56 protein-coding genes and 2 pseudogenes (1 of these 58 cut by a window edge) are annotated in these 57,544 nt (G+C 38.3%); 31 read left to right on the forward strand and 27 right to left on the reverse strand.

Going from position 1 to position 57,544, the window contains the following annotated elements; genetic code table 11:
* Positions 1-20 precede the first annotated feature (20 nt).
* A complete protein-coding gene (locus tag ACM03V_RS23955; protein WP_414623309.1) occupies positions 21-3,458 on the reverse strand; it encodes a response regulator in 3,438 nt (1,145 codons plus the stop codon).
* An 899-nt stretch (positions 3,459-4,357) separates the two neighbouring features.
* On the opposite strand from ACM03V_RS23955, the gene ACM03V_RS23960 reads away from it, so the two are divergent.
* The 3 genes from ACM03V_RS23960 (at position 4,358) to ACM03V_RS23970 (ending at position 7,008) form a co-directional block, all read left to right on the forward strand.
* Positions 4,358-4,564 carry a hypothetical protein gene (locus ACM03V_RS23960; RefSeq protein ID WP_414623310.1) on the forward strand — a complete coding sequence of 69 codons (207 nt, stop codon included), beginning with the start codon at positions 4,358-4,360 and terminating at the stop codon, positions 4,562-4,564.
* 405 nt (positions 4,565-4,969) lie between these two features.
* The gene (locus tag ACM03V_RS23965; protein WP_414623311.1) at positions 4,970-5,611 is read left to right on the forward strand and encodes an N-acetyltransferase family protein; all 642 of its coding nucleotides are present in this window, start codon (positions 4,970-4,972) and stop codon (positions 5,609-5,611) included.
* Between the two features lie 842 nt (positions 5,612-6,453).
* Positions 6,454-7,008, forward strand: a complete 555-nt coding sequence (locus ACM03V_RS23970; RefSeq protein WP_414623312.1) for a hypothetical protein — start codon at positions 6,454-6,456, stop codon at positions 7,006-7,008.
* A 55-nt stretch (positions 7,009-7,063) separates the two neighbouring features.
* Here the strand turns inward: ACM03V_RS23970 and ACM03V_RS23975 are convergent, their stop codons facing one another.
* From ACM03V_RS23975 to ACM03V_RS23995, 5 genes are all read right to left on the reverse strand, one after another.
* The gene (locus ACM03V_RS23975) at positions 7,064-8,230 is read right to left on the reverse strand and encodes a histidinol-phosphate transaminase (RefSeq protein ID WP_414623313.1); all 1,167 of its coding nucleotides are present in this window, start codon (positions 8,228-8,230) and stop codon (positions 7,064-7,066) included.
* Positions 8,231-8,423: 193 nt separating this feature from the next.
* Complete coding sequence (locus tag ACM03V_RS23980; protein ID WP_414623314.1) at positions 8,424-9,059, reverse strand: YqiA/YcfP family alpha/beta fold hydrolase; 636 nt, start codon at positions 9,057-9,059, stop codon at positions 8,424-8,426.
* Between the two features lie 334 nt (positions 9,060-9,393).
* Positions 9,394-10,779, reverse strand: a complete 1,386-nt coding sequence (gene gor / locus ACM03V_RS23985) for a glutathione-disulfide reductase (RefSeq protein WP_414623315.1) — start codon at positions 10,777-10,779, stop codon at positions 9,394-9,396.
* 141 nt (positions 10,780-10,920) lie between these two features.
* Complete coding sequence (gene gorA, locus ACM03V_RS23990; RefSeq protein WP_414623316.1) at positions 10,921-12,267, reverse strand: glutathione-disulfide reductase; 1,347 nt, start codon at positions 12,265-12,267, stop codon at positions 10,921-10,923.
* 983 nt (positions 12,268-13,250) lie between these two features.
* Complete coding sequence (locus ACM03V_RS23995; RefSeq protein ID WP_414623317.1) at positions 13,251-13,736, reverse strand: allophycocyanin; 486 nt, start codon at positions 13,734-13,736, stop codon at positions 13,251-13,253.
* Positions 13,737-13,931: 195 nt separating this feature from the next.
* On the opposite strand from ACM03V_RS23995, the gene rlmD reads away from it, so the two are divergent.
* Together rlmD and ACM03V_RS24005 are read left to right on the forward strand one after the other, a co-directional pair.
* Positions 13,932-15,314, forward strand: coding sequence for a 23S rRNA (uracil(1939)-C(5))-methyltransferase RlmD (gene rlmD / locus ACM03V_RS24000; protein WP_414623384.1), 1,383 nt, complete (start codon positions 13,932-13,934; stop codon positions 15,312-15,314).
* A 420-nt stretch (positions 15,315-15,734) separates the two neighbouring features.
* Positions 15,735-16,199, forward strand: a complete 465-nt coding sequence (locus ACM03V_RS24005; RefSeq protein ID WP_414623318.1) for an ATP-binding protein — start codon at positions 15,735-15,737, stop codon at positions 16,197-16,199.
* A gap of 122 nt (positions 16,200-16,321) precedes the next feature.
* On the opposite strand, the gene ACM03V_RS24010 is transcribed toward ACM03V_RS24005, so the two are convergent.
* The gene (locus ACM03V_RS24010) at positions 16,322-16,609 is read right to left on the reverse strand and encodes a DUF6439 family protein (RefSeq protein ID WP_414623319.1); all 288 of its coding nucleotides are present in this window, start codon (positions 16,607-16,609) and stop codon (positions 16,322-16,324) included.
* Positions 16,610-16,657: 48 nt separating this feature from the next.
* On the opposite strand from ACM03V_RS24010, the gene ACM03V_RS24015 reads away from it, so the two are divergent.
* Positions 16,658-17,068, forward strand: a complete 411-nt coding sequence (locus ACM03V_RS24015) for a hypothetical protein (RefSeq protein WP_414623320.1) — start codon at positions 16,658-16,660, stop codon at positions 17,066-17,068.
* Positions 17,069-17,194: 126 nt separating this feature from the next.
* Entirely contained in the window at positions 17,195-18,586 is a 1,392-nt protein-coding gene (gene asnS, locus ACM03V_RS24020; protein ID WP_414623321.1) for an asparagine--tRNA ligase, read from the forward strand.
* Between the two features lie 76 nt (positions 18,587-18,662).
* Here asnS and ACM03V_RS24025 read toward each other — a convergent pair.
* Positions 18,663-19,329 (reverse strand): annotated as a pseudogene (locus ACM03V_RS24025) (Uma2 family endonuclease).
* Positions 19,330-19,396: 67 nt separating this feature from the next.
* Here ACM03V_RS24025 and ACM03V_RS24030 point away from each other — a divergent pair.
* The gene (locus ACM03V_RS24030) at positions 19,397-19,570 is read left to right on the forward strand and encodes a hypothetical protein (protein ID WP_414623322.1); all 174 of its coding nucleotides are present in this window, start codon (positions 19,397-19,399) and stop codon (positions 19,568-19,570) included.
* Positions 19,571-19,729: 159 nt separating this feature from the next.
* Entirely contained in the window at positions 19,730-20,431 is a 702-nt protein-coding gene (locus tag ACM03V_RS24035; RefSeq protein ID WP_414623385.1) for a M28 family peptidase, read from the forward strand.
* 178 nt (positions 20,432-20,609) lie between these two features.
* Here ACM03V_RS24035 and ACM03V_RS24040 read toward each other — a convergent pair whose 3' ends face one another.
* Positions 20,610-21,194: a DUF99 family protein gene (locus ACM03V_RS24040; RefSeq protein ID WP_414623323.1), complete on the reverse strand. Its 585-nt coding sequence runs from the start codon at positions 21,192-21,194 to the stop codon at positions 20,610-20,612.
* A gap of 103 nt (positions 21,195-21,297) precedes the next feature.
* On the opposite strand from ACM03V_RS24040, the gene ACM03V_RS24045 reads away from it, so the two are divergent.
* From ACM03V_RS24045 to ACM03V_RS24065, 5 genes are read left to right on the forward strand one after another with little or no spacing between them, the layout of a single operon-like run.
* Positions 21,298-21,702 carry a helix-turn-helix domain-containing protein gene (locus tag ACM03V_RS24045; protein ID WP_414623324.1) on the forward strand — a complete coding sequence of 135 codons (405 nt, stop codon included), beginning with the start codon at positions 21,298-21,300 and terminating at the stop codon, positions 21,700-21,702.
* A gap of 43 nt (positions 21,703-21,745) precedes the next feature.
* Positions 21,746-22,021, forward strand: a complete 276-nt coding sequence (locus ACM03V_RS24050; RefSeq protein ID WP_414623325.1) for a hypothetical protein — start codon at positions 21,746-21,748, stop codon at positions 22,019-22,021.
* Positions 22,018-22,155 carry a hypothetical protein gene (locus ACM03V_RS24055; RefSeq protein WP_414623326.1) on the forward strand — a complete coding sequence of 46 codons (138 nt, stop codon included), beginning with the start codon at positions 22,018-22,020 and terminating at the stop codon, positions 22,153-22,155. The genes ACM03V_RS24050 and ACM03V_RS24055 overlap by 4 nt, the downstream gene beginning before the upstream one ends.
* 36 nt (positions 22,156-22,191) lie before the next feature.
* Positions 22,192-22,461 (forward strand): type II toxin-antitoxin system ParD family antitoxin, encoded by a 270-nt coding sequence (locus ACM03V_RS24060; RefSeq protein ID WP_414623327.1) that lies wholly within the window; start codon positions 22,192-22,194, stop codon positions 22,459-22,461.
* Entirely contained in the window at positions 22,458-22,757 is a 300-nt protein-coding gene (locus ACM03V_RS24065) for a type II toxin-antitoxin system RelE/ParE family toxin (protein ID WP_414623328.1), read from the forward strand. Before ACM03V_RS24060 ends, ACM03V_RS24065 begins: the two co-directional genes overlap by 4 nt.
* 28 nt (positions 22,758-22,785) lie before the next feature.
* Here ACM03V_RS24065 and ACM03V_RS24070 read toward each other — a convergent pair whose 3' ends face one another.
* Positions 22,786-23,412: a tetratricopeptide repeat protein gene (locus ACM03V_RS24070; protein ID WP_414623329.1), complete on the reverse strand. Its 627-nt coding sequence runs from the start codon at positions 23,410-23,412 to the stop codon at positions 22,786-22,788.
* Positions 23,413-23,421: 9 nt separating this feature from the next.
* Complete coding sequence (locus ACM03V_RS24075; protein ID WP_414623330.1) at positions 23,422-23,556, reverse strand: hypothetical protein; 135 nt, start codon at positions 23,554-23,556, stop codon at positions 23,422-23,424.
* A gap of 313 nt (positions 23,557-23,869) precedes the next feature.
* Here ACM03V_RS24075 and ACM03V_RS24080 point away from each other — a divergent pair, with 313 nt between their 5' ends.
* From ACM03V_RS24080 to cysW, 3 genes are all read left to right on the forward strand, one after another.
* Positions 23,870-24,940 (forward strand): sulfate ABC transporter substrate-binding protein, encoded by a 1,071-nt coding sequence (locus tag ACM03V_RS24080; RefSeq protein ID WP_414623331.1) that lies wholly within the window; start codon positions 23,870-23,872, stop codon positions 24,938-24,940.
* 115 nt (positions 24,941-25,055) lie between these two features.
* Entirely contained in the window at positions 25,056-25,895 is an 840-nt protein-coding gene (cysT, locus tag ACM03V_RS24085) for a sulfate ABC transporter permease subunit CysT (protein ID WP_414623332.1), read from the forward strand.
* A 145-nt stretch (positions 25,896-26,040) separates the two neighbouring features.
* Positions 26,041-26,841, forward strand: a complete 801-nt coding sequence (gene cysW / locus ACM03V_RS24090; protein WP_414623333.1) for a sulfate ABC transporter permease subunit CysW — start codon at positions 26,041-26,043, stop codon at positions 26,839-26,841.
* Between the two features lie 443 nt (positions 26,842-27,284).
* On the opposite strand, the gene ACM03V_RS24095 is transcribed toward cysW, so the two are convergent.
* Positions 27,285-27,962 (reverse strand): response regulator transcription factor, encoded by a 678-nt coding sequence (locus tag ACM03V_RS24095; protein ID WP_096660377.1) that lies wholly within the window; start codon positions 27,960-27,962, stop codon positions 27,285-27,287.
* Between the two features lie 1,071 nt (positions 27,963-29,033).
* Here ACM03V_RS24095 and groES point away from each other — a divergent pair.
* The 4 genes from groES to ACM03V_RS24115 all read left to right on the forward strand — a co-directional run bounded on the left by groES (position 29,034) and on the right by ACM03V_RS24115 (position 32,524).
* Positions 29,034-29,345: a co-chaperone GroES gene (gene groES, locus ACM03V_RS24100; RefSeq protein WP_414623334.1), complete on the forward strand. Its 312-nt coding sequence runs from the start codon at positions 29,034-29,036 to the stop codon at positions 29,343-29,345.
* Between the two features lie 131 nt (positions 29,346-29,476).
* Positions 29,477-31,111 carry a chaperonin GroEL gene (groL, locus tag ACM03V_RS24105; protein ID WP_414623335.1) on the forward strand — a complete coding sequence of 545 codons (1,635 nt, stop codon included), beginning with the start codon at positions 29,477-29,479 and terminating at the stop codon, positions 31,109-31,111.
* 785 nt (positions 31,112-31,896) lie between these two features.
* Entirely contained in the window at positions 31,897-32,187 is a 291-nt protein-coding gene (locus ACM03V_RS24110) for a nucleotidyltransferase family protein (protein WP_414623336.1), read from the forward strand.
* A 154-nt stretch (positions 32,188-32,341) separates the two neighbouring features.
* Positions 32,342-32,524, forward strand: a complete 183-nt coding sequence (locus tag ACM03V_RS24115; protein ID WP_414623386.1) for a DUF86 domain-containing protein — start codon at positions 32,342-32,344, stop codon at positions 32,522-32,524.
* Positions 32,525-32,670: 146 nt separating this feature from the next.
* On the opposite strand, the gene ACM03V_RS24120 is transcribed toward ACM03V_RS24115, so the two are convergent.
* Complete coding sequence (locus ACM03V_RS24120; protein WP_414623337.1) at positions 32,671-34,131, reverse strand: cytochrome P450; 1,461 nt, start codon at positions 34,129-34,131, stop codon at positions 32,671-32,673.
* Positions 34,132-34,307: 176 nt separating this feature from the next.
* Here ACM03V_RS24120 and ACM03V_RS24125 point away from each other — a divergent pair, with 176 nt between their 5' ends.
* The 4 genes from ACM03V_RS24125 (at position 34,308) to ACM03V_RS24140 (ending at position 36,992) form a co-directional block, all read left to right on the forward strand.
* The gene (locus ACM03V_RS24125) at positions 34,308-35,075 is read left to right on the forward strand and encodes a class I SAM-dependent methyltransferase (protein WP_414623338.1); all 768 of its coding nucleotides are present in this window, start codon (positions 34,308-34,310) and stop codon (positions 35,073-35,075) included.
* A 259-nt stretch (positions 35,076-35,334) separates the two neighbouring features.
* Positions 35,335-36,114, forward strand: coding sequence for a class I SAM-dependent methyltransferase (locus ACM03V_RS24130; RefSeq protein ID WP_414623339.1), 780 nt, complete (start codon positions 35,335-35,337; stop codon positions 36,112-36,114).
* 307 nt (positions 36,115-36,421) lie between these two features.
* On the forward strand, positions 36,422-36,694 hold the full coding sequence (locus tag ACM03V_RS24135; RefSeq protein WP_414623340.1) for a type II toxin-antitoxin system ParD family antitoxin: 273 nt from the start codon (positions 36,422-36,424) through the stop codon (positions 36,692-36,694).
* The gene (locus tag ACM03V_RS24140; RefSeq protein WP_414623341.1) at positions 36,687-36,992 is read left to right on the forward strand and encodes a type II toxin-antitoxin system RelE/ParE family toxin; all 306 of its coding nucleotides are present in this window, start codon (positions 36,687-36,689) and stop codon (positions 36,990-36,992) included. The genes ACM03V_RS24135 and ACM03V_RS24140 overlap by 8 nt, the downstream gene beginning before the upstream one ends.
* A gap of 15 nt (positions 36,993-37,007) precedes the next feature.
* Here ACM03V_RS24140 and ACM03V_RS24145 read toward each other — a convergent pair whose 3' ends face one another.
* Positions 37,008-39,059, reverse strand: coding sequence for a tetratricopeptide repeat protein (locus ACM03V_RS24145; RefSeq protein WP_414623342.1), 2,052 nt, complete (start codon positions 39,057-39,059; stop codon positions 37,008-37,010).
* 602 nt (positions 39,060-39,661) lie between these two features.
* Between ACM03V_RS24145 and ACM03V_RS24150 the strand changes: the two genes are divergently transcribed.
* Entirely contained in the window at positions 39,662-40,528 is an 867-nt protein-coding gene (locus ACM03V_RS24150; protein WP_414623343.1) for a bifunctional class I SAM-dependent methyltransferase/HIT family protein, read from the forward strand.
* 25 nt (positions 40,529-40,553) lie between these two features.
* Here ACM03V_RS24150 and ACM03V_RS24155 read toward each other — a convergent pair whose 3' ends face one another.
* From ACM03V_RS24155 to ACM03V_RS24185, 7 genes are all read right to left on the reverse strand, one after another.
* Complete coding sequence (locus ACM03V_RS24155; protein ID WP_414623344.1) at positions 40,554-41,411, reverse strand: Rpn family recombination-promoting nuclease/putative transposase; 858 nt, start codon at positions 41,409-41,411, stop codon at positions 40,554-40,556.
* 101 nt (positions 41,412-41,512) lie between these two features.
* Entirely contained in the window at positions 41,513-41,731 is a 219-nt protein-coding gene (locus ACM03V_RS24160; protein WP_414623345.1) for a type II toxin-antitoxin system HicB family antitoxin, read from the reverse strand.
* Positions 41,731-41,952 carry a type II toxin-antitoxin system HicA family toxin gene (locus tag ACM03V_RS24165; RefSeq protein ID WP_414623346.1) on the reverse strand — a complete coding sequence of 74 codons (222 nt, stop codon included), beginning with the start codon at positions 41,950-41,952 and terminating at the stop codon, positions 41,731-41,733. The genes ACM03V_RS24160 and ACM03V_RS24165 overlap by 1 nt, the downstream gene beginning before the upstream one ends.
* Positions 41,953-42,044: 92 nt before the next feature.
* Positions 42,045-42,608 (reverse strand): Uma2 family endonuclease, encoded by a 564-nt coding sequence (locus ACM03V_RS24170; RefSeq protein WP_414623347.1) that lies wholly within the window; start codon positions 42,606-42,608, stop codon positions 42,045-42,047.
* Between the two features lie 52 nt (positions 42,609-42,660).
* Positions 42,661-42,903, reverse strand: coding sequence for a DUF4926 domain-containing protein (locus ACM03V_RS24175; protein ID WP_414623348.1), 243 nt, complete (start codon positions 42,901-42,903; stop codon positions 42,661-42,663).
* A gap of 100 nt (positions 42,904-43,003) precedes the next feature.
* Entirely contained in the window at positions 43,004-43,642 is a 639-nt protein-coding gene (locus tag ACM03V_RS24180; protein ID WP_414623349.1) for an alpha-ketoglutarate-dependent dioxygenase AlkB family protein, read from the reverse strand.
* Positions 43,643-43,670: 28 nt separating this feature from the next.
* Entirely contained in the window at positions 43,671-44,450 is a 780-nt protein-coding gene (locus ACM03V_RS24185; protein ID WP_414623350.1) for a hypothetical protein, read from the reverse strand.
* A gap of 371 nt (positions 44,451-44,821) precedes the next feature.
* Here ACM03V_RS24185 and ACM03V_RS24190 point away from each other — a divergent pair, with 371 nt between their 5' ends.
* The 4 genes from ACM03V_RS24190 to ACM03V_RS24205 all read left to right on the forward strand — a co-directional run bounded on the left by ACM03V_RS24190 (position 44,822) and on the right by ACM03V_RS24205 (position 49,185).
* Positions 44,822-45,592: a Uma2 family endonuclease gene (locus ACM03V_RS24190; RefSeq protein ID WP_414623351.1), complete on the forward strand. Its 771-nt coding sequence runs from the start codon at positions 44,822-44,824 to the stop codon at positions 45,590-45,592.
* A gap of 41 nt (positions 45,593-45,633) precedes the next feature.
* Positions 45,634-45,873: a hypothetical protein gene (locus tag ACM03V_RS24195; protein ID WP_414623352.1), complete on the forward strand. Its 240-nt coding sequence runs from the start codon at positions 45,634-45,636 to the stop codon at positions 45,871-45,873.
* A 600-nt stretch (positions 45,874-46,473) separates the two neighbouring features.
* Positions 46,474-47,574 (forward strand): response regulator, encoded by a 1,101-nt coding sequence (locus ACM03V_RS24200; protein WP_414623353.1) that lies wholly within the window; start codon positions 46,474-46,476, stop codon positions 47,572-47,574.
* 237 nt (positions 47,575-47,811) lie between these two features.
* Positions 47,812-49,185, forward strand: a complete 1,374-nt coding sequence (locus ACM03V_RS24205; protein ID WP_414623354.1) for an aldehyde dehydrogenase — start codon at positions 47,812-47,814, stop codon at positions 49,183-49,185.
* 123 nt (positions 49,186-49,308) lie between these two features.
* Here the strand turns inward: ACM03V_RS24205 and ACM03V_RS24210 are convergent, their stop codons facing one another.
* The 3 genes and pseudogenes from ACM03V_RS24210 to ACM03V_RS24220 form a co-directional block, all read right to left on the reverse strand.
* Complete coding sequence (locus ACM03V_RS24210; RefSeq protein WP_414623355.1) at positions 49,309-49,905, reverse strand: sulfite oxidase-like oxidoreductase; 597 nt, start codon at positions 49,903-49,905, stop codon at positions 49,309-49,311.
* A gap of 311 nt (positions 49,906-50,216) precedes the next feature.
* Complete coding sequence (rpmF, locus tag ACM03V_RS24215) at positions 50,217-50,393, reverse strand: 50S ribosomal protein L32 (RefSeq protein WP_414623356.1); 177 nt, start codon at positions 50,391-50,393, stop codon at positions 50,217-50,219.
* A 387-nt stretch (positions 50,394-50,780) separates the two neighbouring features.
* A pseudogene (locus tag ACM03V_RS24220) lies at positions 50,781-51,174 on the reverse strand (hypothetical protein); the annotation flags it as partial.
* 314 nt (positions 51,175-51,488) lie between these two features.
* Here ACM03V_RS24220 and ACM03V_RS24225 point away from each other — a divergent pair.
* Entirely contained in the window at positions 51,489-53,285 is a 1,797-nt protein-coding gene (locus ACM03V_RS24225; RefSeq protein WP_414623357.1) for a caspase family protein, read from the forward strand.
* 28 nt (positions 53,286-53,313) lie between these two features.
* On the opposite strand, the gene ACM03V_RS24230 is transcribed toward ACM03V_RS24225, so the two are convergent.
* From ACM03V_RS24230 to dapA, 3 genes are all read right to left on the reverse strand, one after another.
* Entirely contained in the window at positions 53,314-53,694 is a 381-nt protein-coding gene (locus tag ACM03V_RS24230) for a Mo-dependent nitrogenase C-terminal domain-containing protein (protein WP_414623358.1), read from the reverse strand.
* Positions 53,695-54,796: 1,102 nt separating this feature from the next.
* Positions 54,797-56,569 carry a ribonuclease J gene (locus ACM03V_RS24235; protein WP_414623359.1) on the reverse strand — a complete coding sequence of 591 codons (1,773 nt, stop codon included), beginning with the start codon at positions 56,567-56,569 and terminating at the stop codon, positions 54,797-54,799.
* A gap of 268 nt (positions 56,570-56,837) precedes the next feature.
* A protein-coding gene (gene dapA / locus ACM03V_RS24240; protein WP_414623387.1) for a 4-hydroxy-tetrahydrodipicolinate synthase crosses the window boundary here: on the reverse strand, positions 56,838-57,544 show its 3' portion. It continues 187 nt past the right edge of the window; the window shows 707 of its 894 coding nt (coding positions 188-894); its start codon lies beyond the right edge, outside the window — the gene reads right to left on this strand; the stop codon is at positions 56,838-56,840.

The following is a 57,544-nucleotide window of genomic DNA, read 5'->3' on the forward strand; positions in this document are numbered from 1 at the left end:
TTTGGTTGCTCATGGATGCCTCAATAATCCCTACCCCGAAATTTTGAGGGGATACCAAGAATAGTACCTGGCTCGGCAGCACCTTGCAATCGAGAAGCAATATTTACAGAAGGACCAATCGCAGTATAATCGGCACGTTCGGAACTACCAAACATTCCTACAACTGCCGTACCTTGATGAATACCGCAGCGAAACTGAAGTCCACTACGTCCGTCGGTATCAAAAATACCTTGCGATCGCCAACGTTCGTTTAACTCAGAAAGACCGCGTAACATTGCTCTAGAAGTATTGACGGCTCTGCGCACCTGTTCGTTAGGTGTAAGTTCTTCTGGCGCTCCATATAAAGCCAAAATAGCATCTCCCATAAATTTATCTACGGTGCCGCCGTTATCAAATACAGCCTTTGTCATAGCTTCTAAGTATTCATTAAGCAATTCTGCAACTTTCCGCGACCTTAAAGTATTGGATAATTGAGTAAAACCAACGATATCGCTAAATAAAACTGTAATTAAACGGGGTTCCGGCCGCAAATCTAGAACTAATTCGCCTTGCTGTGCTTTTTTGACTAAAACAGGAGGTAAAAATCGCTGAAGTACTGATTCTGTTAAATAAATATTTAATTCCAGAACTTTGCGTTCGTTTTCTTTTAAAGCTAAGAGATTTCGTGCTTCTGCCAAAAGTTCCCTATCATTAAATGGTTTAGCTAAATAAGCATCGGCACCACGTTCGGTTCCTTCAATGCGAGTGTCTTCATCAACTTTTGCAGTCAGCAGAATGATTGGTATTCCTTTGAGCGTCTCCTCCGAGCGTATCATCCGAATCATCTCTAATCCGGTGACTACAGGCATCATTAAGTCGGTGACAATCAAATTGGGTAACAATTCTTTCGCTATATGAAAACCTTCCGAACCGTTTCGGGCTGTTTGTACTTGATAACCGTTTGCGCGAAGAATACTAGATACATAAGCTCGCATATCGGGATTGTCATCTACAACTAAGATTAATTGTCCTTTTCCAGTTTTGGAATTTATAACTTTTTCAGAGGGAGAATTAACACTTGCCGACAACAATTCCTGGGGAATTTTTTCAAAATTATCAATATGACTATCAGTTGATTCTATTAATTCTAAATCGGCTAACTCCACAGCAGCACGACTGAGATTAACTTTACTTTCCGTTTCTACGACTTGGGAAGCATTTAAGTGAGCGCTTCCTGAAGGAAGAGATATGGTAAAATTGGTGCCGCTTTCATAAATAGAATCGACAGTAACTGTACCTCCGTGAACTTCCACCAACTCTTTAACCAAAGCCAAGCCTAAACCCGTTCCTTCATAAGAACGATTTTCTGAACCTTCAGCTTGACGAAAACGTTCAAATAAGTAGGGAATTTGTTCTTTGGCAATACCGATTCCAGTATCTTCTACTTGTAAAATACAATCCGAACCAGTGTACTGCAATCTAACAGTAATATTACCGTTTTGAGGAGTAAACTTCATGGCATTCGATAGCAGGTTGTAAACCACCTTATCGAATTTTTCCATATCTAAATAAACCGCAGGACATTCATCTAGTTCTGTTACCAGATTTAATTCTTTTTTCTCGCAGTATGGACGGAAAGACTCAACAATTTGACTGACAAATTCAACTAAATCGCACTTGCGAAAACTAGGCTGCATTCTCCCAGCATCCAAACGCTGCAAATCCAATAATTGATTTACCAGTCGCAACAAACGCCTCGAATTACGCAAAGCAATGGTACTTTGTTCGTGAGATAATCCCTCACCCGCGCTCACAGCAGACTCCAAAGGACCTTGAATTAAAGTTATTGGGGTGCGAAATTCGTGGGAAATATTCTGAAAAAATTCAGTTTTTTGTTTATCTAATTCCAGCAAACGTTCCGCTTGTTGGCGAGTTTTTTGATAAAGCCGAGACTGTTGAACTGCAAGGGCTGCTTGAACTGCGACAGATGCAGCTAACTCTACTTCCGGTTTTAGCCAATGCCGTTCTTTTCTACTTTGTCTTAAGCTAATACTGCCAATAATTTTTCCATCGGCAAGTAATGGAACTACCATCAACGAACGAGTAGCCATTTTTAAAGGTAAATCAAAACCTTTTACTTGGGCAGAGTAATCCTTAAGATCGGTAATAATTACCGGCTCCTGAGTTTGCAAGATTTTTTGCAGTATTTGATTTCCCGTCAGAGGTGCCAAAGACTGCGGTAATTGATGAGGGCTGGGTTTTACTTTACGGTTTGAGTTAGAGTTACTGCCAACCTCTACTTGAGAACTATCGTACAAACCAACACACTCAACAAATTCATCTTCGGCAGTCCATAAAGATAAAACGCAGCCATCTACCTGTAAAGCTTGTCCCAGTTGTTCGGTAATAGCAGCAAAGATTTCTTGGGGATCTAGGCTAGAACGGATGGCGCTAGTAATTGTATTAATTAATGCTTCACGTTGAGCAAGAGCGTGTACCTGCTCGTAAGCGCGAGCTTGAGATAAAGCTAATGCGGCCTGATTTGCTACCATCACTACCAACTGCACGTCATCTTCCTCCCAATCACGGGATTCTCCTGACTGGTGTAATGCCAAAACTGCCATCAATTCTTGCTGACAAATTAACGGCACTACTAAAGTAGAGCAAATTCGAGCATCTTCATAAACTTGAGAGCGGTTACTTTGTTCGGAAGTATTTCCTTGAACCCGCTCATCTGTTGTTGCATCAGAAATTACTTGAACTTCGCGGGTTTCCCATACCGTATGGGCTAAAAGTTCGGCTGAGTCAGCTTGAAAATTTGATTCAACAACTTCATCTTTATGCTTTAGTTCGCTGCTTGATTCTCCCGAATGAAGATTTTTTTGAAAAATAAAACCTTCATCAACTAAATGTCCATTTTGAAAGGGACGTAAAAGACATACATCAACTTCCAACATCTGACCAACATTATCGACAATAGCTTGTAGAATTTGCCGATAATCTAAAGCGCCGCGAATGGTATTAGTTAAAGAGTTGAGCAGCGATTCTTGACGTAATGTACGGGTTAGTTCATAGGTACGTGCTTTGAGAACATTGTGAGTATCTAAAGCTTGACGCACTACAGCTTTAAGTTCTTCTGCTTCCCACGGCTTAGTTACATATTTGAAAACCTTACCAGCGTTTATGGCTTCCACCAAGTCTTCGACATCAGTGTAGCCAGTTAAGATAATCCGGATAATATCCGGGTACTTAGTCGCTGTCAGGCTCAAGAATTCTGTACCGCTCATCATTGGCATTCGCTGATCGGAGATAATTACTGATATATCTCCTTCTTTTGCCAACAATTCCAATGCATCTGGACCACTTGTAGCTCGTAGCACCTTATATTCGCGATAAAAGGTACGGTATAGCAAATCGAGGTTGTCGGGTTCGTCATCAACAACCAGTATTTTTGGCTTTCTCTTTAATTGGGATTTCATGCACCGCTTCCAAAGAGTAACGGCAGTCGGATAAACAATTTAATTGGGTAAGAATGTTTTAACATTCGATATAAGGGCACAACATTACAACTCAAATCGGCAATCGTGCTTGTTTTAAGCTTACTTTCTTCGTAGTAAACTCCGAAGCCGAAGCTAAAGAGGTGCCGATCGCCATTAAGAGCGAATTTTTGCACCCCAATGCGTTTCATACTCACTTTTAGTTTTAAAGATTAGTTTTTAATAATCGATATCTTGTAGCCAAATTTTTCTTCACCCCCAGCGATAATTTTTGAATTAGACGTACATTTAACAACGCTGATTGAATTCATCCGTCCAGCATCTGTTTTATTAGTTTTCCCGACTTAGCACCAACACTAACATCGAGAAAGCAATTTTTATTGATTTCAAGGGTCGTTTAAACAGTAATATTACGGGATTGGCGGCATTTTAATGTATTGATAAGTACTGCATTAATAGTGTATATCTGGATATAAAGTCTCAATATAGTACCGTAAACAGATTTATTAAGTATAAATTTAATCACAAGTATGTATGTCAAGAAAATGATAGTCAGCGTTTAAATTACCCCCTTTCAGTTATAAAAGAAATACTGCTGGCTTATATGAATTACTTGTAAATTATCCAGTAATTGCGTATGCAGGTGCCAGACTTTACTACAGCCAGTTTATTTATTGCCAGTCTAACAACCCCAGTAGCCGCTTGTATTCTATTAAGCACTCAATGTAACAATTAGACACCTAGCTTCCACCGGGTGTACAAAAAATTTTTTATAGCCCGAAGTTTTCGTCCTCCGTAAAAGTTAAAAGCTTACTCGTAACCAATCCCGGCACGATTCATATCGATTGTTAGGAAGCAAAAGGCATAAAACATGGATTAAAATGTTTATTCGCGATATTGTGCCGCAAAAAGCTCTTGATTGGAAACTTGATCCCTATGAATACCCCCTTGAGAATAATTTAGTTGCATTGCTTAACGTAAAAAGTGCGGTATTTGAGAAAGAAGTTGTTACTATCAATAGTCAGGAGGGTAAAAGAACGTCTGTCAGCAGTCCAAAATCGATCGTTGTGTCATACAAAATCAATTGAGAGGGAAATGTAGGTATTGCCGAACATAATTAAGGCTTGAGAATGCACTATAGTTATCCCTATAGTAGGAAAAAAACTAGTTTAATTATCTGTGTACCTACTTTTAATCCATATTTTCCGGATAGTTTGAGCTAATGAGCTAAAAGTTATAATCTCGAAATCTTCCGACAAAGGTAAGAATTAAACGATTTGATGGACTTATATATCAAGTGGAGCAAGGATAGTAATCTGTAAAAATTCCTGTATTTGCAATTTTTTCATCTATTTATTATGATTCTTGTCTAAATCTTTATGTAAAAAGACACTTTATGCGACGCTCCAATTTGCACATTTTTTGCACGTTTTTAAATTAGAGTTTTCATCTAAAGACGATAGTGTTTTACGATATTTAACTCACCTGCATCAATGAATAACTTAAACACCATTACAGCCTTGACTCCTTCGTTTTCTCTTCCATCTCATCAAAAGCCAATTGCGGTAGCCACTAACCCCATTACCTCTGGGTTCCAAATTCGTCTGTGTACCGCTGCTGATTTAGCTGATGTTGCCCAAATTATCGCCGAAAGTTTTCACTCCCGTCACGGTATATGGGGATGGGCTTTTCCGTTATTGCGTTTGGGCATTTACGAAGACTTAAGACATCGTTTGGCGGTAGAGGCACCTCATCACGTGTGTTTAGTAGCTGTTGATACTAGCGATGGAGCAAATTTAAGTTTAGTTGCGACTGTAGAATTGAGCGTGCGCTTGGGCGATGCTTGGACTTACACGGGCACTCGAAAAAGTTTTGCTTATTTATCTAATTTAGCCGTACATCCTCAATACCGAAGGCAAGGAGCAGCTCGTGCGTTATTAACTAGCTGTGAAAAAGTTGCCGCCGAGTGGGGATTTAAAGATTTATATCTCCATGTTTTGGAAAATAACCATCAAGCACGACAACTTTATTTTAAATTAGGATACCGTATGCACCAGATTGACTCGAATTGGAATACATTTTTCTTTAGACGCTCGCGACAAATCCTACTTTATAAACATCTTTTAGACAGTTAAATAATTAATATCCAACCTACACAGAATACTTCTAAAAACTTAAATTTATAACTTGACTAAGTATTCAATTGATGTTATGCCATTTTCTTAACTAATATAGCTAGCTGAATAGATGTTCGATCTCAGAAACATTTCATAGTTATTTTTTAGATATTGGTTACATTTATTTATATTTTTTTCAAGAAAAATATTTTTCTTGAATAGGGTTAGTTCCCTCAGTTCACATAGGTGTCGTCAGATTTATTAAAAAGCTATCTGCACAACAAATTTCTAAGCAATTCACTAAAAAAGTTCCTATTTATATAGTCTACGAACCATTTAGGAGCAATGTAAAAATATAAGGTCACAACAACTTTAGCAAATCCTTGATTTTTTTTATCTTTTCTTTAAAATATTGCGGTTCTAGTTGTAGTAAGCTAATTTTTGTAGAGATGTTTAGCAGCATATAATATTGAATTAGAGACTCCGCTGATAAAACGCCGTCATAGTTTTGTATTTATATAAAAACTTAGATAGCGCAAGCATCTCAAATTAAGTATTATGAACAATTCAGTAAAATTACACTTAAAATTGATTAATGTTTTACATGAACTTTGTATATAAAATACCTATCTTTATAGAAACTTTAAGTAAACATTCCTGTACTGGAAGACAAATCCAGCTAAATCACATAAAATATGGTTACTCAATCGGTTAATCTAATTAATTTAATTTGAATTTAGTTCAGCCGAACAATAAAACTTTAGATAATAGCAAAACTAAAGCTTTATTCATTGATTTAATCGCCAATTGTTTGTTTAAGTTCAAATAAGTTCCTTTCTTGTTTAAATTTTTTAGAAAAGATGGATAGCGAAAAGCACCAACGCTATCAAACTGCTATGGTATCAACTTATTATCCTGACACTTGTTTCCTCGACTATCTTGTGATGCCAGATGGAGTTGAGCAATCTTATGGCTCGGATCTACTGACAAAGCTGCATAGTGGAAAGGTTTTTATGGTCAATAGTCGTAGACGAAATGGGCTAATACTTTTTAAAGCCTATCATGCAGAGTTTGCCGGACCGGGAGCCGCTGTCGGTGGCGATTACGATCGCGATTGCGTTCACGTACTCCCGATTGGGAATATTTCGTCTATGTTATTGACAACTAGTTCCTCTGAAGACCGCCAAAAGTCTTATTTAATACGAAGGCAGTGGATTAGGCTAATCAAGCAAATTACTGAAAATCCAGTACCGCAGCAGCGGATCCAAAGAATTCTCGATCAGTTTGAACAATATTTTCCACCAGAAGTAGTAAGTCAGTTACCGGATAAAGCATTTGCAATGTTAGTGGGAGTTTTGCCACAGACTGTAGCAATGGTACGCCGTTTGGGTAATGAAATAGATACTCTAAGTTAACAAAAGCTGCCTCAATCGCTGGTTCTAATTTAAGATTTTAATTTAAGATTTTAATTCAAGTTTTTAATTCAAGTTTTTTATAGCCCTTTTCAAACCGCTCTAAAGTACGGACATTTTCTGAGGGGGAACCTACAGTAATTCGCAATCCCCCACCAGTGAGCCGTACCAAAGTGCCAGAATCTTTCAATTCTTTATGAAGATTTGTTAAAGAATTATTTATTTGTTTTTCATCTTGTGCTTTGAGCCGTAGAAAAATAAAGTTAGCGGCACTTTCAGATATTTGTAATTGTGAATATTGAGATAAATTTTCGAGTAATTTAGAACGTTCGCTTAAGGTTTGAGAAACAGACTCTAATAAAAGCGAGCGATTTTGTACGGCTATTAATGCAGCTGCGATTGAAAAACTTGGAAGATTATATGGTAAACGGACTTTTTCTAAAATAGCAATTAGTTCCGGATGAGCAATAGAGTAACCTACGCGCATTGCAGCCAAACGAAAACCTTTAGAGAATGTCCGTAATATCACCCAATTTGGATGTTGTGATAATTCCGAGGCAACAGTAGCTTGACTAAATTCAAAATAAGCTTCATCAATTACTACTAAAATATGTTCTGGCAAACTTCTTAACCACGTCAATTCTGCTGCCGTTAAGGAATTAGCCGTAGGAGAATTCGGGTGAACAACAAAAACTGTTCTAATAGGTTGTTCGCGATTGGTTTCTAACGCTTTCGAGGCTGCGTTCAAATCCATCTCAAAATTTTCTTCAGGATTTCTCGGTATTGTTACTACAGGAATACCTAAAGCTTGCGCCAAAATTCCATACATTGAGAAAGTCGGTTGAGCCACAAGTACCGAACCGTTCCCTCCCAAACAGGTAGCGATTAAGATTGAACGAATTAGTTCATCCGAACCATTGCCCAGAGAAATATTGTTACTTACAAGAACGTTGGAAGAAAGATTCGCTGACTCGTTAACGTATTCACTAATTGATTGTCTGAGTAAAGAATGTCCCCCATCTGGATAACGATTGGTTTCGATTAACTCTTTATAAGTCCAAACCAATTTTTCTTTTAACTCAGGGGGTAAATCATAGGGGCTTTCATTGGTATCAAGTTTATCTAACTGTGTTGGTGCATTGGTGACTGGAGAAGCGTCATAAATCCCAAGCTGCTGCTTATAAGCTGCTAATTCTACTAAATCACTGCGGAGGAAAGGAAGCATATTAATTTTAGATTTTAGATTTTAGATTTTAGATTTTTTTAATTACAAACGTATTTTTCTTGCATTAAGTCTAAATAACCTAATGTAAGAATCACTCAATTTGCATACCTAATATGTATAATTTTCATTATTTTATCATTAAAAGGTAGCTGAAATTACGGTATTTTTGCCAATTTTAATTGCAGCACTTCAGTTAAGTTTTGGATATCTGACAAAAACCTTGAATGCTCTGCCAGATTTCCATCATCATATTATCTAAAGCATGATTGCTATTAAGTTCGATTAATTCTACCCAAGAACGTTTTTGAGCAAAATCTCGGCTGGCTTCGATGGGAATCACTTCGTCATGCTCTCCGTGCAAAATAAGTGTAGGAATCGGACGTTGCAAAAATCTTTCCTGATATTGAGTTGCGTCAGTCAGAAAATCATAACTTAGAGGTAGTTCCCGTTTTTCGCCGTAGTGATGAACCATCAAATATCCTTCTTGCTGCCAGCGCTGTATAACTTCCGTACCTAAATTAGGCAGCCAATGCGATAAAAAACCAAAGGCTGGCGCGAGTAAAACCAAACGTTTTACCTGTAAGAATTTTTCTGCTATGTGGGCTGCCGTTAAGCCTCCTAAGCTAGAACCAATAATAGTTACGTTCTTATGTTCTAAAAGTAAGGCTATTTGTTTAAGCTGGCGTGTAATTGTGAGGTGATAAAAATCATCACAATTTAAATCGGGAATTTCCAGTTTTATTTGATTTTGAGCAAAACGTTCGAGTATGTACTTAGCTTTACTAGAATTAGGACTCGAAGCAAAGCCATGAAGGTAGATGTAGTGCAATTTGTCAGTGAGCAGTGAGCAGTGAACAGTTATCAGTTAACAATTTTCACCCGTTCACCGCAAGGTGCGGCTCAGGGTGTGGATCATCAATTATCAATGAAAGGAATTACGCAGTCACAATAATAAATATAGTGCTTCAGATATTAAAATCTCCTTTAAGGAGGCTTTTCGTAAACCTTAGTTAACCCGACTTATAAGGAAATACACCATATGACAGGCTTGGAAGCACTTAAAATTTTCATTTCTGAGTTTTTTCCTAATTTATTTACAATCGATTATCGAATTATATTGATAATTAATAATTAATAATTAATAACTGCTAACTGCTAACTGATTACCGCATCGTAACGAATTCTTCTGCTGCTGAGGGATGAATACCAACAGTAGCGTCAAAGTCTTTCTTAGTAGCGCCCATTTTTACAGCTATAGCTACGCCTTGAACTATCTCAGCTGCATAGTCTCCTACCATATGAGCGCCTAAAACTTTGTCGGTTTCACTATGCACAATTAATTTCATCATTGTTCTTTCTTCCTGTTGCGGCAAGGTGTAGAACATGGGACGGAAACGAGTGCGATAAATTTTTATTTTGTCCGAACCAAATTTTTCGTTCGCTTCTGCTTCCGTTAAACCTACCGTGGCGGCTTCTGGTTGGGTAAATACAGCTGTAGCAACATCTTCATGGCTGAAAACACGTCTTATATCACCATATTCGCTATCAGCAAAAGCTCTGCCTTCACCAATTGCCACAGGAGTTAAGTTAATTCTGTCAGTAACATCACCTACAGCAAAGATATGTGGAATGTTTGTTTGACTGTATTCGTCAACAATAATGGCATTCATAATGCCGTATCCATGCCCTTCAACAGTGCTAGGTACTATCTTAACTCCAGCTTTGTCTAAACCCAATCCTTTCACATTGGGAGCGCGACCCGTAGCCACTAATAACACATCGGTATTTATGGGTTCTTGCTGTTCTCCAGATAAGTTTAACTTTAAGCCTAAGCCCTCGGATAGCTTTTCTACAGATGTAATTACAGTATTTTTAATTATCCGAATACCGTGGTTGATCATTCCTTCCTGAATCCCGGTACGGATATCTTGATCAAAATCTTTCAAAATCATGTCGCCGCGCATAATTTGGGTGACTTCGCAACCCAAACCGCGCATAATACAGGCGAATTCCGTACCTATGTATCCAGCGCCGATAATAGTTATATGCTTGGGCTGTTCTTTGAGGTGGAAAATATCATTAGAGGTAATACCATACTCTATCCCCGGTATATTTGGTAGAGAAGGCGTTCCTCCAACCGCAATCAAAATTTTATCCGCAGTAACTTTGCGTCCATCAACTTCTATAGTATGCTCATCAACTAAGCTGGCGCGACTTTGAATTAACTCTACTCCGGCTCTTTCCAAGAAGTTTATATGCAGCGCGGATAGCCTTCGTACTTCATTATCTATAGATGTGATGAACTTTTCCCAGTCCAACTCAGCATCACCTACTTTCCAACCATAGCCACCCGCGCTTTCAAATAACGAAGGGAAGTGAGAAGCATACACCATGAGTTTTTTGGGAACGCAGCCGCGAATAACACAGGTTCCGCCCACCAGATCGTATTCGGCGATCGCCACTTTTGCTCCGTAGCTTGCGGCGCGTTTGGAAGCTGCTAAGCCTCCGGAACCAGCACCAATTACAAATAGGTCGTAGTCGTAAGTCATAGTTTTAAGCGTGTTCTTTGCAAAAATTAAACCGCCGTTAGTATAGGTTCAAATAAGCGCGGTTGTCCGAAAAGATGCTCCTATATTCCACACTAATTTACTTTTCAACATTCAAGCAAGCGCGTAAATTTTCTTCTTAATTTAATCCAATGTTAAAAATTCTTCTGCGGTAGTTGGATGAATGGCGATCGCCTCATCTAAATCATCTTTAGTCATACCTTTACGAAACGCAACACCAAGACATTGAACGATATCGGCTGCGTGTTCGCCTAGCATATGAATTCCGATAACTCTTTCGGATTCACCTTCAACTACTACTTTAATTATTGCCTGCTCGTCAGTTGAAGCCAGTTGATACATTAGTGGCACAAATTGATCGTTATAACATTTTACCGAATCGCCAAATTCAGAACGTGCTTGATTTTCGGTCATACCTATACTTGCCATTTCCGGACGAGCAAAAACAGCACAAGGTACCTGCCCGTAGTTTACCGTTTGGGATTTGTTCGCGAAAACTGTATTGACAACAGCAACAGCTTCTTTTTTTGCTACAGGTGTTAACTGCAAGCGATCGGTGCAATCTCCGACGGCAAAAATATTTTCCTGATTGGTACGACTATATTCGTCTACTTTGATTGTGCCTTTTTCGGTCATTTCAACTTGGGCATTATCTAGATCGAGCTTTTCAGTATTCGGAGCGCGTCCGGTAGCAACTAAAATAGTATCGGCGGCGATGGTTTTTTTGAACTTACCATTTACAGTTAACAGTAAGCCTTCTTCGTAATGTTTAATTTCCGTCGCCTTGCTGTTGCTGATAAATTTAATTCCTCGTTTAGACAAACTTTCTTGAAGACTTTTACGAATATCGTCATCAAACCCTTCTAGAATCGTTTCACTTGTATCAACAACAGTGACGCGACAACCTAAAGCATTCATCATGCTAGCAAATTCTACGCCGATGTAACCACCACCGATTATTGCCAAACGTTTGGGCAAATAGGGTAAATGAAACATTTCGCGGGAAGTGATCCCGTATTCGATACCGGGGATATCCGGGATAAAAGGACGTGCCCCTACAGCGATTAAAATCTTATCTGCTGTTACCTCGATTTCATCGACTTTAATAGTGTGAGCATCAACGAAGGTAGCGTGCCCTCGCAGTAAAGTAATGCCATTTTCCTTAAATTTTTCTTGATACGAACTATTAATGCGATCTATTTGCTTGTGTACCGAACTGATAAACTGCGTCCAATTGAAATGCGATGAGCTTTTACTCCAACCATAATCAACTGCAATTTTATTCTGTAGCGCGAAGTCAGCCGCGTAGACAATCAGCTTTTTAGGAATGCAACCGCGATTCAAACAAGTTCCACCAAGGGCTTCTTCTTCGGCTACAGCTACACGTAAGCCCAAAGAAGCGGCTTTTGAAGCAGCAGCCGCACCAGCAGAACCAGCACCCATTATAAATAAATCGTAATCGTATGTCATAACTGCGCTTAATTTGAATTGCTCTTTAAATGAATGCAATATTTTTCTCTTTTGACTCGTTTGATTTTAAATCGTACAGGAGTTAGGTAAAATCTACCTCGACCTAATGATTTTTGCTGCTGTAATCAATCTTAATTGTATAGAGACTTTATTATCTTTCGGCAATAAACATAAAACTATGATTTTTCCACAGACACAGTATATTTTATCGGTTATGAAAGCTCTATAAGCGGATTGACACCTTCGGCGGCAGATACCACAACTGTCTTTAGGATGAAATTTTTATTATTTTCAATTATACTGATATACCCTACAAATTGAATCTTTTTTGATTATCCCTTCGCGATCGCTATTTTTTGATTTTTCAATTATTTTTCAAGCCACCGTTATTTGTAATTCAGACTACCTTTTATCCTATATTTTGCTGATATGTTTTTTTTGCCAAAAAAAATAAATTAGATACAGCTTATATGCAGGTTAGTTGTGACGAGAATCACAACCATTCATGATTGAGATCCTCTTCTAACAACAGAGCTAGGAGCATAATTATATATAACTGAACTCTAGCCGAGTCATTAATAGGGAACACACTAATAGCCGACAGCCTTGAGCAAAGGACTGTCGGCTTTTTGTATTTATTATTATATATATTGGGAATTAAGCATTGGGCATTGGGCATTGGGAGAGGGGGTAGATGGGGAGATAAGGTAGAATTTTCAATTCCTAACCCCTAACTGGTAACTGAAATAAGTTTCCCCACGACTTGTTGGTAACTTGACAGAGATTCTGCCGCAGCCACTATCAAGTGTGGGGAAGATGAATTTAAGGACGGAATTATTATAGATTCGCCGTTAAATTCGTATTTTAGTTACAGGTTTTTCCAATATCCCATCAAAAACGATTTTTGCTTATTAATCCCTTAGTATTGGGTTTTATTGGATATGACGGGTAATAAAGGAAAACCAAGCTCAATTACAGCCGAATTAAGACATGGATTGAATGATGAAATCGAAGTAAGGAGCAGCTTGCTGTGCATCTTCAGCACTTAATAGATTAATAGAAGCTTCTTTTAGTCCTTTGATCGCTTCTACCATTCCGGGTACGGGGACTCCTAAAGAGTTGTACATTTCCTTAACGCCAATCAAACCAATTTTTTCAATAGGTTCTTTATCACCTGCGAGTATTCCGTAGGTGACTAAGCGTAAGTACCAACCATAATCGCGGACGCATAGCGCACGTTCGCGCTGTCCGTAAGCATTACCCCCTGGAGCAATAAAGTCAGGGCGCTTCTGCCAAAGTGTCTTAGTAGCTTGTTCAACTATCTTTTTTTCATTTTCAGTTAGGGTACTTACGATTCGCACCCTTTGTTCGCCGGTTTTCAAATAGTCTTGGATATTTCTAAGTTCGCCGCTGCTGGGATAACGCAGCTCGTCGTCAGATTGGAGAATAACTTGGCTTACTACAGTCATGACTTGTAAAAGAAAGTGCTTTTTTTATTATTACTGATAGTTTACCGATTCAAGTACCCAGAAGTGAAGAGATGGGGGGATGGGGAGATGGGGGGATGGGGAGATGGGGAGATGGGGGGATGGGGAGATGGGGGGATGGGGGGATATTAACTGATAACTCATAATTGATAATTGATAATTGATAATTGATAGATGATGACTAGAACAAAGTGGAAACAGGGTGATTTGGTTGAGGCTGTAATTACAGACTTGAGCGATACGGGTGATGGTGTGGCTAGAATCGGTGAATTGGTGGTGTTTGTACCGGATACCGTACCTGGCGATCGCGCCCAGATCCGTTTAATAAGTGTGAAGCCAAAGTATGCAAAGGGCAAAGTTAAAGAATTATTACAATCATCACCCGATCGGATTAAACCAGCTTGCATTGTGGCTGATAAATGTGGCGGCTGTCAGTGGCAGCATATCAGTTATGAGTACCAACTCGAAGCTAAACGTAAAGCTGTGATTCAAGCTTTGGAACGTATCGGTGGTTTCACACAACCGCAAGTCGATCCGGTAATAACTGCGGGTAAATCATTAGATTATCGCAATAAAGCGACTTACCCGGTGGGGATATCTTCTACCGGGGGAGTTATAGCTGGTTACTACCAAAAATCTTCTCATCAAATAGTCAACCTGAATCAATGTCCGGTACAGGATTCGCGGTTAAACCCGATTCTCTCGGAAATTAAACAAGATATCCAATCAGAGGGATGGCAAATTTATAACGAACGTAACCATACCGGAATCATACGCCATCTTGGTTTGCGTATTGGTCGGCGTACTGGGGAAATTTTGCTGACTTTGATAGTAAAGGAATGGAACTTACCAGGAATTGACGAGAAAGCACAAGAGTGGTTAGACCGATATCCCCCATTAGTAGGAGTGATGTTAAACCGGAATGAATCTCGCACTAATGCGATTTTTGGTAAAGAAAATCGAACGATCGCTGGGAGGGATTACTTAGAAGAAAAATTTGCTTCTTTAAAATTTCAAATAAGTCCGGATACATTCTTCCAAGTAAATACTGAAACAGCAGAAGCATTATTGTACGAAATCCAATCCGAATTAAATTTACAAGGTAATGAAATATTAGTTGACGCTTATTGTGGTATTGGGACTTTAACATTGCCGCTTGCACAACAAGTACATCTTGCTATTGGTTTGGAGATACAACAATCATCTGTCGCTAGAGCAGAAATTAATGCTCAGTATAATCACATAACTAATGTTGCCTTCCATTCGGGAAAGGTAGAAGAATTACTGTCTCGGATATCTACGAAACCAGATATTGTTATACTTGACCCTCCGAGAAAAGGATGCGATCGCACTGTAATCGAAACTTTACGCAAAGTAAAACCAGCTCGTATTGTTTACGTAAGTTGTAAAGCTGCAACACTTGCTCGCGACTTACAGCAACTTTGTCAAGATGGTTTATACACATTGTCGCGAGTACAACCGGCTGATTTTTTTCCTCAGACTGCTCATGTGGAAGTTGCAGCATTTCTTGTGCGATCAAATGCCCGTCAAGGTACTTAGTCTAATTATCGGGTCAAATTTAAAAATTGTAGTCTAGCGTATAGTAAAAATGCTAAAATTGAATTAATCTAAACATAGAATACCTTTTGTATAAAGAAATTGACGCTATAGCGGACTCAAAAAAACAAAGAAAAAGTTGTTTAAATTACAAATCTGCTCAGTTTTACGAGTATTAAAATACTCATTCATGCTTCAAGTAAATTTTTAGTTTGTAACGGTTTGTAGTTAAAAAAAAGATCGGTCGATTTTAATTTCAGCAACTTTTATTTGATAAAAAGAGTCAATGCTAAGTAGCATACAAAAATTAATTGTACGGACAGAAAAATTAAGGCAACATGACTACCTCAACTGAATTTTAGGGTGCGTGGTAGATAGCAAAAGTCATGTATAGCAGTCGCCGAAAGCTACGGGGTTTCTCTTGTGATTACCATTTCACTTCGTCCGGTAGGACGTAATTGGGGCACGATTAGTTTTGCCTCAACTCTATATCTCTGCCCGATTTTAGATTTGCTTTTGGCAGAAATTCCAGGAGAAATGCAGGCTGAGTTGAGACTGGGGCTTCAAGAGGCGTTAGTCAATGCAGCGAAGCACGGTAATAATCTCGATCCTGGGAAAAAAGTTGTAGTTCGTTTTTCACTAATTGATGATAGCTATTGGTGGGTAATATCAGATCAAGGTAAAGGGTTTATCCCTGAATGCGATTGTGAAGAAGATCCCACCGAATTTTTGCCACCTGATGAATCAGAAAATGGTCGCGGTTTATCGATACTGCACCTAATTTTTGACCAGGTGGAATGGAACCGTAGAGGTACGGAATTACGCTTGTGCAAACAGTTGGAGCATAGACGCTCAAGAATACCTATACCTTCTTTATTACGGAATTAGTTTTTAGTTAAGAGTTAAGGTTTTTAGTTAAGAGTTAGGAATTAGAAGTTAGAAGTTAAGAGTTAGAAGTTAGGTGTTTAAAAACAACTATCAACTAACCACTAACAGCTAACAACTAATAACTAACCGTCTTTTTTTTGCCCGTGGGTTGGACAAGGTGGGGCACTTATAGAACGATTTAACCATCCTGTGGCTTGTTCTAACCGGGTTTGAGCTTCTTCGGGCTGTTCGGAAAGAAGAAATACCAGGGCAGCTGCTGTTTGTTCGCAAGCGCGAACTTTGCGGTTAGACTTGAGGCGATGCCAATCGTTAGGAGATATACTCAATCTCTCCAATAGAGCTTGAGCTAGTTCTACTGTACTTATTTCTTGCAATTGACTAGTTTTAGGCAGTTGGCTGGATTGAGACATAACCTGCATGGTGGTAATAACGTTCTCTTTTACTGTAATACGTTGCTCATGGAGTCGCCCAAACAAACTTCCTCAGATTCAGGTGAGGAAAATCTCGAACAAGAATTGCAACAAGAAATATTATCAGTTGAGCAAAGCCTTGATGGGTTAAAACAGCGCTACGCTCAGATGCTTGCCGATAAACAGCGCCAGATTGAACTGGTGCGGCGTTTCGACGAAATTAAAAAGGAAATGCAGCAAACCACTTCGCGATCGTTAAAAGCGGAGTTGAAGCAAATCAAAGAGCAGTTAGAAAATTTAGATAATGCTTTAGGATTGTTTTCCGAAAGTTATTTAGTGCTGTTTGGTGGTAGCGTTATATTTACCAAAAGCGGTTTAAAAGACTTGTTTTGGCAAGTAGTCCGTTTTGGTGGATTGGGCGTTATCATAGGCTGGTTATTAAAGTCTGTTGTTAGTTAGTTGTAGAGACGGGGCGCAGTGCTACGTCTGTACGGGAGTTAGGAGTTAGCAATTGAGATATAAACAACTATCCACTAACAACTAACAACCAACAGCACTAAATTTTTATTCTTGGAAGATAAATATATGATAGAAAGACGGATTGCAGAAATATTGCGGAGCGCTCAACCATCGGAGACAGTAAAGGTGCAAGGTTGGGTTAGAACAAAGCGCGAGTTAAAAGGGTTTGCTTTTATTGAAGTTAATGATGGTTCATCTTTGGCTAATTTGCAAGTTGTGCTAAACCAAGATTTACCAGATTATGAGAATATTTTAAAACAATTAAATACAGGTGCGTCTGTAGAGGCATCGGGAATACTGGTTGAGTCTCAAGGCAAAGGACAGCGGATTGAATTAAAATCGGAAGCGGTAAAAGTTTATGGTGAAGCAGATCCAGAAACTTATCCGCTACAGAAGAAACGGCATTCTTTCGAGTTTCTCAGAACAATTGGACATTTACGCAGCCGTACTAATTCCTTGGGTGCGGTTTTCCGGGTGCGTAATGCTTGTGCTGCGGCGATACATGAATTTTTCCAGCAGCGCGGCTTCTTGTGGGCACATACGCCAATTATTACCGCTAGCGACTGTGAGGGTGCTGGCGAACTTTTTAGCGTTACCAATTTAGATTTAAAGAATATTCCCCAAACGGAAGATAAACAGATAGACTATAGTCAAGACTTCTTTGGTAGACCGACATATTTAACCGTTAGCGGGCAGTTAGAAGCCGAAATTATGGCGATGACGTTTGGTAACGTCTATACTTTTGGTCCTACCTTCCGTGCGGAAAATTCCAATACTTCGCGTCACCTTGCAGAATTTTGGATGGTTGAGCCGGAAATGGCTTTCTGCGAACTTAAAGAAGACATGGATTTAGCTGAAGAGTTTCTCAGATATGTCTTCAAATATGTGATGGAAAAATGTCCCGAAGATATGGATTTTTTCAATCTGCGAGTTGATAAGACAGTATTGGAAACCGCAGAGAATATTATTAATAATAAATTTGAGCGAATTACTTATACTGAAGCCGTCAAACTTTTGGAAAAAGCCGATGCAAAGTTTGAATATCCGGTAAATTGGGGCTTAGATTTACAATCGGAACACGAGCGCTATCTGTGCGAACAACTTTTTAAGAAGCCGGTTATTGTTAGCGATTATCCGACAGAAATTAAAGCTTTTTATATGCGGTTGAGCGATGATGAGAAAACCGTTGCCGCAATGGATGTTTTAGCACCGAAAATAGGCGAAATTATCGGTGGTTCCCAACGTGAAGAAAGGTATGATGTGTTGGAACGTCGGATTAAAGCTCAAGGAATGAAACCAGAAGATTTATGGTGGTACATGGATTTACGTCGTTACGGTACCGTACCTCATGCTGGTTTTGGATTGGGTTTTGAAAGATTGGTGCAGTTTATGACGGGAATGGCGAATATTCGCGATGTGATTCCGTTTCCGCGTACTCCGGAGAATGCGGAGTTTTAGAATTATACAGCTTATTAGCCCTCACCCTTGAAGGGTGGGGCTACATTTACAAAGCCCACCTGCGTGGGCTACATAATTATTCGTTCAAATCCCCAAAACGTTCGTGATAACGAGCCAAAAGCGCTTCAGCTTCATTTGCACGCTGGGTTTCTTCGCTCAACTTGGTTGCTAATTCATCGGGAATTAATAATTTTTCTCCGGTATCTTCGCGGTAAAAACCGATTAATTCATCTTCTATAGCTAAACGTAATTTTAAAGGTTCGCTGCGGCTATCTGTAATTAATTGGTAACTTTCTCCTTGCAAACGATAACCGCGCAATTTTTCTTTTATCCATTCACCTTTAGGATCGAAAAGCCAATATTCTTGTACTTCTAATTGTTCGTACAAGATTGTTTTTATGTTCTACATCTTGGTTTTGAGTACCTTTAGATGTAATTTCAAAAATAACTGAAGGAACTTTACCTTCTTCCCAAACTTTATAATTATCTCTACCTCCCGGTGCAACATCAAAAATTACCATTACATCGGGAGCTACTCGCAATTTTGGGAAACCTTGAGCGTAATACAAAAATTGATTTGCGAAAACAGTTGCTTGTTGTCCGATAAGATATTGTCGCAGTACTTCGAGGGTTGTTAATAAAGCGTAGAGGTGGGTGTAGGTTTCTGCCACGGGTTCACCGTCGGAGCTAGGGTAGAAGATTTGAGACTGTTTTTTAGTTGAAGTTGAGCTAATAATTGTCATTTTTTCAGGTTTTGAATTTTACGTCTATTATGACAGCAGTTATTTACTAAAGTTTTGGGTGTAATCTATGACTGGGATGAGAAGAAAGCGTAAATTTAAACCTTTTAGTAAAGCTGCTTTGATAAGGCTTGGTATTTTACTGTTTGTTTTGTTAGGTGTTATCGGCTGGCTGTGGTTTACATCTTTTCAAATGCCGGGAAATAGCTATAGTGGTGAGTTGCTTCCTTTAACCGCTCAATAAAAAATAATTAAAGAGAATTTACAACAAGATATTAATAAGTTAGCTGTTGAAATCGGAGCGCGAAATTATAATAATTATGAAAATATCAATGCTGCTAAGGATTTTCTCGAATCTTCTTTTCAGCAAGCTGGTTATAAAGTTAATAAGCAAGAATATCAAATAAATAATCAGACTTTTACAAATTTAGAAGTTGAAATCAAGGGTGTTGAGAAACCCGATGAAATTGTAATTGTTGGCGGACATTACGACACAGCTTTTACTAGCCCTGGTGCTAATGATAACGGTTCCGGTGTTGCTGCGGTGTTGGAATTAGCGCGGAGATTTGCGGATAAAAAACCAAATAAAACTTTACGATTTGTGGAATTTACAAATGAGGAACCGCCTTATTTTTGGACTGAAAATATGGGTAGTTTGGTTTATGCGAAGGGTTGCAAAGAAAGAAATGAAAATATTGTGGCAATGTTGAGTTTGGAAACTATGGGTTATTTTTCAGAAGAAGAAGAAAGTCAAAAATATCCATTTCCGCTGAATTTAATTTATCCTTCTCAAGGTAATTTTATTGCTTTTATCGGTGATATCAATTCTAGTCAACTGGTGAAAAATACTATTAATTATTTTCGCAAACAAGTACAATTTCCATCAGAAGGTGTAGCGATTTTTGGTCAAATTCCTGGTATAGGATGGTCAGATCATTGGTCATTTTGGCAGCAAGGTTATCAAGGTATTATGGTAACTGATACCGCGCCTTTTCGTTATAAGCATTATCATACTTTGCAGGATATTCCCGATAAGATTGATTATGAAAAGTTAACGCGGGTTGTATCGGGTTTGGAGAAGGTTGTTGGGGGATTTGTTAGTTGAAGAAAAACCTCACCCCTGCTCCTCTCCTTGTTACCTCACCCCTGCCCCTCTCCTTAACAAGGAGAGGGGTTTAAATCTAAAATCATAGTAGTTTTCCCTCTCCTTAATAAGGAGAGGGATGTCCGTAAGGACAGGGTGAGGTTGTTTGTATTTTAACAAGCATGAAAACCGCTATATTTCACGCAGAGCTTCCGCTTTCTCCTTTAATAACAGCCGCAGAAATCAAATGTGCTAAACGTAATGCTTCGGGTACTTTTCCGCAATCGGTTAATTTTTCTAATACTTTGGCAATGATTTCTGGCTCTTCACCACATACTTGAAATACAAAGGGCGAATATTCGTAAATTGTACCGGCACGTTTTAATAATTCTTGGCGTTTTTCTAAGTTTGGTAAACGACTCATCGCGTCGATAACTGCATCTAAATCGGGTTGACGACGCATCACAGCAACACAGGGAAGCTGGAGTTTTTCGGCTAATGTTGGTAAGTCAACTACGTTAAATCCACCAAAGCCAATTCCATCGAGTAATACTATATGTAATTGTGGTAAAAATTTGCTGCCAATTAATACTTTGCAAATCGTTTCCGTTGAGTCAAAACCATCTGGTTGTAATTCTCCCCAAACCATTCCTTCAAAACGAGTTCCCCCACAAATAATTCCCGCTAAATTGACTTTTTGTCCAGCACCGCGAATAAATGGCGCATCGTCAAAGCCAATTACACGAATTGTACGGTTGAGTTTGAGGAGAGATTCGAGATTCATGGTGGAAGGGAGTTAGTTGATAGTGGTTAGTTGTTAGTGGTTAGTGGTTAGTGGGTAGTTGTTGGGAGAATGATATTTTATTAGTATAAAGATAAATGGAAAAATGACCCGTACTTTTAATCCCGAATCTTATGGTGAATTACTCGCGAAGTATCAACCAAAAATAATTACTACAGATGAAGAAAATGAACAGGCTATAGCTTTGGCTGAAAAATTAGAGCATCGTCCGAATAAAACACCGGAAGAGGAAACCCTTTTAGAACTTTTGATAACGCTAATTGAAAAGTTTGAAGAAGTTAATTACCCGATTCTTAAAGGTACAGCTAGTTCAATGCTCTTACATTTGATGGAAGCGCAGAATATGACGAAGGATAGTTTTTTACAAGTTTTTGGTTCTATAGAAAATGTTGATAAGGTTATCAATAGTAATTTAAAAATAACTTCCCAACAGGCTCAAGAATTAGGTAGTTTATTTCATGTTGATGCAAGTTTATTTATGGAAGATTAATTAACTATAATAAAAATACATAATAATAATTAGCGGTGTAATCATGCAATCACTTTTTTGGACAGTAGAAGAAGTCGCTCGCAGAGCTAAACAATTTTACGAAAATGGTATTCGCCAAGAAGTTGAACATGGCGATAATATTGGCAAGATGATTACGATTGATGCTGAAACTGGCGAATATGGAATTGACAAATCTGGTATAGAAACTGCAATAAAGTTAAAGCAGAAGAAACCAATGGCTAGATTATTTACTATGCGAATCGGTTATGATGTAGCTGTCAGTTTTGGTCATGCTCCGATGAATCGTACAGTAGAATGATTAATGGAAGAATTAGTCAGGGTAAGGCAACAATTCCAGTAACTTTCCGTTTACCTTCACAGCCAGATTTTTCTGTGGATTTTGTTATTGATACTGGATTCAACGGTTATCTTACCTTACTTGGCTACTTATAATAAGAATATAGAAAAACAGTAGGGCAAATAATATTTATGAGTATCTCCTTAACCCCTGAATTAGAGGAATTTATTCAAAGTCAAGTTGAAACTGGTAAATATGCTTCAACAGAGGAAGTGATTATTGCGGGTATTAAATTGCTCAAAGAAAGAGAAAGGATTTATCAAGGTAGATTCGAGGAATTGAAACGGGAAATTGCTATTGGGGTTGAAGCTTCCGAGCGTGGGGAAGTTATTGATGGAGAAGTAGTTTTTCGTCAACTAGAGCAGAAATTACAACAGCGTCGTCAACAAGCTGGGGAATGAATAATATTTGTAGATTTACTGTTCCTGCAAGTCGGGATATTGAAAACATTATGGATTATGTTGCTGACAACAGTAGTTTTGATGCAGCTGAGCGTTTACTGAAGAAAATTAATCACAAATGTCGTAATTTAGCTAATTTTCCTAGTATGGGACGTAAGCGCGATCAACTTTTAAGTTCATTACGCAGTTTTCCTGTAGATGATTATTTGATTTTCTATCGTCAAATTGAAGAAGGAATTGAAATTGTTCGTGTTGTTAGTGGTTATCGGGATTTAGATGCATTGTTTGATGAATAATCATTGATAACTGTTAACTGATAACTGTTCACTGATTTCCACTTTCTCCCTGCTTTTTACGAAAATCCTCAAAATTATTGCGAATAATCTTCCTAAGCGGATGATTTTCTCCCAAAACCCGCTCCACTATCTCCACAGCTTGGATATAAAGAGGTTCAGCTTCCGAGTACCTTCCTTGACTAAAGTAGAGATTAGCTAAATTGTTCAAACTCATTGCTGTGTCGGGATGATTATCTCCTAAACGCGATCGCACTGCTGATAGACATTGCTTATGCCAAGGTTCTGCTAATGAATATAAACCTTGTCCATCGTAAAATCTAGCTAAACCAATAAAAGGCCAATATAAATTTTCATCGCTGACTGCATCAAGTTGATTTTCCACCACTTCTGTTAAATGGGGAATCGCATTTTTGACAAAGTTAAGAAATTCTAGAGTTGCTCCATAGTGAATAGTTTGAGCAATTTCAATAAAAGTGTTCGTAAATGCTTGTATTAACTCGTTTCTAAGTGCAGATGCTTGTAATTTAACTTGTAAAAATTCACGAATTAAGGGATGAATTTGATAGTAAAATGCATCTTCAGATTCTAAAGGCTGCACCAAATGACGTTGGTAAACTTCGTCAATAGCTACCTCAACATCAGATTCATCCCACACCCGCACAGCCTATCCGCCAATAATTTCAATCTCTTCTCTATTCCTAGCTTTTCTGTGTGCTGCTTGGATTTCCCGCACCTCTACATCCAATCGCAGTTTACTTGTATCCGTGGGATTAGCTGCTAAAATCAAGATTTTTTTCATAGCGCTATTTATGAAATATTTATGAAGCCAGCTTTATAGACATACAGCTAATAACCGTATTATTTCGGGAAAGAAAATTTAGAACTTCCTCAAATTAAGAAAAGGGAAAAGGGGTAAGTAAAAATCCTTACTCCCCTCCCATAGGTGTCTTATTTATTAATGGGTGTAAATCTAATCAACTTATGCAGTTAGCAGTTATTTAATCTTCCCTTTGTCTCCCCATCTCCCTGCGTCCCCATCATGTTGTAGGATAAAAAAATATAAAACCCGGTATCTTGACCGAGTTACCGTAGATTAACAGGGGAAACTAAAAATGGGGCTTTGGCGCTTCGTTGCCCGATTAACATCAAAGGGTGGAATCAAAAATTTTGTTTTATTATTTTTATTGAGTTTGAGTTTAACGGTTTCGCTAATTTCCTGTAGTGCGTCGAATGCTCAAAATTCTAATCGCGTCGATTTAACGCTGGTTTCCTATGCAGTCACCAAACCAGCTTATAGAAAAATTATTCCTCAATTCATCGAAGAGTGGAAGCAACAACACAATCAAACGGTGCGTTTTTACGAAAGTTATGGGGCTTCGGGCGCTCAAACCCGTGCTGTAGTTGATGGTTTAGATGCTGACGTGGTGGAGTTAGCTTTGGCGCTGGATATGAAAAAAATTGCCAAAGCCGGTTTAATTCAACCGGGATGGGAAAGCGAAGCGCCCAATAATAGCATTGTGACTCAATCTGTCGCCGCTTTAGTAACCCGCAAAGGTAATCCCAAACAAATTAAAACTTGGGAAGACTTGACAAAAGACGACGTTAGCATCATAACCGCAAACCCGAAAACTTCTGGTGTTGCGCGGTGGAATTTCTTGGCTTTATATGGTTCCAAAATAGAAACTGGCGCAAAAGATGCTCAAGCTTTAGATTTTACCAGCAAGGTTTATCAAAACGTTCCAATATTACCCAGAGATGCCCGCGAAGCCAGCGATGCATTTTTTAATCAAGGGCAGGGTGATGTTTTAATTAATTATGAAAACGAATTGATTTTAGCTGGTTTGAAAGGTAAACCGAGTAATTATATTGTCCCCGAAACTAATATTTTGATTGAAAATCCCGTTGCGGTGATTGATAAAAATGTAGATAAACATGGCAATCGAGAAATAGCAGAAGCCTTTGTAGAATATTTATTTACTCCCGCAGCCCAGAGAGAATTTGCAAAAATCGGATTTCGCCCAGTAAATCCAATTGTAAAACAAGAATTCGCTGCTAAATATCCTCCAGTTAAAACCCTATTTACCGTCAAAGAATTAGGTGGTTGGGATAAAGTTCAAAATAAATTCTTTGCCGATAATGCAGCATTTGATCAAATTCAGAAGAGAATTGGGAATGGGGGATAGGAGAGAGGGAAAAGGGGGTAGATAATTATTTTCAAACTAATTCCTAACTCCTAACAGACGTAGCACTGCTACGTCTCTACACTGATAACTGTTCACTGGTAACTGTTAACTGAAAATGGCTGTTGCACAATCTCGAATTCAAAATCGAAAATCGAAAGTTCCTCAATTCTCTTTGCCTTGGGGAATTACTATTGGTTATCTGACTCTCATGCTGTTGCTTCCGGTGACGGCTTTGCTTTTGCAGGCTTCTCAGGTGGGGTTAAGCGAATTTTGGCGGATTGCTACTAGCGCGATCGCACTTTCTGCTTACAATGTCACTTTTGTGACTGCCTTGGTTGCGACTGCTGTTAATGGTGCTTTTGGTTTATTAATTGCTTGGGTACTTGTCAGATATGACTTTCCGCTGAAGCGCCTTGTGGATGCGGCAATCGATTTACCTTTTGCTTTGCCCACGGCGGTAGCTGGTTTAACTTTAGCTAATGTTTACTCGGAGAATGGTTGGATTGGTTCTTTATTAGCACCATTAGGTATTAAAGTTGCTTTTAATCGCTTTGGTGTTTTTGTGGCAATGCTGTTTATTTCGCTACCGTTTATCGTGCGAGCGTTGCAGCCGGTGTTGCAAGAAATGGAACACGAAATAGAAGAAGCTGCTTGGAGTTTGGGAGCGTCGAAGTTTCAAACTTTTTGGCAAGTGATTTTTCCACCTTTATTTCCAGCTTTATTAACGGGTATTGCTTTAGGCTTTTCTCGTGCTGTTGGAGAGTACGGTTCGATTGTAATTGTCTCTTCAAATATTGCTTTCAAAGATTTAATTGCATCAGTATTAATTTTCCAACGTTTGGAACAATATGATTACGCTGGTGCAACAGTAATTGGCACCGTACTTTTAGGAATTTCGCTGTTAATTTTATTAGCAATTAACTTATTACAAGCTTGGGGAAAGAGGTATCAGTAATCAATTATCAATGAACAATTATCAATTATCAAATTGGTAATTGGTAATTGATACAATTCCTAATTCCTAATTCCTAACTCTTAATTCCTGATTTTTATCCCTGATAACTAACAACTAACAACCAACAACTAACTCTTATTTAATTATGGGTAAAAGACTTTTAATTATCAGTGCTATCACTTACTTGGGATTGGTATTATTTATTCCGGCTGCAAATGTTTTTTATCAAGCTTTTAAAGGTGGTATTGGGGAATTTTTTAGGAATTTGACAACTGATGATTTTGTCAGCGCGGTGGGGCTGACTTTACTTATTGCTTTGATTGTGGTGCCGGTAAATGCTGTATTCGGTCTTTGTGCGGCTTGGGTTTTGGCTCGCAATCGCTTCCCCGGAAGGGCTTTTGTGATGAGTATTTTAGATGTTCCTTTTTCTGTATCGCCGGTGGTTGTTGGTTTGATGATGATTTTGCTTTATGGGCAGAATGGTTGGTTTGGAAGGATATTAGAAGCAGTAAATTTTAAGATTATTTTCGCTTTTCCGGGAATGGTTTTAGCTACTGCTTTCGTAACTATGCCTTTTGTGGCACGGGAAGTAATTCCGGTTTTGGAGGAAATCGGTTCTTCTCAAGAGGAAGCTGCAAATACTTTGGGTGCGAGTCAATGGCAAACCTTTTGGCGCGTAACTCTACCAAATATCCGCTGGGGTTTGCTTTATGGCTTGATTTTGACCAATGCCAGAGCAATGGGTGAATTTGGAGCGATATCTGTCGTATCTGGCAATATTATTCGTAAAACTCAAACTTTACCGCTGTTTGTAGAGCAAGCTTATAAGCAGTATGAAACGGAAACGGCTTTTGCTGCTGCGGTGCTACTTGCTTGTTTGGGGTTTGTCACCCTGGTTTTAAAAGAAATTTTGGAACGGAAGACTACAGCGAGCAGTGAACAGTGAACAGTCAACAATTATCAGTTATCAATGAACAATGAGAGCTAACACATTAATAAACTAGGGGTAAAACCCAGTTATTACAATGAACCCTAGCCGATAGGGTGAACAACTAGGGTGTTGACTCTATACCTTTTTAAAAGATAAAAATTCATGCAAAAAATGCGTTGGTGTTCATGCGGAGTGCCCTCTCCCCTTCCCCTCTGCCCTTTTCCTGGAGAGGGGTGCCGTAGGCGGGGTGAGGGATAAGTGTTGCGATTGTTACCGGCATAAAAGTTGTGTGAACGAAAAACGCGGAATTTCTATCAAAGTCAACACCTTAGTGAACAACTGATAACTGATAACTGATGGCTGTTTGATTGTGCAAGGAGTCATTGTTAATCTTTTTTGAAGCGATTCTGGATTTTAGATTAGTAATTTTAATCTAAAATCCAAAATCCAAAATGGGCTTATGCCATTTGATTTTCAATCGCCCAGCGAGCTAATTCGGTGCGATTGTGGAGGTTGGTTTTACCCAACATATTGGAAACGTGGCTTTCAACGGTACGCTGGGAAACGTTTAATTCTTCAGCGATTTCTCTGTTAGCCATACCTCTAGCCACAAACTGCACTACTTTTAGTTCTGTTGGGGTTAGTTGAACATCAAAGGGTACCTGGATGCGAGAGCCGTTTTCGCCTCCCTTGGCTTGATGTTCTTTCCAACGAATGGTTTGTTTGAGCGAGGATTCAACTTGGGCTACGAGTTCTTCGGGTTCAAAGGGCTTGACCATATATACATCAGCACCTTTATTCAAACCTTTTACTCTATCTGCGCTTTGTCCCTTCGCTGAAAGGAAGAGAACAGGTATCCAACTGGTGCGTTCGGTTTGTCGGACTTGTTCTACAAAGGTGTAACCGTCCATTTCCGGCATCATCACGTCGCAAATAATCATGTCTGGAATGTCTAGCTCTAATATTTCCAGAGCTTCCCGACCATTTTCGGCCGTGACGACTTCATATCCTCGGAATTCTAAGTAGTCTTTTACCAGCAAGATGAGATTAGGGTCATCATCTATAAGCAGTAAGCGTTTGTGATCTTTCATGCTGGGTTCTTTCATAGCAGTGGCACTTGTCGCGCGTAGATCCATCAAGGTCTTGAATAGTTATCCTAATTGGTGGATGATTGAGATGTTGTCCTTTTTTTCCCACTTACCAAAATTTTCGATTGGTGGAACTCTCAAGGAAGATTATCCTCGACCTTAAGATTTCGTCACCAACCGGGCTGAGCTACAGTAAGGATACGTAGAGTAATAGTATCTATAATGCGCTATTATATATCGCTTTGAAAGATGCGGGCTAAAAACATTCCATTAAATAATAATCATGAGTATGTTCACGGCGGTGAGTATTAGGCGAATATACCAATGAGTGAAAATAACCCGCGCCTCATCTATTTTTCTGCTTTTACGTATCCAACTGAATGCTCTTCTCTCGTTTAAGATTTTATTTCTTATTCAGAGAAGCCTTTATGGTAAGGAACGAACAAAAAGTATCGGCACCGCAAACAATTTGTATACTTCGGAGCGCGTTCGGTAATCGCGCGTTCAATTACGAGCGGGGATAAAGGAGTAGTTACCACAAACAAAGAGGGGGGTAAGCTACTATTATTGTTCTAGAACAACCGCTCCCGCAAGTAGTTGGTTTTTGTTTATCAGAAACCGTCGCCAATTTTTCCACTTGTACAGAGTCCATTTTGAGCTTAAATAGTCACTTTTTCAAGTATTTCTAAAACTAAAACTAGCTATTAGAGAAGCAACAATTAGAAATTAAAGCTTAATTTCATAGAAATACACGTTGTTGAATTTTTGACAACCCTACAGTTTCTATATAGTTTATAAGCTGTTTGTAGGGTCAATCGTAGTTCTTTTTTGTACTTGAACGCTCGAATGAAACACTGGATCATCACGCATAAAAAGGCAACATTTTTCCGTTCTATAACAATTTCTTGGCTTTGCAAATAATGGCGAGCCATATCAAACTCTTCTTATGTAGTTACATAAAACCCGAACACCAAAGGAAAATTGAGCATTTATACTTAAGTACACCTATAGAAAAGCTTAGTTCGGGAACCCGTACTATAGGAAATGTTGCCATTGCACGTCTGGCTTCGCTAAATTAGCACTCAGGAGTCGAGAGTGCTAAAAAGGGAAATTTAAGTTATGGCAGCTGTATCTCTAAGCGTTTCAACAGTAAAACCTTTGGGCGATCGCGTTTTCGTGAAAGTCAACGCATCGGAAGAAAAGACCGCTGGTGGTCTATACTTGCCCGATACTGCAAAGGAAAAGCCTCAAGTAGGTGAAGTAGTAGCAGTAGGCGACGGTAAGATGAAGGATGATGGCGGTCGTCAGTCGGTGGATGTAAAGGTCGGTGATAAAGTTCTTTATTCCAAGTACGCTGGCACCGATATCAAGTTGGGTACCGACGAATATGTACTGCTTTCTGAGAAGGATATTCTAGCGATTGTTAGTTAGTAGTTAGTAGCTAGTTGTTAGTTGTTAGTTGTTAATCCTTAAAAGGAACTGCAACTAGTAATTAAGAACGGTGTAGGCGATAAATAACAACATTTTTTTACAGATAAGCGATCCTGTACAAGTAGGTAACTATGGCTAAGCGGATTATTTACAACGAAAACGCTCGCCGTGCTTTAGAAAAAGGCATGGACATATTGGCTGAGGCTGTGGGTGTTACCCTCGGTCCTAAAGGTCGTAACGTAGTATTAGAGAAGAAGTTTGGTTCACCTCAGATTGTTAATGATGGTGTGACCATTGCTAAAGAAATTGAATTAGAAGACCATGTAGAAAACACTGGCGTATCTTTGATTCGTCAAGCTGCTTCCAAGACTAACGACGCTGCTGGTGATGGAACCACCACCGCGACAGTTTTGGCGCACGCAATGGTTAAAGAAGGTTTGCGTAACGTTGCGGCTGGCGCTAACGCTATTTCTTTGAAGCGCGGTATTGATAAGGCATCTACCTTTTTGGTAGGAAAAATTGCCGAGCAAGCCCGTCCAGTAGAAGATTCCAAAGCTATTGCTCAAGTTGGTTCAATCAGTGCTGGTAACGACGAAGAAGTCGGCCAAATGATTGCTCAAGCAATGGATAAGGTGGGTAAGGAAGGCGTGATTTCCTTGGAAGAAGGAAAGTCCATGTTCACCGAGTTGGAAATTACAGAAGGGATGCGCTTTGATAAAGGCTATATCTCTCCTTATTTTGCAACCGATCCAGAACGTATGGAAGCAAATTTCGATGAGCCTTTCATCTTGCTCACCGACAAGAAAATTGCTTTGGTACAGGATTTAGTACCCGTTTTGGAACAGGTAGCTCGTTCCGGCAAGCCGTTAATAATCATTGCTGAAGATATTGAGAAAGAAGCTTTAGCAACTTTGGTTGTTAACCGTTTGCGCGGAGTACTTAACGTAGCTGCTGTCAAAGCACCTGGATTTGGCGATCGCCGTAAAGCGATGTTGGAAGATATCGCAGTTTTAACTGGTGGACAGTTAGTTACTGAAGATGCTGGTTTGAAGCTGGATGCCACCAAGTTAGATATGCTTGGTAAGGCTCGCCGCATCACCATCACCAAAGACAGCACCACCATCGTAGCTGAAGGTAACGAAGCCGCAGTTAAATCTCGCTGCGACCAAATTCGCCGTCAAATGGACGAAACCGAATCTTCCTACGACAAAGAAAAGTTGCAAGAGCGTTTGGCTAAATTGTCCGGTGGAGTAGCAGTTGTGAAAGTTGGTGCTGCAACCGAAACCGAAATGAAGGACAAGAAGTTGCGCCTTGAAGACGCTATCAACGCTACCAAAGCTGCTGTAGAAGAAGGTATCGTTCCTGGTGGTGGTACAACATTGGCTCACCTAGCTCCTCAATTGGAAGAGTGGGCGAATGCCAACCTCAAAGGTGAAGAATTAATTGGTGCAATGATTGTAGCCCGCGCATTACCCGCTCCTTTGATGCGGATTGCTCAAAATGCCGGACAAAACGGTGCGGTAATTTCCGAGCGTGTTAAAGAAAAAGAATTTAACACTGGCTACAACGCAGCAACCAACGAATACACCGATATGTTCGCTGCTGGAATCGTCGATCCCGCAAAAGTAACTCGTTCCGCACTGCAAAACGCAGCTTCCATCGCGGCAATGGTGTTGACAACCGAATGTATCGTTGTTGACAGACAAGAACCTAAAGAAGGTGCTGGTGCTGGCGCTGGAATGGGCGGCGGCGACTTCGATTATTAAGTCGAGGAAAGCTTGCTGAAAGGTTAGTTTACGTTAATTAAATAACGCCCTATTTTTGTAAACAGCTGTCTCTTGGAGGCGGCTGTTTTTTTCAGTTAGCTGCAAGCAATTAGCCTCACCCTGTCTTGTCGGACATCCCTCTCCTTAGTAAGGCTACCGTGTACACACAAGTACTCTCTATATAGGTTTCAGGGATTTTAACCGCGTTGAATCGTCATTGCGAGCGAAGCGAAGCAATCGCATTAATGGTCAAATTACTGCGATTGCTATGTCCTGACGGACACGCTTCGCTAACGTCGTTCCTCCATTCCCGGTGTAGGGAACACTAAGCCCTTCGGGCATACTTCGTGAACGTGAACGCAATGACTGGGCTTTGAGCGATTTAGCTAATAGTTCAAAACAATGTTCCAGGTAGGATTCTAAGACTTGTGTGTACACGGTAGCCTTAGTAAGGAGAGGGAACGAGGGTAGTAATTTTATTTAAGTATTTTGTTGTTTTGTGAAGTTGATGGGTTTAATTGTGATGCATATTGCTGGGTGGTATAAATGATGGTTTCTTATTTTGCAACGATAGAATAAATATACATTGATTGTGGTAGCGAATAGTGAGAAGCAACGCAAATGAAAAGCGGTTGATTTTTTCTCAAATGTGCAAACATCTGTACTATTAGGATAATTAAGTTTATTTTATATATATGGAAATCCCAAACTTTATCACCCATTATCATTCAGCAGATCATAGATAGATATTTAGATAAAATCAACTACACAACTAATGAAATATCATGAAACGCGATGAAGTTTTAGCAATTGTTGAAAAGCATCAAGAACAATTACAAAAAATGGGTGTCAAGTCTTTAGATTTGTTTGGCTCTGTTGCACGGAATGAAGCGCGAGAAGATAGCGATGTCGATTTTTTTGTAGAATTTAATCGTGAGGTTGGATTATTTGAGTTTATAAAAGTAAAGCTTTATTTAGAAGATATATTAGAACGTTCTGTAGATATTGGAACTTTGGACACTTTGCGAGAAAATTTAAGAGAACCTATTACTAAGGATGTGATTCGTGCCTTCTAGAGATTGGCGTTTTCGTGTACGGGATATGATACAAGCTATTACTTCAGTTCAAAATCGTGTCGCTGATTTAACCTTTGCTGATTTTCAAGCTAACGAGACTATAGCAAAAGCGGTTTTCTACGACTTTTTGATTATTGGGTAAGCAGCAATAAATATTCCTCCTGAAATTCAATTGCGTTACCCTAACATTCCTTGGCGCATTGTTGCTGATATGAGGAATGTAATGGCTCATGAATATTTTCAAGTTAATCAAAGAATAGTTTGGAATACGATTGAAAATAACCTTCCCGAATTAATGATGCAATTGGAAGAATTAATGGAAGGGGAAGAATTTTGAAGTTTTAACTTAAAACTATCTACAGATGTCTGATTTAACGAATGCTAAAGATACCGATCAAAAAAAACCGCAGAGTCGCAGAGAGCGCAGAGGAAGAAAATAATGAGAGTCAAACTATTAATTGATAACTGCTAACTCTTAACTGCTCACTGTAATTCCACCATCTCGCGAATATTCCCCCTTAATCCTCCAACTCCCTGACTAAATTCTCGATCTTGCTGACAAACTAACATCGGTAAACCACCTTTAGCAGCCAAAACAATCAAAGCGCTACGATTAATTGTTTGTTGTGGTAAACATTGAAAACGGAATTTTTGCAGCAACATTGCTAATACAATTTTGATTTCCATCATCGCAAATCCGGCTCCGATACATTTACGAGAACCAGCACTGAAGGGATTGTATGAAAAGTTATCTACTTCTAAATTTTGCCAACGTTGGGGATTAAATTTATTAGGTTCAGAGTAAATTTCGGGACTGTGATGAGTGTGGTAAATACTTAGCCAAACTTCAGTTCCTGTGGGTAATTCATAGCCTTCTAAGGTGGTTGGTTGGGATGTGACACGAGCATTCCAAGGTACTGGAGGTAATATCCGCAAACTTTCTTTAATGACTCGCTCTAATAATGGTAATTGCTGCAATTGTTCGATTGTGGGTGCTGCTCCCTGTAATACTGCTTCGAGTTCATCGAGTAAATCAGCAGCAATTTGTGGATGTTGGGAAAGTAAAAATAATGTCCAATTTAAAGCATTAGCGCTGGTTTCGTGTCCAGCAGCAAATATTACACTCACGTGTCCGAGTAATTCATCTTCGCTTAATGTCATTCCAGTTTCAGCATCTCTTGCTTGGATCAACATTGAAAGCACATCTCCTGTATCGCTATCTGAAGCTTGTCGAGAGCGAATTATCCCGCGCATTTCTTCGTCTAACTCAGCCATTAAAGTCATCATCTGACGGAAAGGAAACCCCGGTAAATCGAAGGGTAAAACCATCGTTTTCGGATTACCTAATAAAATGCCAATTTTTTGCAGAAGTGCGGCGCTTTTACTACCTTTTTCACCCATATCCACACCGAATAAAGTTTTGGTGGCTACCCTTAATGTCAGTGATCGCATTAATTTAGCAATATTCATGACTTGATTAACTTCTAATTGATTGGCGATCGCCTCTGTAATTTCAACGAAAGTATTCCGGTAAGACTCGATACGTTTTTGATGAAAAGCTGGCATTAATAGCTGACGGTGACGACGATGAGCATCGCTATTTACACCAAACAAACCCACACCAAAATGTTTCAAAGGTTCTGTACGTTTCGATTCATCTCTTCTGCTATATAATCCACCAGTCAAAGGATATTTGTAATAAATTTCATGTTGACTTGTGACAGTTTGGACATTTTGGGCACCATAAGTAAAAACAGTACCGGGACAATTTGGTAATGGAGAGTAAGTATTAGTACCACCACCACGAGCAAGGGAAACTAAATTACCGTATTTTTGGAATAGTTGACTGGTAAAACCTAGCGAATCTCCAACAAATTTTGATAATAATATAGTGCGTCCAAATAACGGTAAAGGTTGAATACCGGGGACTGTTAATTTAGTCATTGTAAAAGTGTTTAAAGTAATTAGTTAAATGCTAATATCACAGTGGAATTTTTAATGTTTATAATTGACTTTTACATTGAAAACCTCACCCTTTTTCCCTCTCATTGTTAAGGAGAGGGATGTCCGCAAGGACAGGGTGAGGTAAAATTTGTATTGCATCCCAATGAGTTATATAAATGAATTTCACCACACCCTTATACAACCTCAATCCCTTAACTCGTTTCTCCGATAAAGCAGAAAATTACACAAAATACCGTCCAATTTATCCAGATGCAGTTATTAATAAAATTCTAGAAAATTTAGCACCACTAAATCAACTTTTCGCGGCGGATATTGGTGCTGGTACGGGAATTTCTGCACGTCAGTTAGCTGAGAAAGGTGTAAATGTAATTGCAATTGAGCCAAATTCAGCGATGAGAGAAGCTGCTGAAAAACATCAAAATGTTGAATGGAAAAATGGAAATGCAGAAGCGACTAATTTACCCGATGCATCAATTGATTTAATAACTTGTTTTCAATCTTTTCACTGGTTTAATCCTCAACCAACTTTAACGGAATTTCGCCGCATTCTAAAACCACAAGGAAAATTAGCGATAGTTTTTCAAGATATCAATCGCGAAGATGAATTTACCAAAGTTTATGGTGAATTGATTAGTAAAGCAGCAAATAATCGTCCGCCAACAGATTTTAGTTCTAAAATTGAACCTTTGAGAAAAAGTTTGGATTTTGAATATATTGATTGCTATAAATTTCCTTATAAACAAGAATTAGATTTATCAAGTTTAATTGGTCTTGCAAAAAGTGTTTCGTTTATTTCGTCGGAAGAAACAGTACAAAAGCAACTTGTTGATGATTTAGAAAATTTGTTTCAACGCTTTTGTAATTCAGATGGTTTCGTTTATCTTGTTTATCGTAATAGCGTGCATTTGGCGAATGTTTGTTGAAGTTTAATTTCACACATTACCCGGCGGTTGAAACCGCGTCTACACAAGCAAAACCCGCCTGCGCGGGTTAAAAATCCATTAATCCACGGAGGTGGATTTTGAAATGTAATTTCACACATTACCCGGCGGTTGAAACCGCGTCTACACAAACGAAACCCGCCTGCGCGGGTTAAAAATCCATTATTAATCCACGGAGGTGGATTTTGCCTGTGTAGCAGCGGTTTCAACCGCCAGATACTCTAATATAATGATTAATAAAATGACCGAAACTAACAACTCACTAACCCCATTACACACACTAAATCCCCTAAATCGATTCTCCGATAGAGTCGAAGATTACGCAAAATATCGCCCTAGCTATCCAAAAGCAGCAATCGATCAAATCCTCGAAAATTTTACCTTACCAATTACAGCAGCAGATATTGGAGCGGGTACCGGAATTGCTTCGCGGTTATTAGCTGCTCGCGACATAAAAGTAATTGCGATCGAACCAAATCCGGAAATGAGAAACGCTGGTATTAGAGATGCGACATCTTCGGTGGAATGGAAAGATGGTACGGCAGAAAAGACTGATTTACCAGACGCATCAGTTGATTTAGTAACTTGTTTTCAAGCATTTCACTGGTTTACTCCCCAACCAACTTTATCCGAATTTCGCCGCATTCTGAAACCACAAGGAAAATTAGCGGTAGTGTGGAATTTTCGCAATGAAAACGACGAATTTACGGCAGAATATAGCAGAATAGTTCGTGAAGCATCAAAGAATCATCCAGCAGAATCGAAGATGAAATCAACGGAACCTTTAACAGAAACGAATTATTTTAATAACTTTCAAGAATATACTTTTGTTTATCAACAAGAATTAGATTTAACTGGACTTATTGGACGTGCGATGAGTGTTTCTTATCTTCCTAAAACAGGAGAAGATTACGAAAAAGTTGTTGATGAATTAGAGAATTTATATCAGCGATTTAAGAACGAAAAAGGTTTTGTTTATATGACTTATTTTACCAGCGTGCATCTTGGGGAGGTGAATTAACCATTTCTTTGATCGGCAACGAGTTATTGTTAGGACTTACGCAACGGAAATTTGTCATTGCGACCGGAACGCAGTGTAGGGAAGCAATCGCGGCATTCTTGGGATTACTTCGCTGTCGCTCGTAATGACGCGGTTACGTTACTTTTGCGTAAGTGCTGATTGTAAAACTGTCATTGCGACGTATGTTGTAATCCCAACGTTTAGCTAGATTACGTCGTTGTTGCTCGTAATGACGGATAATGCTTGCTTTTGCGTAAGTCCGATTTAATTTAAAATTATAAACAATAATAAATGGTAAATAATATTTATGAGTATTTCCCTAACTCCAGAATTAGAGCAATTTATCCAAAGTCAAATTGCAAGCGGTAAATATGCTTCAACAGAGGAAGTGATTATTGCCGGTATTAAATTGCTTGAGGAAAGAGAAAACATTTATAAACGTAGATTCGAGGAATTGAAACGGGAAATTGCAATTGGGGTTGAAGCTTCCGAGCGTGGGGAAGTTATTGATGGGGAGATAGTTTTTCGTCAACTAGAGCAGAAATTACAACAGCGTCGTCAGCAAGCTGGGAATGAGTAAAATCTGTAGATTTACTGTTCCTGCAAGTCGGGATATTGAGAATATTATTGATTATGTTGCTGACAACAGCAGTTTTGATACAGCAGAGCGTTTGTTAAAGAAAATTAATCAAAAAAGTCGTAATTTGGCAAATTTCCCTAATATGGGAAGCAAGCGTGATCAACTTTTAACCTCGTTGCGTAGTTTTCCTGTAGATGATTATTTGATTTTCTATCGTCAAATCGAACAAGAAATTGAAATTTTACGGGTTGTGAATGGATATCGGGATTTAGATGTATTGTTTGAAGAAAAATCGTAATAATCATTTCAAACGTCAACTGTCCACTGTTCCCTGCTTTACCCGTAAATCTTCCAAATTTCCCCGACACTTCACCAGATGCGGATGATTTGCATCCAAAACCCGTTCCAAAATCTCCAAAGCTTGAATATAAAGAGGTTCTGCTGCTTCGTACCTTCCTTGGGAGTAGTAAAGTTCAGCTAAATTGTTCAAGCTCATTGCAACATGGGGATGATTTTCTCCGAGTAGCTGTTTAGATAACTCCAAAGCTTGAATATAAAGAGGTTCTGCTGCTTCGTACCTTCCTTGGGAGTCGTAAAGTAGAGCTAAATTGTTCAAGCTCATTGCAACATCGGGATGATTAACTCCCTGTAGCTGTTTACTTAACTCCAAAGCTTGAATATAAAGAGGTTCTGCTGCTTCGTACCTTCCTTGGGATTTGTAAAGTAGAGCTAAATTGTTCAAGCTGGCAGCAACATCGGGATGATTAACTCCCTGTAGCTGTTTACTTAACTCCAAAGCTTGAATATAAAGAGGTTCTGCTGCTTCGTACCTTCCTTGGGAGTGGTAAAGTGCAGCTAAATTGTTCAAGCTGGCTGCAACATGGGGATGATTTTCTCCCAAACGCTCGCGTACTGTTGATAGACATTGCAGTTTCCAAGGTTCCGCTAAAGCATATAAACCTTGTCCTTCATAAAACCTAGCTAAACCAATAAAAACCCAAATTAAATTTTCATCGCTGAGTGCATCAAGGTGATTTTCTGCGACTTCTGTTAAATGGGGAATCGCGTTTGTAACTGACTTGATATCCTCAAGGGTTGTTGTTTCGAGAATTGTTTGAGCAATTTGAATAAAAGTGCTAGTAAATACTTGTTTGAACTCATTTATTTGTGCGGATGCTTTTAATTTAGTTTGTAAAAACTCTCGAATTAAAGGATGAATTTGATAGTAAGATGCATCTTCATATTCTAAAGACTGCACCAAATTACGTTGGTAAACTTCCTCAATAGCTACCCCAACATCAGATTCATCCCAATTGAGGGATTTACTCATCGATTCTACCCATTCCCACTCAAAAATATTTGCTGCAAATAGACTTAATAATGCAGCAAACTCCCGTGTTGTAGGATTGAGTTCTTTCCAACTTAATTCAAATGCGTCTAAAACTCCTAATTGGGCTGTACGTAATCCTTTTTGCTGGGGATTCATCGCATCTTGATGCAGTCGTTGTTCTTGCAACTGTTCCAGCATTTTCTTTAAAGTAAAATGGGGAGGTTTTTTCTTGATATACCTTCCGACTAATTCTATCCCTAAAGGTAAATATCCCAACCATTTACATAATTCTTGGGCTGAATAAAATTCTTTATTTACTTTCCTTTCACCAATTAATTTTTTGAATAATTCTAAAGCTTCCTCTGGTGACAACACATCAAGGGATATTTCCTCAATATTGGTGTCGATATCTCGCAATCTGGTTGTCACCAAAACCCGGAAGCGCTCAAAAGATGGTAGTAAATCAGCAAACCCTTCCAAATTCGTCACATCATCTAATATTACCAACACCAAACCTTCAGGTGGCTGCCAATTTTGCCAACACCAAGCTACTTGTTCCTCCAGAGTCAGCGGATTTTCTTGGATATCTTTTTGTGGGATTTTCAAACCCATTTTCAACTGGACAAATTGAATAATTTCCGCAGCTAAATTTGTATCTCTAACATTTAACCAACAAATCCCACCGGGATAATCATCTTCGTATCTGCGTGCGTACTGCGTAGCTAATTCTGTTTTCCCAACACCACCCATCCCAGATACAGAAGAAATGGCGACTTTATTGTTTGTTTCAGAAAATTTATCGTGAATTTTGATAAGTTCATCTTTTCTTCCGACAAAGTTATCACTGCCAAATTTCGGGATATATTTGATGGGTTTAAAAGATTCTTTTGAAGGAGGATTATTAATTATTGTTCCTTTATTGACACCAACTCCAAAGTTACCTTGTTGTTGGATATAATCACCTTGAATCCGCTCGTTATAGTTACCATCACCTGTATTAATCTCGCGATTTTCATTCTCTTCGTTGTTATTCATTTTATTTTAAGTAGGCAGGTTTAATTAGATGTAAAACGTCATTGCGTTCACAAAGTGTTCCCTCTTAGGGAATGGAACGAAGCAATCGCAGCTTGGAAGTATCCGTAGGGTTGGCTGCTAAAATCAATATTTTTTTTCATTGCGTTATTTATGAAGTAATTATCAAGCCAGCTTGATAAAGAAACAGTCAATAACTATATATTTACGGAAAATAAAAATTAGAACTCTCGTAAAGCCAGAAAAGGGAGAAGGGTGAGGAAAAACCCTACCCTCCTACCCAAGGAGCATTTGAGGTTTAATATGCAGCTATCTATTAATAGGTGTAGGTTAAATCAACTTATGCAGTTAGTTATTAGTTGTTAGTGGTTAGTAGTTAGTTGTCAGGAGTTTTGGATTATTTATTCTTCTTCTTGTCTCCCCATCTCCTTTGCGTACCCTCCGCGCATACCTTCGCGTCCCTTTGCGTTAAAAAAGAACAATACCCGAAAATTTACTGAACGTAAGAACTACTTCATTAAGCTATATTTTAAATTAATAAATAAACTTTAATCCTGACATCGAAGTTTTTAAAAACCTTGGTTTATTTCGTTATATATAATTAAATGAAAAAACAACAAAATAACTTCGCTCACCTTACTGCAATAGAAAGGAATAATTTATCATATCCAGCCAAGCTTTTATTACAAAAAGAATTACTACAAGGCAAAATTTTAGACTTCGGTTGCGGATTTGGTAGCGATGTCAAAGTGTTGCAAAAACAAGGATTTGACATTACAGGTTACGACCCTTATTATTTTCCCCAATACCCACAAAATAAATTCGATACAATAATTTGTTTTTATGTTCTAAACGTTTTATTCCCAGAAAAGCAAGCCGACGTTTTAATGGAAATATCGCATTTATTGAAACCAGGAGGTAAAGCCTATTTCGCCGTCAGAAGAGATATTAAAAAAGAAGGATTTCGAGAACATTATGTCCATAAAAAACCTACATACCAATGTAATGTAAAACTTCCTTTTAATTCAATATATTTAAACGATAACTGCGAAATATACGAATATATTCATTATAACTATCATAAACATTCATCTGAAAACTGCATATTCTGCAATCCTCGCCAAAGCCTAACATTACTAACCGAATCAGCAACAGCCTATGCCATGCTCGACGGATATCCCTTAAGTAAAGGACATACATTAATTATTCCCAAACGTCACATCAGCAACTATTTTGAGCTACCGTTTAAAGAACAATCAGCTTGCTGGTTAATGGCTAATAAAGTGCAAGAAATCATCGGTAAAGAATTTGCACCAGACGGTTTTAATGTAGGAATGAATATTAATCGAGATGCAGGGCAAAATGTTATGCACGCCGGAATTCATGTAATTCCTCGTTATAAAGGAGATGTTGAAGGTGCTAGAGGTGGGATACGAGGTGTAATTCCGAAACGCAAAGTGGCGCGGAGGTAAACGCGGAGGTGTGCGGAGAATGATGTTAGAGTATTTGTTGCAATTCCTCAACTGTATTTGCAGCGATAATATTTCGTAAAACCGTTTTTAATTCTTCTAAATCAGATTTTTGTTCTATTTGTGGCATCAATTGCAAGCCATCGCTACCAAACTTAACCTCTAAACTCATTTCAATATTTGACAGCATTTGTTCTCTTTTTCCACGTTGTTCCCCACGGGCTTCTCCCTCACGTAAAATTTCTTGATACCAAGGCGATTCGCGTAACACAGCCATATCCCACCTCATGATTTCTTGAACTAAACTACTTTCTAATACAAAAGTAGCAAAAAAAGCCAAGACTGTTTCTAATTGGTTGAGTTGTTCGTCTTGACGCAAAACCTGTAAGGCTTCTCGAATTACTGATTCGTCTTCACCACCTTTGAGAATAGGAACGAATGGAAGCAAGGAAGGTAATGGTTGATCGAAAACGATATTGACATCAACTTCCCACAAATTGATAACGCAATAGTCTTGAATTGCGCGTAATCCGGCAATATTTGATTCATAAGTTGTCGGTATTTCCGCGTTACTTGTTTTGAGAATATTGATTAATATGGGGTATGTTGGTAAATCGTATTTTTCTTCCGCAAGCCCCGAATAACAACGCATCCGACGCGGCATTTTTGAAATATAGCGTAATTGTAATTCGTTGAGAACTAAAAACTGTCCGAATTGAGGATTTTCAACGCGGATTAAAACATCACTTTCGCGGCTAATCCACTGAAATTCCGAGTTGAGAATTTCGCTAGCAGTTAGATCGGGAATTTGCGTTACCCATCGTACCCAATTATCAGGAGCAAGACTAATTAAACGTTTGGTACTGACATCTGCTGGTTTTGTCATTGGAATGTAGATGCACTTATATTAAGTAAACCTACCTTATTTTTTGCAAGAGTTATAAAGCTTGTTTTAAAGTTCAGATATATAGCGAAACCATGTTTTTATCAAGCAATTTGCAGCGTGCTAGGTTCCGGGATAGATTCACCTTCAGCTTGCCAAGCTTCCAAATACATTTCAATTATTTCCTCACCGCTACGAATCGCATCTTCACGAGTTTTACCATGAGTACAAGGCATGATAACGCGATCGCTAAATTCTGGGATGGTGACTAAAAAAAGCTGGTCTTCATCTGACCATTGAATAATCATACTGTATCGATTCATCAATCTTCATCCTCTTGTAAATCTTCGAGTTGAGCTAATAGCTGCGTTAACTGCTTTTCTAAATATGGTGGCACATCATCTCCATCCTTACCTGGAATTGTCATTGTTTTTTGTAGCAAAGGATGTCTCCAACGCTCATGGCTACCCTTACCACGTTTGGGCAAATAAACAAATCCTTCACGCGCAATCTGAGCTTTCAACTCTCGAATTTTTCTGGGCATTAATTTAGTTTACGTTTCTATTGTCTGTGTTTTCACTTTCTCATCTTTTAAACTACTATTAATAATTAATTGCTAAATTATACTATTACTTTTCACTCCAACAACCAAGCAAACAAATCTCTCACTGTAAGCTTTAATTCACTTGCAAAATCTGGTACGGGAAGTAGCGCATCTGGTTCGTCAAACACCTCAGTTTCTTGCTTGGGACGAAAAACAAATACGGTTTGCTCAAGTGGATCTATCAACCAACCCATTTGAGTTCCATGCTTGAGACAATGAAGAATATTTTTTGTTACTTTTGTCTGGCTTTGGTCTGGTGATAAAATTTCAATAGTCCAATCTGGTGCAATTAGGAATGCATTTGCAACTTCCCCATTTTCATCGCGGGGAATGCGATTCCAAACAAAAACGGCAATATCGGGTACAGTTGAGCGATCGCCAAAAGTGCAACGCAATTCAGGAAAAGCACGAGCAATACGTTTTAGCTTTACTACAGTATTGATGCTAGGAACTAGTTCGCCTTGAATCGTGCTGTGTTTCCCTTGAGGCATAGGTTTGACAATAATTTTTCCATCAATATATTCATTGGCTGGTTTAGTTTCTGGTAGTTGGAGAAACTCTTGCAATGTTATGTTTTTCGACGCTAATTGTACCATTTTGAGGTTGCCTCGAAGATTGTTGAACTAATATATAGATTAATCCAAACACTTACGCAGTAGCCATCTCAGATTCTGATGAAGATAATGGCTCAAAATGTAAAAGCATAATTTTTTCTGCACGTAACCCAACCGATTCATAAGTACGTCCATTGCGATCGCTAAACTCAACTTCAAACGCAGCACCATCACCAAGTATTTCAACTATTGTACCAACTTGACCGCGTAACAGATTATATTCCTGAAGATCCACTGTCAACGCTACGACATCGAGTAAATTAAATTTGGTTGTCATAGGATACATCCACATACTAACGATAATCGTAGGCTGGGTTGAGGAACGAAACCCAGCATTCCGGTTGAGTTTCGTTATTTCAATCAAATTAATCACGTAATCAGCTGCAATGATTAATTACTCTAAAAGTTAAATTTATTCTTGGTTGGACTTTCTTCGATGTTTTTGGAATCTGATGCTGCCAAAAATGCTGCGTTGTTCCTGCCATTAAAAGAAAGCTTCCATGTGTTAACTCAACTTCTGATTTTAAATTTTTATCTTGCTTATGCCTAAATACAAATCTTCTTGTCCCACCAAAGCTAACAGAACCAATTACAGGATTTTGACCTAACTCTGGTTCCGCATCAGTATGCCAAGATATACCATCCTTTCCATCTCGATAAAGATTTAATAAAACGCTGTTAAATTCAACCTTTGCAATTTTCTCAACTTTTTCTTTTATTTGCAAGAGTGTAGGTGTCCAAGATTCAGGCTCTAAATTAATTCCTGAAAATGTATATGACTTATCTTTATCTCCATACCAAGCAGTTTGTCTTGGTAAGTTGACTTCTTTCCCATATATTTTCATCTTATCTTGTCGCCACTTGATTCCGTTAAACAAATTTTTAAAAAGTTCATCACTTTCATGATTATTAAAAAAGTTGCGATAGAAAAAGACTTCTGCATCTGGCATAGATAGAGTTTCTTTATCTACACTAGAGACGAATCCTGAAAATAAGTTACCTTGAATGGCATCCATAGTTTTATCTTATTTATAATTACTTTTATTAAAGTTTTACACTGAATTGTCTTTCATACCTTGCTATTCTTGATTTTTCAAACTTTCTAGTTGCTACTTTGAATATTTCTTGAAATATTTCTTCATCTGAATGAAATGGATTTTTAGTTCCAGGATATTCGCCAAACATACTATAGAAATTATCTATTCTATAATTTCTTGCAGTTTGATATGGACTTGTGCAAATAATACGGTTAATTCCTTGAAAGCAATTTATGATTAAATTATACAGTTTGCTTAAGTCAAATGCTTCCACATCTATAATGTTTGAAAAAAGATGAATCTTGATATTGCTATCACTTGTAATAAAATCACTAAATTCTAAATAATCTATATTCTTATTAACTGTTTTGATGATGGAGTGATTTAAGAGATTAGGCTGTAACATTTGACAGACAAAGTTATAACCTCGGCACAGTGCAATAGAAGATGGCTCTATAAGTGTAATCGATTTTATTTCAGGTTTAATACCTCGTTCAATAAGATAGTCTATTAAAACACAGGTTGCAGTTGCTTGACCACATCCCCAATCAATAATTTCTACGCTCTTACCGTCCGTGTACTTAAAGTTAGTTGAGGAGAATGCTGCATAAAGTTTATGAAAATGATGCCCTCCGTACAGTGCAATATATCTATCACATTCCGTTTCATCACTCAGCACTCTTGTACCACCATCGAGATTATCAAAGGGAATTTGAATTTTTCCCGTTCTAGGTATATAAATATCATTGAAAAACCTTGTCTGCGCTTGATTTTGGCTTGGAATCATTGCAACAAATCTTATGAGTTATGGCTATACTCTTAAGATGCCCATTCAAGCAAAAATGTTCTCAGTAATAATACTTTATTCCAAAAATGAAAGTATTTTTTTACTCTTAACGTTTAAATTATTTCCTTAGATTTTCCTTCCAACCCAAAAATATAAACTTATACAAAAAATCCTTATTATCAGTCCGGGAACCAAGGCGATCGCCGTTTCGGAACGTAAAAAATAATATCAATTATAGGCTGCGGTTCCACAGAAAAGTACGGTACCGCATTTATCTGTTAATCAATAAAACATTTTGATTTTTTCCAATTTTATTAAAATACAAATACTAAAATATTAACTAAACGAGACTATTGATGAGGTAGGATATTATGCTAACAACTTCAACCACTCATAAAATTACCTGGGAAAAATTACCAGATGATTTTGTCTTAGATGATGAACCAGTGGACAATATTAATCAACCCTTGCTTGCTGCGGCTTTAACAGAAAGCTTGGAACAAAATGGAAAATTACCAACGAATGCTTTAACTACAACTAATTACGGTATTTGTGCGACGTTGAATAATCGGTTAGTTGTCAAAGCACCAGATTGGAGTTATATACCATCAATTAAAGTTTCCCGTGAGGAGGTAAAGCGCAGTTATACCCCACGACTTGAAGGGGATATTCCAGTAATTGTGATGGAATTTATATCGGATACCGAAGGTAATGAGTATTCGAGCAAACCAACTTATCCTCCAGGTAAATGGTTCTTTTACGAACAAATTTTACAAGTTCCCAACTACACAATTTTTGAGCCAGATACCGGAGTTTTGGAAGTCTATAAATTAGACGATTCCGGACGATATAAACTGCAAACAGCGGATGCAAATAATCGTTATTGGATAGCTCAAATGCAGCTTTCTCTGGGTATATGGGAAGGTATGCGAGAAAACCGCACGGGTTATTGGTTGCGCTGGTGGGATGAAAATGGCGAATTATTGCTGTGGGGTTCGGAGTTAGCAGCTAGAGAGCGTCAGCGAGCTGAAGCCCAAAGCCAACGTGCCGAAGCCGAAAGTCAGCGTGCAGAAGCCCAAAGCCAACGAGCAGAAAGATTAGCACAACAGTTAAGGGCTGCGGGAATTGAACCCGAAGAATAACTATCAAAATTGAACTCAGAAATCATTAGCAGGTAATTAAAATGAATAACCCAACAAACGTTGAAGGATTATCGAAACAAGAAGAAAAGCTGGAAAAAGCACGAGCAAATGTAATTAAAATTGTCCAAACAAGGTTTAAAAAAGTCCCAGATGAAGTCATACAGGCAATTAAAGCAATAGATGACGAATCATTATTAGAAAAACTGTTTACAAATTCGATTATTGTTGCGGATTTGGAAGATTTTCAAAAAGTTGTTAAAGGTGTTGTATCTAGAAAGTAATTTAAAGCGCTATTCAATTTTTATAACCTGTTAAAAAAGTCTTGCTGCATTCGATATTAAACTACACATATATCAAATGCAGCAATCAATATATCAAAAGACATATTTTTGCTCAAAACATCTGTAAAATCTTCACCGAAGCAAGATTTAGTCAATAATTAAAAGATTTGTGGGTAATGTCGCCCTCTGAGGCGATACCAACGTAACCTAAAGATGATGGGGTAATTAATACTTGCTATTATCTCTTTAAAATAATAACTTTTTGCTTGATAGTACAAGCTTCTATGATTTAATAGCAAACCTGATAGAAATCAAATTTTGTTAATTATGCTACTATTTCTTAGACTTATTTTGATAGATAAATCAATTTAACGGTGATTTTTATCACTGCAATATTTTTTAGATTACTTATACTAATTTCAATTAAATCAAGTTAATTGTTTTTCATCGGCAGGAGTATTTTATAGTCATAAAAATCACAAAAAAATAATTTTGCTTCAAGCTTTCGCAAGCAGTTATTGAAAATAGCAAACTTCCGATTAACCTCAATTTAACTGTTTTAATCCAAATAAAATCTTATATTAACCTTTGTACTAAACTATGAATTCTGACAATTCGATATCTGACAAAATCTTAGTTGTTGATGATTCTCCCGATAATGTCTTTTTAATCAAAACCATTTTGGAGGAAGAAGGTTATGAAGTTAGTACGGCAGAAAATGGTTCTACTGCATTAAAAAGAATTGCAGAATCAACGTTTGATTTAATATTGTTAGATTTAATGATGCCGGGAATGGATGGTTATCAGGTAACTAAGCATATCCGAGGAAATGCTGAACTATCTTTTATTCCCATTTTGTTGATAACCGCTCACGATTCACCTAATGTTGCTCACGGATTAGATTTGGGTGCTGATGATTTCATCCGTAAACCTGTAACGGTAGATGAATTGCTGGCAAGAGTGCGATCGCTTTTAAGGCTCAAACACAGTATTGACGAACGAGATGAAATTGCTCGTCAGCGGGAGGATTTTGTTTCTCGTTTAACCCACGATTTACGCACTCCTTTGGTAGCAGAGGAGCGCATGATGATACTGTTTCTCGAAGGTGCTTTGGGGGAACTATCCCCATCAATGAATGAAGCACTAACCATCATGGCTCGCTCTAACAGCAATTTGTTAGCGATGGTAAATACTCTATTAGAAGTTTACCGTTTTGAAGCCGGACGTAAAACTTTAGCATTTTTACCAGTGGATATTCGTCAATTGATTGAGGAAGTTGCGAGTGAATTGACTCCCTTAGCCGAACAAAAAAATTTGTTAATTAAAGCCGATGTACAACAAGCACAAAACGCAACTAAAGTAATTGGCGATCGCCTTGAGTTGCATCGGCTATTTACCAATTTAGTGGGAAATGCCATCAAATTTACCGATAATGGCTCGGTTACGATGTGTTTACAACCCGATTCGAGCGATTGCGGCGCTATAACGATCAAAATTGTAGATACCGGACAAGGTATTTCCCCCGAACAACAAGCCAATTTATTTGAAAGATTTCGTCCCGGAAGCCATAAACGTTCTGGTAGCGGTTTAGGATTATACCTTTCTCGGCGTATTGTGGAAGCTCATCAAGGTACTATTGAAGTTAATTCCGAACTTGGTAAAGGTAGTGTTTTTACCGTTACCCTGCCAATGAAACAATAAATCAATTTTAGATTTTAGATTTTGGATTAGAAGATAAGAGTTAATTGTTAGTTGTTAGTTATTAGTTATTGGGAGTTAGGAGTTTTTAACAAGTAGCAAGTAGAAAGTAGCGAGTAATTTTTATTCTTACAGGGCTACTCAAACGTCTATGACTTACTCGTTACTCGTTACTTTAAGAATCTCTCCCTATTCCCTATTCCCTATTCCCTGTTCCCCACTCCCTATTCCCTATGTAATATGTTCGCCGAAACAATCCACAATCAACGCGATTTTTTTCAAACAGGTAAAACTAAAGATATTCCTTTTCGCATTCAGCAGTTAAAAACTCTCAAACACGCAATAATTGATCACGAAGCAGCAATTTTTAATGCACTAAAAGCCGATTTAAACAAGCCGTTAGAAGAAAGTTTTACAGCAGAAATCGTACTGGTTGTGAAAGAAATTCAATATGCTATCAAAAATATAAAAAATTGGAATAAGCCTAAAAAAGCGCAAATTCCCTGGCAATTCATTCCAGCTTCAGCAAAAATTTACCCAGAACCTTTAGGTGTGGTTTTAATTATTGGTGCTTGGAATTATCCATTTCAATTAGTGATTGCTCCTTTAATAGGTGCTATCGCTGCCGGAAATTGTGCAATTATCAAACCTTCTGAAATTGCTTCTCAGACTTCTAATCTTATCTTTGAAATTTTTGAGAAGTATTTTGATAAATCATATTTAGCTGCGATAGAAGGAGGAGTAGAAACTTCTCAACATTTATTAGCAGAAAAGTTTGACCATATCTTTTTTACTGGCGGTAATGCTGTCGGGAAAATTGTTATGGAAGCCGCAGCAAAACAACTCACACCCGTTACATTAGAACTGGGTGGAAAATCTCCTTGCATTGTAGATACCGATATTGACATTAAAATCGCTGCTAGACGCATAACTTGGGGAAAATTTTTTAATGCCGGACAAAGTTGTCTTGCACCAGACTATCTTTTAGTTGATAGAAAAATTAAAAATAATTTATTAGATGAAATAAAACAGTGTCTTCAAGAATTTTACGGTGAAAACCCTGCGAAAAGTCCCGATTATGCCAGAATCATCAATCAAAAGCAATTTGATAGATTAGTAAATTATTTAAAAGATTTAAAAGATGCAAAAATAATTATTGGTGGCGAAACAACTTCCGAAGAACGTTATATTGCTCCTACTGTCATCGATAGCGTTTCTTGGGAAGATGCAGTAATGCAAGAAGAAATTTTCGGTCCTATTTTACCAATAATAGAATTTACCGATATTAAAGAAGCCGTCAATATAGTTAACTCTCAACCAAAACCCTTAGCCTTATATTTATTTTCTCAAAATAAAACCCTGCAAAAACAAATAATAAGGGAAACTGTCTTCGGTGGAGGTTGTATAAACCACATATTAATTCATTACACTGTTCCCTCTTTACCATTTGGCGGTACAGGAAATAGCGGAATCGGCAGCTATCATGGGAAAGCCGGTTTTGACACCTTTTCTCACTACAAAAGCGTACTCAAAAAACCTTTTCTTCTAGACGTAAAATTACTGTATCCACCTTATGAGGGTAAATTGTCGTTGCTTCGACGAATTTTTGGATAAGTATTGGGCATTGGGCATAGGGCATTGGGCATGGGAGATGGGGAGAATTTTAACCTTTAACCTTTAACCTAAGTTACTCCTAACTCCTAACTGGTAACTGTTAACTGCTCACTGCTCACTGTCTCAAAATCCACTATACCGTTCTTCTTTAAAAGGTTCGCCGCGACGGTGATAACCGTTACGTTCCCAAAAACCTAATTCTTCATGGTCTAAAAATTCTAAGCCATTTATCCATTTAGCACTTTTCCAAGCGTAAAGGTGAGGTACCACCGAGCGCATGGGACCACCATGTTCGGCGCTTAAAGGTTCGTCAAATAGCTTAAAAGCAAAAAAATTTTCTTCTCTTACAAAGTCTTCTATTGCAATATTGGTAGTGTAACCGCCGTAGCAATGTTCCATGATATGAGTTGCTTTGGGGTCTACTTCAATAACTTTCATAAAGTCAGTAACTTTAATTCCAGTCCATTTGACATCGAGTTTAGACCACCGGGTTACGCAATGGAAGTCGGCTGTAAACTGGTTATGGGGTAATTCCATAAAATCCGACCAGTTCCATTTTTTCGGCTTTACCAAACCCCATACGCTAAATTCCCATTCTTCCGTACTAACTTGCGGAGTCGCACCATAAGTAAGCACCGGAAACCCCTTAGCTAAATGCTGCCCAGGAGGAACGCGATCGCTATCTTCAGAAGTCGGTTTTTGAAAAAACTTTCCCAGCATGGCTTGGTAAAATAATTTTTTAATAGATAATAATATATTTCTCAGGAAATTATTGCATCATTAGCAATATGTAATTTCTTCTGCTCCTACTCCCTACTCCATCTCAAAACTTTAAAAACCATTAACCAGCTAAGCTTCTGTTCCCCGTTTTCCATTAAGAGTTCCCTCTCGCCAACTATTTTTTTACCCAACAGGATTTTAGATGATGGTTTCAAGCAAGACGGTTCTGTCTTATGTAACTTTTCAATAATTCTTGACCTAAAATCCTGTTGGAACTGGACAAATAGCTAAATTTATCAACTGAGAGTAAATTACTCTTCGTCTTCTTCTTCCTCTTCTCCAGATGGATAAACAAATGTAGAGCGTCCGGTCAAAATTGATTTACCAAGCGAAAGAGCTTTTTGGGCTTCAACACTCGCTTTGTGTCTCCAAGTTGCTCGACGCTTATCACGCCTGGATTTCGATGTTTTCTTCTTTGGAACAGCCATAAAATCAGATACCGTTTTTTGACAACCTTTTTATTCTAAGGCATGAATTGCTTAATAGCCTATGATTGGAAGCATTTAAACCACCAAAGAATAGCCCCCCTTAAAACAAGGGGGGTTGGGGGGATCTCAAAGTTTGAAATAAGAGACGAATTATTCCCTTTAACTACTCCACTTCAATTTCAACTTCTTCAACTTCTGGTATCGGAATTGGAACTGCCTCAGATGGTGGGGGAGAAACTTCAACTTCTGGTGTCGGAATTGGATCTGATAACGATGGTGGGGGAGAAACTTCAACTTCTGGTGTCGGAATTGGATCTGATAACGATGGTGGGGGAGAAGTTTCTTCAAGATCATTGCTTTCTCCACTCGATGCGGAATTTGTCGCACTTGGTTCAAAAAATAGCAGTGTTCGAGCCATTCTGAAATACTTTGCCCAACGTTGCGTATCTGGACGATTGCGCCATTGAGTACGACTGACATTTAATTCCAAAACAGGCGCGATCGCACCATAATTTTGTGCGGAAATAACTACCGATACGTCTGTAACTAAAATATCTTTATCGAAACTACGTTGAGCGGCGGCTCTTGCTACTGCTTCTGCTCTCCGTAGCAAGCTTTGGTAGTTGTCTCCCGGTAAACGAGTAATTTCTAAGTCAACTCTCGAAGTATAAGCTCGCACGATTTGAGGAGCAATTGTTTCCGATACTAACCACATTGGTGCTGCCATACTCAGCAAAAGTACGGCTGTCTTTATCCGGATTTTCTTTGTGATTGATAGCATAAGTGGAATGAATGTAATCAATGTTTTTCTTTTTGACAAGTTATTGCCGACCATTATTTATAAACTCCTCCCAAGCGCGATAAATAAATGCACTATTAATAAAAGTAAAAGTGCAATTGTCTTTTAAAGTAATAATTCTGACTTACCATCTTAAAGTCTGATGATAATCATTTAGACTTATTCACATAGGTTAACTTTGTTTTTTAGGCAAAGCAAATTACATTAAATACGCTTGCGGTACTTAGATGTGAAGAATTGACAATCTACGATTACCGTAAGTATATATATTTAGTTTCTAATAATTAAAAGGGCGCATGGCAAAACTATGGGCGATCGCTATTGGCATCAATCAGTATCAATATTTTCAACCTTTAGGTTATGGGAGCGCTGATGCTGAGGCTTTAAAAGATTTTTTAGTTAAGCAAGCAGGTTTTCCAGAGGAACAGTGTCTGCTGATGACCGATTCTTCCGTACCTATGGGAGATAAATCGACTTTACCTACAAAGAATAATATTCTTGAGTTACTCGAAGATTTAGCTGCTAATTCCTGGCAACCACAAGATAAATTATGGTTGTTCTTTAGCGGTTATGGCATCACCTATGAGGAACAAGATTACTTGATGCCTATTGAAGGAGATTCCAAACGGGTTAAAGAAACTGCGATAGAAATGCGCCAGTTGATGCAAACTCTACAGGTGGCTGAACTGGAAACTTTGCTATTACTGGATTTCAACCGGGCTTTTGGTACCAAGGCAGATTCTTCTATCGGGCAAGAAACTATTGAATTAGCTCAAGAATTACAAATCTCTACCATACTTTCGTGTCAACCAGAACAGTTTTCTCATGAAAGTAGCGAGTTAGGGCACGGTTTTTTTACAGCCACACTACTGGAAGCTTTACGTTACGGCAACACCAATAATTTGGCTGGTTTGGAAAGTTATTTAAGCGTTCGTACTCCCGAACTCTGTCAGCATCATTGGCGGCCAACTCAAAATCCTGTTGCTTTTATTGCATCGCCGCAACAAAGCTTGTTTGAACAATTTGAACAAGATCAAGTCAAAAGCAATACAGAAGAACCACTGAGTGTTCTAGATTCTAGAGAAACTTTTACAGCACGAGAGGCACCAAAGTTAGAAGAGAAACCAGTAGATAATTCTTCACAAGTTGCACAAGTAGTCACAAAAAGTTTTCCTGTTTCCGTCGCTTCCCCCGAAGTTGCAGAGAAACCAGAAAAAACTTCTTCTGTTTCTAAAAATTCCCCGACTCCTACAGCCGATGAAAATACCAAAGAGAAAACCGAAAATAAAAAGACAGAAAATACATCTAGTAAATTGCTGTTGCTTGGATGTGTGGGAACTTTAATCTTTGGTGGATTATTTTTAGTTGCTTTCGTTTACCAGCAATCTCGCTCTCAAACCAAATTAACGGTTGTTAAACCTTTACCCAGTAATTATGAAAGGGTAGAAACACAACAGCCAACAAAACAGAGAGTTAATAATTCCAATTCGCAAGAAACTATTCAAGCAATGGTGGAATTGGAAAAAATGTCTCTAAATGCCAATCAAGCTAGCGATTTGAGTAAAGCGATCGCCAATGCTAAAAATATTCAACTCGGTGAAGCGGGTTACAAACAAGCTAGACAAAATATTAAGGTGTGGAGCGGTATGATTTTGGATTTAGCTAGAAATCGTGCTGAAAACAGGGAATATTCCAATGCAATAACCACAGCTGGATTAATCGGTAATGAAGAGTCAAATTTCCGAGAAGCCCAAACAGCTATTAAACAGTGGCAAACTGAATCCAAACAATATTTAAGTAATAAAACTCTTTTAGAAGCAGCCCAAGCTTTAATTAAACCTTCACAAGCATCTTCTTACAATCGTGCTATCGAAGTTGCTAAAAGAGTACCATCTTCTGAAGCCGGTTACGATCTGGCTCAAGAATCTATAGATAAATGGAGTCTAGAAATCTTACAGCTTGCTAAAAATCGTGCCAATAACAAGCAATATTCTTCGGCAATTGCAACCGCTACTTTGGCTCCAGAAGGTACAGCTGCTTATGCCGAAGCTCAAAAACTGATCAAACAGTGGCAACAAGTACAAAGCGAATAATTCTTAACTCCATACCTCACTTTACGATTTAACAATATTGCGAAATATCCTCGCCACATTCATCAGCTAAATAGCACAATCCTCTAAAACGCAATCCAACCACTTCTTCATATAATGGGTTGAGTTTGCACATTGGAGGAATGTGGAACAAAGTTCTACCTTTGAACTTCACATCTCGCTCAAACGGACATTGAGCCGGAATTAAACTACAAACACGATGAGCAAATTGGCGATCGCGCACTTGGATATTATCTACCCAAATCCGCAGGGGTTTTAAAATATCGAACCGAGGTTGTTTAATACTCGGATTCTGCTGCTGGGCTACATTAGCTTCACTTTCTTGTTCTTGATTTATTGATACCCAGCTTGCCAGAAATATTTTTTTTGTGGTATTATTGAATACCTTCATTTTTTTTTCCTCTAATTCTTGGAGGTTGTTTTGGTCAATTCAACGAACATCTACGGAGGGGTAAATCAACTTTTGCGAGAAGCCTTTTATCCTGACGAAGATTTCGTCTATTTTGTTCGGTAGCTTCCTTAATAGAAAGCTGTCCTTTGCTACGTCAAGTTAAGCGCAATTTTGCTTAAATCGGAAGTGTGATACTTCTATCTTGTTTATAACTTGACACACTTGAAATTATAGTAAAGTCATCTACCTATGGTTATATTGTAGTGTAACATTTACAAAAATTAACAGAAAACACTTTGATCGGTGAAATTGATAATATGCTTTGTGCCAAAGGCTATACAAGGTTAGCGCAGACTGCTTAGAAGTGGCTAGTGTTTACATCACATCAAAGAGCCAATTCTAAGAAGGTTTGTGGTGTTAAGAAGTATTTATGGCTGATAAAGGTTAATTTTCGTCTTTTTTGGCCAAATAGAACGGAATATTACACTGTTAATTATTTAAAGAATAAGAAAATAGTTGTTATTTCAGTAGCGTTGAAATACCTATTGCGAAGCATCTCAACCGTATCATTGGAGTGCTTAAAACCTTACATTGGCAATCTAAATATTTTTATTAGTTCTTGAATATACCGATTAGGGGACATTCAAACCCAATTAGCTATTGATCCTGGATTATTTTGTTTAGATATAATTTTTACAAATCGGTTTACTTTTACCTACTCAAGCACAAGTTATATTTTTCAAAGTTTTTCTCTGATGACTTTTATTGCTTGATATTGACAGCTATATAAAGCAGGTAAAAATTTTTGAAAATTATCGCAATTTTTACTCCGATAAAATATATTTATCATGGTATGGACATCTTGCCCTTGCATCCCAACTGATTAATTAAAAAAAAATTGTTCGTAGTAGCGCTACTACGAACCATGATTATCCTTCAAAATTAACGCCATATTTTGAAATTTTATTAAAATAGCTATTTTTAAGCATCCATGCAGAAAATCCCCCTTCTCTTGAAGAAAAGGAGGATTTTAATTTAAAGATAGGATTTCAAGACTTTATAATCAAATCTATAATTTCCTTACCTCAATATTTTTCAAAACTTACGACGCAACTTGTTGAGCAGCAGTACGAGTACGTCTTCTTCTACCATCCGAAACTACTGGAGGGGAATCTGGAATCTGCATCAATAAAGTAACTGTAGGCTGAGATCGTAACTCTCGTCGTAAATTACGCGCCAAATCTTGCTCTATTACTTCTTGCAAACCACCCCAATCGATATCTGGCTTTTTACCGTTCATAGGTTGAGCAAATTCTTCCCAACGCAACGCCAGTATTTCTTCAAATCGCTGCTGTACCCATTTGTGTACCATAGATTTTTCCATGCTGGTAACTACACCCCGCAAGTGAATCTCTGGTTTAGCCAACATTTTACCGTTCCAATCAACTGCTGCTGCAACGGTAACGATACCTTCTTCTGCCATGCGCTGACGTTCTAGCAAGACTTTATCACTAACCATGCCAGAACCAGAAGTATCTACCAATTCCAAACCGGATGGTACTTTACCTGCAACACTAATAGAATTTTCAGTCAATTCAACAATATTGCCATTCTCAATAATCACCATATTTTCGGCAGGAATACCCATGCTTTGCGCTGTCTGAGAATGTTTGACTAACATTCTATGTTCGCCGTGAACGGGTAAGAAGAATTTGGGCTTTGTCAAGGCAAGCATCAATTTTTGATCTTCCTGACAGCCGTGCCCGGAAACGTGAATTCCATGAGAGCGACCGTAAATAACTTTTGCACCTTGCTGCATTAATTTGTCAATTACTCCTACCACCGCAATGGTATTTCCAGGAATCGGATTAGCGGAGAATGCAACTGTATCTCCTTCCCGAATCTTAATGTGAGGATGTTCTCCCCTAGCAATACGAGTCATCGCTGCCATTGTTTCGCCTTGAGAACCAGTAGTTAAAATCAATACTTTGTCATCTGGCAAACTACGAGCGACGTGCAAAGGTTGAAATAGCTTATCTTCACATTTGATGTAGCCAAGATTGCGAGCGTGAGCAATCAAGTTCAACATCGAGCGTCCAACTACAGATACCGATCGACCATGTTTTTGCGCTAACTGCAAAATCATGTTGATACGATGTACCGAAGAAGAAAAGGTAGTAATGAAAAGTCTGCCTTCGGCTAGCATCACAATTTTTTCTAAATTGGGATAAACCGAACGCTCTGAAGGAGTAAATCCAGGTACTTCTGCGTTAGTAGAATCGCTCATCAAGCAAAGTACGCCTTTTTCACCGTGTTCGGCTAACCGTTGCAAGTCAAAGTGTTCGCCATCTACTGGAGTATGGTCCACTTTGAAATCTCCTGAATGAATTACAACCCCTAACGGTGTATGTATTGCAACTGTAAAACTATCGCAAATACTATGGGTATTGCGGATATACTCTACCAAGAAGTTTTTACCTATCCGCACCATATCGCGAGGTTTAACAGATTTTAATTCGGTGCGATCGCGAACTCCGGCTTCTTCTAGTTTGCGCTCTAGCATTGCCATTGCCAATCTAGGGCCGTGAATTACAGGAATATCAAACTGTTTGAGGTGAAAAGCAATACCGCCAATATGGTCTTCGTGCCCGTGGGTAACAACCATACCCTTGATTTTATGACGATTTTCTCTCACATAAGTCATGTCTGGTAAGACAATATTGACTCCATGCATTTGATCGGTAGGAAAAGCTAAACCAGCATCTAGAAGAATAATTTCGTCTTCATACTCAAAAATACAGGTATTTTTTCCAATTTCATGCAGTCCGCCCAATGGAATAATTTTAAGGGCAGAAGTTACTTCTTTCTTAGCCATGTTTTTCCTTAGTTAATAAATTAGTTGGATTTTTCTTTTCAGTTAAAAACTTGATTGGAGTGTTTTATAAGACAACCTTTAATGGTTTTTTTTAACTGCATAGTCTTATTTTGCAAGATTTTATTAATGTCTAATTGTCATTCATCACGGATTATAAATACCGCTGGCAAAAACATTTCTGCTATTCAATTGCAAAACAATTATCTTTAAAACAAGCTTGTTAACGACTATTATATGTATTATATTTTACACTATATTTGCGAATACATCATCTAACTTTATTCAAATCCAGTTCTTCTAATACTGTTTCTAATTGTTGAGTTAATTCAGATTCAGCTTCATATAAAGGTAGACGAGTTGAACCAACATCCCATCCTTGAAGATTTAAAGCTGCTTTAACCGGAATAGGATTTGCAGTCGCAAATAAAACTTTGAACAGTGGAAAAAGTTTCAAATGAATTTCTCTGGCAGCTTGTACTTTGCCAACTTCAAATGCTTGAATCATCTGCTGTAATTGCAAACCAACTAGATGAGAAGCTACACTTACTATACCCTTTGCCCCAACAGATAACAAAGGCAAAGTCATGTAATCATCACCAGAATAAATCTGAAATTCTGGTGGTGTCAAGCGTCGCATTTGACTTGCTTGGTCTATATTCCCAGTTGATTCTTTTATACCGAAAATATTTTCTATTTCGGCTAAGCGGGCTACTGTTTGGGGCTGTAGGTTTTGACCAGTACGACCCGGAACATTGTATAACAACAATGGTAACTCAGGTACGGCTTCAGCTATTGCCTGAAAATGACGATAAAGTCCAGCTTGCGGGGGTTTGTTGTAATAAGGTACAACTTGCAATGAACCATGTACTCCCATTTTAGCTGCTTCTTGTGTAGCTGCAATTGCTTCTTTTGTAGAATTAGAACCACAACCTGCAATTACCTTTGCTTTACCCGATACGGCTTGCAATACACATT

Source organism: Calothrix sp. CCY 0018 (assembly GCF_963920925.1).
GTDB lineage: Bacteria > Cyanobacteriota > Cyanobacteriia > Cyanobacteriales > Nostocaceae > Rivularia.

Excerpts from the sequence above, each read along its gene's own strand:
- ACM03V_RS23955 (WP_414623309.1), bottom strand. The coding sequence starts at position 3,458 with ATGAAATCCCAATTAAAGAGAAAGCCAAAAATACTGGTTGTTGATGAC.
- ACM03V_RS23960 (WP_414623310.1), top strand. The coding sequence starts at position 4,358 with ATGTTTATTCGCGATATTGTGCCGCAAAAAGCTCTTGATTGGAAACTT.
- ACM03V_RS23965 (WP_414623311.1), top strand. The coding sequence starts at position 4,970 with ATGAATAACTTAAACACCATTACAGCCTTGACTCCTTCGTTTTCTCTT.
- ACM03V_RS23970 (WP_414623312.1), top strand. The coding sequence starts at position 6,454 with ATGGATAGCGAAAAGCACCAACGCTATCAAACTGCTATGGTATCAACT.
- ACM03V_RS23975 (WP_414623313.1), bottom strand. The coding sequence starts at position 8,230 with ATGCTTCCTTTCCTCCGCAGTGATTTAGTAGAATTAGCAGCTTATAAG.
- gor (WP_414623315.1), bottom strand. The coding sequence starts at position 10,779 with ATGACTTACGACTACGACCTATTTGTAATTGGTGCTGGTTCCGGAGGC.
- gorA (WP_414623316.1), bottom strand. The coding sequence starts at position 12,267 with ATGACATACGATTACGATTTATTTATAATGGGTGCTGGTTCTGCTGGT.
- ACM03V_RS23995 (WP_414623317.1), bottom strand. The coding sequence starts at position 13,736 with ATGACTGTAGTAAGCCAAGTTATTCTCCAATCTGACGACGAGCTGCGT.
- rlmD (WP_414623384.1), top strand. The coding sequence starts at position 13,932 with ATGACTAGAACAAAGTGGAAACAGGGTGATTTGGTTGAGGCTGTAATT.
- ACM03V_RS24010 (WP_414623319.1), bottom strand. The coding sequence starts at position 16,609 with ATGTCTCAATCCAGCCAACTGCCTAAAACTAGTCAATTGCAAGAAATA.
- ACM03V_RS24015 (WP_414623320.1), top strand. The coding sequence starts at position 16,658 with ATGGAGTCGCCCAAACAAACTTCCTCAGATTCAGGTGAGGAAAATCTC.
- asnS (WP_414623321.1), top strand. The coding sequence starts at position 17,195 with ATGATAGAAAGACGGATTGCAGAAATATTGCGGAGCGCTCAACCATCG.
- ACM03V_RS24030 (WP_414623322.1), top strand. The coding sequence starts at position 19,397 with ATGACTGGGATGAGAAGAAAGCGTAAATTTAAACCTTTTAGTAAAGCT.
- ACM03V_RS24040 (WP_414623323.1), bottom strand. The coding sequence starts at position 21,194 with ATGAATCTCGAATCTCTCCTCAAACTCAACCGTACAATTCGTGTAATT.
- ACM03V_RS24045 (WP_414623324.1), top strand. The coding sequence starts at position 21,298 with ATGACCCGTACTTTTAATCCCGAATCTTATGGTGAATTACTCGCGAAG.
- ACM03V_RS24050 (WP_414623325.1), top strand. The coding sequence starts at position 21,746 with ATGCAATCACTTTTTTGGACAGTAGAAGAAGTCGCTCGCAGAGCTAAA.
- ACM03V_RS24055 (WP_414623326.1), top strand. The coding sequence starts at position 22,018 with ATGATTAATGGAAGAATTAGTCAGGGTAAGGCAACAATTCCAGTAACT.
- ACM03V_RS24060 (WP_414623327.1), top strand. The coding sequence starts at position 22,192 with ATGAGTATCTCCTTAACCCCTGAATTAGAGGAATTTATTCAAAGTCAA.
- ACM03V_RS24065 (WP_414623328.1), top strand. The coding sequence starts at position 22,458 with ATGAATAATATTTGTAGATTTACTGTTCCTGCAAGTCGGGATATTGAA.
- ACM03V_RS24075 (WP_414623330.1), bottom strand. The coding sequence starts at position 23,556 with ATGAAAAAAATCTTGATTTTAGCAGCTAATCCCACGGATACAAGTAAA.
- ACM03V_RS24080 (WP_414623331.1), top strand. The coding sequence starts at position 23,870 with ATGGGGCTTTGGCGCTTCGTTGCCCGATTAACATCAAAGGGTGGAATC.
- cysT (WP_414623332.1), top strand. The coding sequence starts at position 25,056 with ATGGCTGTTGCACAATCTCGAATTCAAAATCGAAAATCGAAAGTTCCT.
- cysW (WP_414623333.1), top strand. The coding sequence starts at position 26,041 with ATGGGTAAAAGACTTTTAATTATCAGTGCTATCACTTACTTGGGATTG.
- ACM03V_RS24095 (WP_096660377.1), bottom strand. The coding sequence starts at position 27,962 with ATGGATCTACGCGCGACAAGTGCCACTGCTATGAAAGAACCCAGCATG.
- groES (WP_414623334.1), top strand. The coding sequence starts at position 29,034 with ATGGCAGCTGTATCTCTAAGCGTTTCAACAGTAAAACCTTTGGGCGAT.
- groL (WP_414623335.1), top strand. The coding sequence starts at position 29,477 with ATGGCTAAGCGGATTATTTACAACGAAAACGCTCGCCGTGCTTTAGAA.
- ACM03V_RS24110 (WP_414623336.1), top strand. The coding sequence starts at position 31,897 with ATGAAACGCGATGAAGTTTTAGCAATTGTTGAAAAGCATCAAGAACAA.
- ACM03V_RS24120 (WP_414623337.1), bottom strand. The coding sequence starts at position 34,131 with ATGACTAAATTAACAGTCCCCGGTATTCAACCTTTACCGTTATTTGGA.
- ACM03V_RS24125 (WP_414623338.1), top strand. The coding sequence starts at position 34,308 with ATGAATTTCACCACACCCTTATACAACCTCAATCCCTTAACTCGTTTC.
- ACM03V_RS24130 (WP_414623339.1), top strand. The coding sequence starts at position 35,335 with ATGACCGAAACTAACAACTCACTAACCCCATTACACACACTAAATCCC.
- ACM03V_RS24135 (WP_414623340.1), top strand. The coding sequence starts at position 36,422 with ATGAGTATTTCCCTAACTCCAGAATTAGAGCAATTTATCCAAAGTCAA.
- ACM03V_RS24140 (WP_414623341.1), top strand. The coding sequence starts at position 36,687 with ATGAGTAAAATCTGTAGATTTACTGTTCCTGCAAGTCGGGATATTGAG.
- ACM03V_RS24145 (WP_414623342.1), bottom strand. The coding sequence starts at position 39,059 with ATGAATAACAACGAAGAGAATGAAAATCGCGAGATTAATACAGGTGAT.
- ACM03V_RS24150 (WP_414623343.1), top strand. The coding sequence starts at position 39,662 with ATGAAAAAACAACAAAATAACTTCGCTCACCTTACTGCAATAGAAAGG.
- ACM03V_RS24155 (WP_414623344.1), bottom strand. The coding sequence starts at position 41,411 with ATGACAAAACCAGCAGATGTCAGTACCAAACGTTTAATTAGTCTTGCT.
- ACM03V_RS24160 (WP_414623345.1), bottom strand. The coding sequence starts at position 41,731 with ATGAATCGATACAGTATGATTATTCAATGGTCAGATGAAGACCAGCTT.
- ACM03V_RS24165 (WP_414623346.1), bottom strand. The coding sequence starts at position 41,952 with ATGCCCAGAAAAATTCGAGAGTTGAAAGCTCAGATTGCGCGTGAAGGA.
- ACM03V_RS24170 (WP_414623347.1), bottom strand. The coding sequence starts at position 42,608 with ATGGTACAATTAGCGTCGAAAAACATAACATTGCAAGAGTTTCTCCAA.
- ACM03V_RS24175 (WP_414623348.1), bottom strand. The coding sequence starts at position 42,903 with ATGACAACCAAATTTAATTTACTCGATGTCGTAGCGTTGACAGTGGAT.
- ACM03V_RS24180 (WP_414623349.1), bottom strand. The coding sequence starts at position 43,642 with ATGGATGCCATTCAAGGTAACTTATTTTCAGGATTCGTCTCTAGTGTA.
- ACM03V_RS24185 (WP_414623350.1), bottom strand. The coding sequence starts at position 44,450 with ATGATTCCAAGCCAAAATCAAGCGCAGACAAGGTTTTTCAATGATATT.
- ACM03V_RS24190 (WP_414623351.1), top strand. The coding sequence starts at position 44,822 with ATGCTAACAACTTCAACCACTCATAAAATTACCTGGGAAAAATTACCA.
- ACM03V_RS24195 (WP_414623352.1), top strand. The coding sequence starts at position 45,634 with ATGAATAACCCAACAAACGTTGAAGGATTATCGAAACAAGAAGAAAAG.
- ACM03V_RS24200 (WP_414623353.1), top strand. The coding sequence starts at position 46,474 with ATGAATTCTGACAATTCGATATCTGACAAAATCTTAGTTGTTGATGAT.
- ACM03V_RS24205 (WP_414623354.1), top strand. The coding sequence starts at position 47,812 with ATGTTCGCCGAAACAATCCACAATCAACGCGATTTTTTTCAAACAGGT.
- ACM03V_RS24210 (WP_414623355.1), bottom strand. The coding sequence starts at position 49,905 with ATGCTGGGAAAGTTTTTTCAAAAACCGACTTCTGAAGATAGCGATCGC.
- rpmF (WP_414623356.1), bottom strand. The coding sequence starts at position 50,393 with ATGGCTGTTCCAAAGAAGAAAACATCGAAATCCAGGCGTGATAAGCGT.
- ACM03V_RS24225 (WP_414623357.1), top strand. The coding sequence starts at position 51,489 with ATGGCAAAACTATGGGCGATCGCTATTGGCATCAATCAGTATCAATAT.
- ACM03V_RS24230 (WP_414623358.1), bottom strand. The coding sequence starts at position 53,694 with ATGAAGGTATTCAATAATACCACAAAAAAAATATTTCTGGCAAGCTGG.
- ACM03V_RS24235 (WP_414623359.1), bottom strand. The coding sequence starts at position 56,569 with ATGGCTAAGAAAGAAGTAACTTCTGCCCTTAAAATTATTCCATTGGGC.